The following is a 57,671-nucleotide window of genomic DNA, read 5'->3' on the forward strand; positions in this document are numbered from 1 at the left end:
TGTTTAGCCATAAATCACCTCTCAATTAGACCCTAGATCTAACTTAGTAAAGTGTCTACTAAACGTGGGGTACTCGGAGGGCTAACGCCGCGTTAAGTAATGAGCAACACTGCCACTGAGCCTAAACCACTATGGACGTAAACGCTAAATTTAAAAGAAACCTAAATGCCATGCATTGCGAATCTGCCTTAAATACTTTTTTAGTGCTTTGAACGGCGACCAAATGCCCACCTAAAACAATCAATCAATAGCAAAGGTATCGCTGTAATCAAGTTTGAATACGTGTATTCTTCTGATACATATAAAAAATTTGATCTATATTTCTCTACAGCCTCTTTTGGAGTAGCAGCAAAAATGACATCTCCTGAGACCTCAAACCCCTGCTTAAATAATATTTCTTTTTCATCGAGAAAACTGTTTGTGCCCATATCTAGAAATGTAAACGCTTTATCATTGGTATCGGGCTTACTATAAAACTGAAATTTTGACATTAAAAATCCTTATTCTTGATTTTTAGCGAGAGCACTAACGCCGCTTAAGTGGTGAGCAACGCAATACCTAAGCTCACGTAACCACTTTAAACACTAAAATCGAGGCACAGTAAAAATACCACACGCTGGGAATCACTCTTAAATGCTTTGTTATACCTATGTTCAAGGGTGCTTCATAACCCTGTGGTCAACATTATCTTCTTGCAAGTTTTCAGCTAAACCCATTTCACCAACTACGAATAATACATTCCCTATAGCCGAGAAGGTTTCATTACCCGTTCTTTCTGGAAAGTCCCCTGCTTTACTAACACTTTTTTCTGCAATAATATTTTTACAAACAACACTGGAACAGCCTACTTCTTTTTCGTCAACAGGCGTGGTAATCAGAATATCGTTAGCTAAGCTACCTATAGAAAAACTGCTAATTAAACCGATAACTATAAACTCAGATTTCATGACAACAACCAATACATTCACAAGACCAATCAAATTAAAGCACTTATTAGCACGAATTGTTCAACGTGAAAAGGCAAAACGTCCTGTTAAGGTGTGAGCAATGTAATACAAAAGCCCCTGCACACCGCCTTAAACACTAAAACTGATTTAAACCAAAAATGTCGAGCGTTGCGAATCTATTTAAATTGTTTGTTATACAAATTTAGCTGACATCTTTTATGTAACTAATTTTACCATTTTGAAACTCAAAGTATGTTCGACCTTTTAACTCCAAAACCTGCCCCGCTTTGAGACCGTTAGGTAGGTCTATTGCCAAAGTCCCCATATACTCAATGTTGACCGTCGCTGCCATTTCCAACATCTCCGTAGCTGTCACAACTTGCTGATGAGCACTAAAAATCTTTGCCGACTCAGAAGCCAAGCTTTCAAACTCAACTTTGCCGTTTGAACGAGCGGTAATTTCTCCATTTGACTCATTCTCGAACACTACACCATCGTCAAGAAGATCGAGTAATCCAACCACATCAAAAGCATTGTAGCTACTGACATAAGATTCTATTAATTCGATTTTTTCACTATCTAACATGTTAATTCCCCTCATTTTCACAACGCCCTGTTAAGGTGTGAGCAACGCAATACCGATGCCCCCACATACCACCTTAACCACCAAACCTAACGCATAGTAAAAATGCCACGCGTGTCGAATCACTCTTGAACAATTTGTTATGCTCGTACTCAAAGAAATTGGAGAATTAAGCAAGTGACAAACGCTGGAAGCTCTGCAATAAAGAAAACCAAACCTGTCTGGAAGTTCATTCTATGCTGCTCTCGTTGGTCTTCTTCGAAATCATGACCTTCTACCATTTATTCTTGATTATCAGAAACATAGGAACAAACCTTCAAATCACATAATTAAATTTGCTGAGATATTAGGCCGACAGTTTACACCCACTTGCCAAAATGACTTTTCACACCAAATAATACTGTTCACTTACACAGTATTATTTATGAGAGTTATTCCAATTAGCGCACATGCTGGCATCACTGGATTTAGTCTCCAGCTACTGAATACATTCAACTCTCTAGATCTAGACGAACTGCTAGTAGAGTATCCCAATGCAACCTTCATCGGGCGAGCATGTGGTGATTCCATGCAAGGGCTAGGTATATTTGATCAGGATTTGCTGATCGTTTTCGACATATAGATGTTAAACAGAACGACGTTATTCACAAACCTCAATGGTGAATTCATATTCATCGCAAGCGGCTATTATCGGCACACAGTAAGTATCAACCAACCCTGATTACCGAATGTGACTCATTTTCGTTAGAAGGTGTAGTCATCAGATCCATACGTTGTCATAGACCAAGTAACCTGCTGAGAGCAAAAATAATGTATGCCTTAGTCGATGCGAACTCATTTTATTGTAGTGCTGAGCAAGTTTTCCGTCCCGACTGGCGAGGTAAGCCCGTCGTTGTTCTTTCCAATAGCGACGGGGGCGTGGTGGCTGCAAATCGACAAGCCAAAGAAGCAGGCATTGAGAAGTTCAAATCATTCTTTCAAGTTAAAGCACTTTGTGAGCAGAAAGGAGTCATTACCTTAACATCCAATTACGAATTGTACGCCGACCTGTCGTCCAAAATGATGCAAGTTATTAGTCGACTCGCTCCAGAACAACACATGTAAAGTATCGATGAATCTTTCCTATCATTAGAACGTTGTTACCCTGCCATTCCATCCTTGAAAACGCATGGAATGAACCTGAGGCGATCGATGTGGAGAGAATGTCGCTTACCCGTTTGTGTTGGCTTTTGCCCAACTCTTGCCTTGCTAACTGTGTCCATCCCTGGCACATCGGTGGCGACATCAAAGATAGCAGTAAATGATTGCTACAAACACCAGAAAGCTTTTTAGCTCGTTTCAGCGTTGATGTTCGTGTAATGAATGAAGTGGTATCGATAAATTGTCAAGACAAATACCTAGGACCAATGATTTATCATTCCCAAGGCGGTGGTACGCCAGACAGAGAACATATTTTCGACCTTGAGCAAATCCATCGAACTCGTACTGGTTTAGTGAGCTACGACGATTACAACTCTCTCACGCAAAAAATTCCGCAAGAAACAAACGCTGATGAAGGCCCAAACTTTGATTTGCGGTGCTACGACTATCTTAGTCGCTACACAACACCATAATTAGGGCAGCAACGTGTAACGGAGTGGATGTCTGAACACACGGCGGACAGCCATCAAATTGAAGCTGCGAGCGATGAGCCAACAACGGAGGAACGGGCATGTTTAAGTACCTAGACCATCGAGATGGTCAGAACAAAACGAAGACGTTGACGAAGGAAGATATGATATGACGGTTCGTGAGTCGTATCCCTCGGCACCATTTTAAAATGGTGCGTTACTACAGTTTTCTGTCCAATAGAAAAACTTCCTCTGGTGTATTTAGCCTTAGGAAAGAAGAGTACGAATCAAGCAGAGCCTGCTCACGTATACCTTTTTGTCGCATGCAAACCCGTTAATTGAATTGCACATCCAAGTTATCAAAAAGCACCAAAGACACATCAAAATAGAACATGCTTTCTTTATGTCGGCAAGAACCGTGAGATTGCTTATACGAACAGACATTTTGCCAAGTGAATAATCCTAACCATCACGATATAATTGCTTTGTTTTTCAAGCAGGTCCGATACGCCCATTGATATTTCTAAGCTAACCGAATGGTTAAAGGCGTACTCTCCCCCCCCCTGAACAAGACGATATCGTTTGACCGCCACCTGTGCGGTTTGAAGTAAACTCAGTGGGAACGTTTTTCCTCATGAGTGAGCACAACTTATAGCAAACAAATACAGATGGAAGTGAATATGTGGACTGCTAACGAATTGGCATCATCTTTAAATGAAACTAAGTTCATCCCTACAGTGATCGGTGAATCTTCTCTTTCTGTTGTTTTAAAAGAGCATCAAGACTTAGCAATTGCTGTTGTAATAAACGGAGAATACATGACCGCTGAGGCAGTGCTGGCCTCGGTCGATCAGGTTAAGGACCCAGCAAAACTGAATTATTGCTTGTTGAAAGCAGCAAAGCTGTTGCCTTTATCTAGTTTCGCCTTGGAAGAGATCGATGGCGAAGAATGCTATGTGATTTTAGGTGAGGCATTGTCTAACACGCCTATCGAAGGCGTAGAGAAAGAGCTTAATAAACTGGCTATCAACACGTTTGAAGTCGCGCAGCTGATTACTGAGCATAATCAGCAAAACTAATTTCAGGAGAAATACACCGTGAGTTTGTTTAAAAAATTATTTGGACTTGGCGAAGCCGTAGCCAAGAAAGCAGAAGAGGCTATCGATGACCGCTATGGCGTAGAAATTCATGAGGCGAATATTGCTCGTGCTCGTAAACGTCTAACTGGCGCAAAACAGAAAGTCGATGAGTGTGAGGCAAAAAACCGTGTCCAAAAACGAGACCTTGAAGCTTACGAGTCTCAAGTAGAAGGTTATGAAGCGAGTTTGGCAGACATCAAACAACGCCATGACAACGCTAAAGCAGCTGGTGATGAGCAAAAAGCAACAGAATTCCGAGCTTTAGGCCTAGAAATTCATAACGAGATCAAGTCACTAAAAGCGAAGTATGCGCCACAGATTGAAGCATATGAGTTCACGCTAGATACAATTAAAGAAAATCGCACTTTGATTGTAGAGATGGAAAATGAAATCCAAGCAGAAGAGCAACTGATTGCAAACTATCGTGCGAATGCTGAGCTAATTAAAGTTCACAAAGCACAAACAGAGCTTGCAGCAGAGATTAAAGGCGTATCTGTAGCTGGCGGCGGTGCCGTGTCAAAACTCGCCCGACGTCAAGAAGAAGAAAGAGAACTCATTCGACTGCAACGTGAACGTAAGAACGCTTCATCAAATAGCCTACAAGATAAAATCGACGCAGCGACAACCGATGATGACGGTTTAGGTTGGTGATTCAATGTTTTTACATCGTCCATTGCTACTGAGTTTCTTGCAAAGGATGGTGGGAAATACAACGTGGCGAGTACTCCTCGCCACCTATTTCATTCACTACCTTTTTACATGGGCAATGCTCGCCGCATTCAGTGAACCGCTGACCCAAAACTTTATTGATTATACCTATTGGTACAGTGTCTCAATGAGCACAGTTGGCTTCGGGGATATCTCACCAGTAACGCCTGGAGGCCGGTTGTTCTATGCATTGATTATCGCCCCTACTGGTATTTTGCTATTTGGCTCAGCGCTGGCGAAGTTAGGCGAATTGTACTTAACACTGAAAAAAAGATTTGTAGCAGGAACAATTGACGTGAGCGATCTCAGTAGACATATCATTGTCTTTGGTTGGATACCACAACGCACGGCTAAGCTGACAAAGCTTCTCCAAGCAAATAAGAAAAAAATCGTCATCGTTTCTGATGAAAAAGGTTTAGAGCATCCTCTGATGAACACCGATATTCTCTATGTAAATGTTGAGAACTATGTTTCTGTTAAAGAGCTAAAACGACTGGGTTTGGAAAAGTGCGATAGCATTATCGTAAACACGGGTATAGATGCAGTTAACTATTTAACTGCAGTTGCCGTCGATCACTACCTAGAGCGTACTGGATCCAACGCCCATATCGTAGTCTATTCAGAGTGTGAGGACATTCAAGCTCTGTTAGAAGGCGCGAGTGGCCGCACTGAGATTATCAATATTCATGACGAACACCTACTTTCACGCTCAGCAATGTTCCCTGGTAGCAGCTCTTGCACAGAGGCGCTGCTTAACCCTGCTTTTTTAGCAACACATTTCACACTTAAACTCCCCATTCAAATGCGAGAAATGGCTTTCTCTGAATTGTCGGCAATCCTTAAGCGAGAGCTAAAAGTCATCTCGATAGGCTTTTCCAAAAAGAGTGACAAGCTAGGGCGAAATTTGCAGCTCAACCCCGATGATGATGCCATGGTCAGCGGTGGTGATTTTATTCATTACATCGCAAACCAAGAGATCCAGAAAATTGAAACTCATTTGAAGAATTATTTATGTTAAGAAAACTCAAAACACTTTTTGAATTAAAAACTAATCCTGATCTCGTTGAAAACACGAAATGTGAAACAGCGACTTTAGGTATAGACCTCCAAAAACTTATCACTGTTGATTATCCGATGCTTCGTTTCACGCCTGAACTAAAGTTTCAGATTGGTTCTGAGACGAAAAAAGTGACCGGTAAATCTAGCCACAATGAAAGAGGTGAACATACGCATCGTTTCTATACCGAAGACGATTACTTCTTTCAGTTTAACTTTTTTGGCGAAAACAAAATTGACAACCTTATCGACATTATGCTGTTCAAATATCAATTAGATGCCGGAGACGAGTTTTGTTCGAAGAGTGATAAAGCAACAGAAAACTACTGGCGAAACATAATTGAAGAAAGTGAAATATTTTCTTTTGAAGGCGCTGAATATCACCGATTAACGGGTGTGCTTGGTGGCCTAGAAGTCGTGGAAGTCATCGGCGATGACTTAAACACTATTGACAATAACTTCGCTGTATTCTTTCGAGATATAACCGCGCAAATGCAAGAGATCGTCATTGTCAATGTCGAGCAAGAAGTCGTGGTTAACGACAACCACGATATTGTTCACCGAGGAAATTACATCTGCTCCATCGCACTTGGCGTTTCCATACCTCTCACACAGTTAACTATTAATCACCAACAAGGATAACTCTAGATGTTCAACTCCTATGAATTTAATGTAATGCAATCCCTTTCTGGGCTAATTCCTTTCATTGCATATTTTGGCCTTTCGTTACTGATGGTTATTGTTTTCGCTTTTGTATATACCAAATTTACACCTCACGACGAGTTTGCATTGATAAAACAAAACAATGAAGCAGCAGCGATTTCGTTTGGCGGTGCCCTTTTAGGTTTCATTTTAGCGTTGACTGCTGCCTCAAAAGTATCAGTAAACTTGATAGACTTTGCGATCTGGGGTGTGGTTGCAATGGTTGTTCAAATTTCCGTATTTGCTTTGGTTCGTCTCACTCTTCCCGCTATTGTTGAGCGTATCAACGCAGGTGAAAAAGCTAAAGCTATTTTGCTTGCTAGCATTTCAATTAGTGCTGGTCTCATCAACGCAGCTTCAATGAGCAACTAACCAGCATAGGTGCAAACAATGAAAAAGTCTCAGATTGCGTTGGTGGGTGGCTCTGGTTTCATTACCGGCATGACTGTAATGGCCACAGTACATAGCTCCTCTCACCAATACGACAACACCATAACGCCCTCGCCTGATCAAATTCAAAATGCTGTTGATGACGTTCTTTTAACACTGAATAACGAAGATATCGAACTCAAAGAGTTTCTGGCTGAAATTCAAAAGATTCATCCCGAAGTTGTAGGTGCACGATACGGTTACCTCAATAACGTGAAGTATCTGTACGTCGCGGTACTGAACGTCAAAGGTGACACGAAGAGTGGCGTGACTGAATATATTATTCAACTGGATAAGACCCATTCCGGAAAAGCCAACTCACAACTCGCTCGAGAGTTGAGCAGTCAGTCAAATTGCGAACCCGGCTATCTTTTTGATGACGACGACAACGAGTGTTATCGCCACGTCTCGAATTATTCGAGTTGGAATAGCTACTCGCGTACGTCTTACTCAACGATGGATAGCTACAGCACGACAACGTCCAAAGAGAAACGGATCTACAGTGCGCAAACTGTTAAAAAAACATCTGCCGAGCGTGCCGCTGCAATCAAAGCAAAAGCATCATCCGACAAGACACTATCTCAACAACGTCAAGCGTTCTCAACAAAACGTTCTTCCAGCCGCAGTAGCTCGATGGGTTTCAGTTCATCTCGCTCGTGGGGTGGATAGTTTCATCTCAGGAAATAAGGGGGGGCTCCCCCTTCATGCACACAAATATGCGTAAAATACTATTACCCGTGACACCAGATTACTTCGCTCTGGAAGCAGAGTGCCCCCGCACATCTGCGATCGCATTGATTCATGGTGGCAATACTTCTTTAACGCCATTGGAAGACGAGTTTGTTTTTCCTGAGAATAAGGATGCCCAAACCCCTTTCTATCGCTTTACACGAGAGGAGGTTAAAGCCATCAACATTGCTTCCGAGCAGGTTTACAATCTACTCGTCAATTCTCTAGACTTTCTTTTTTCTGAAGCCTACAAATCCCTAATTCCAACCTTTTATGGAAGGGAATTCATCGAACAGTTTCCCGAGTTTGTTGAGTATGCCATCCATACCTATGAGCAAAATCATGAGGCAATCTACGGCAGATTTGATATCGCCTATGATTTTGAGAATGGTAAGGTTTTAAAGTTCTACGAAGGTAACTTAGACACTCCAACGATGTATTATGATTCTGTGATTATGCAGGACCATTTGGTTACTAAGCTCGATCAGGCAAACGACCAATACAATCTACATTATGAAAACTTGACTAAGACTTTAGACCGAGTGATAGGTAAATCGCCCAAGCGTGTGGCTTTCTTATGTGATACAAAGTTGACTGAAGACTGTATCACTACAGAACTGCTTTTCCATGCATTTAACGAGCAAACCGAACATTTGGTCCAGTTCTCCGACATCAATAGGCTGGTTTATGATTTCTCCCTAAATCGAAGTACGTGGTTACTTGACGATTTAGAGTTAGATTACATTTTCGCACTCTACCCTTGGGAAGACATGGTTCGGGACCTATATGCTGAAACGTCTAATCCCCTTTTAGAGTGGCACAAGTGGTCTAATAAAACACGTTTCATGGAGCCCGCTTGGCGATGGTTCGTCTCAAATAAGGGAGTCTGGGCATGGTTAACGTATTTAAAAGACGTGCTTGCTAAGGAAGATCGTGTAATAGAGGCTTTTGTTACTGCAAACGCTGAAGCATGGCAATACGTTATTCCATCATTCATGGAAAAGCCCCCCCACCTCTCACATTACGTAAAAAAGCCGCTCCAAGGCCGAATGAGCAACAACATTGAGTTCTATCATGATGACAAGCTCGTTCACGAAACCTCTGGATTTTACACTGAAGATGATTTCATTTATCAAGAACTTTGCCCAACTACATCTGCAGATCAGGGCGAAACAAAAGCCATCGTTTGCTCTTGGCTCGCTCCGTGGGTAGATGGCGAAGCACTAGATATGGAATCTTCCGGTATCGCTGTGAGAGAGTTCACAGGTGAAGTACTCCAGCTTCATAAAGAACGTTTCATGCCACATATCGTTGAATAAGAAAAAGCGGCATTGTAGCCAATGCCGCTCACTGTATACCGGGTCAACTGAAGGTGCGGGCAAACGGTCATTAATTCGAGATGGCATTGTTGATCAAATCAGATAGAAGATCGACGACGCCAAGACAAGGCAGACTTACCTTTTTAATAAAAATAAATCACTAAATAGTGAGCGTAGTATGATAACTGAATCAGAACTAAATATTGCTAAAAAAATTGTTGAAGACAACGACTCTTTTTATGAAATAAAAGATGAATTGCGTGAGCACTTTGAAGATGGCGACCAATATAAGAATATACTGTGGGAACTGCACAAAAAGCAGATCCTCAATCTCGCGACTGAGATAAACTCATGGTATACACTCAGTGGGGCTTCTAATGGCTATACCATTGCTGATTGTATTGATTTATTTACTCAAGCCAGTAAAGAACCTGAAAACATCAATCGTTGGAATCAATATGGTAAAATGACCGACTACTCGGTGTCTTTGATAAAGAAGGCTCAAGGTGATGTTCAACCATTAATTGATGCGCTGCCTTCATTCTTAGAATCCATTTCTTTATCTCTCTACTTTGAATTTTTAAAAAATAAACAGATCAATGTCGATCAAACCCCTGCTTGCTTACTAACAAAAATTGCCGAGGACGTTGTTGATGATAGAGAGCAAAGCACACTAGAGGAGATGTTTGCATGCTGGCCACACCAAGACGTGTGTGACGCCATCAACATCGCTGCAACTCAAGCAAGATATATATATTCTCTGGATTTCTTAGCATTCACGTGTCACAGCATCACTCCAGAACAACTGTGCATAATTGCTGAGAATCATCGTGTCGATTATGATGACATTGCACCTTACTTCGACCAACACAGTGACGCAATTTGTCAAATAGCCTTAGCTTACCCTGTGCCACAAAATTATGATGGCCATTCACGAGCAATGGCGTTATTTCCTTGGCTTGCATTACATTTAAAAAAGCAAAATCAACAGATTGACGACGCTCGTGCGGATTACCTTGTTGAACATTTAAGTGCTTACGACCTAAGAACAAACAGTGCTGTGTTGTCGGCATTATCAGACCAACACATGGAAAAATTCATACTTAAGCATCTGCATAAAGTAGAGCTTCTTAACCTTTTCTGTAATGAGAATGTGGCCACTCGCATGGTTCAACGTATTGTCGATTGGGGACGCTCAGAGCTTCGCATTGATAAGAAAGAGGAAAAAGGGCTGGCTGTTATTGGTACACGTTTTCCACATGTGTTGATTTCTGCTCTCCAAACCAAAAAAATCCCGCAGCGCTTTTTCCTTGTCAACGCCTTGAGTGTCTCGACGGATCCTGCTGCGATCCCTACCTTAATTGACTATCTTGATGATACCATTGAGAGCGTACGACAAGCGGCAACAAAAGGATTGCTTAAACAAGGTTCCACAGCAAGTGATGCATTATTGAATGCCTTATCTTCTCGTAAAAAAAATGTGCGCTTTCACGCGTGTGAAGCATTGCTTTCATTGGTGTCAGATCCGAGCCTGACCGACATCATCGTGAGCACAACGACGCCATTGTTCAAAAAAGAAAAAGTCGCTGAGATAAAATCATTGCTTGCCACTCTATCCGGACAAGAAAATGAGGTGAGTGTTGATACAAATCCAGCGAATACGGTGAAACAATTATTACAAGCCGTGTCTAATGATGATCATAAAACCGTTAAGCAAGCCATTAAATCCATCAAAGCCAATGCAAACTGTCGTGATCCTGAGTGTGGCTGTGACACCTCTGAAAATTGGGTGAAAAACTTCGATTCTTATGTCGAACAAATCGCCAATAACTTGCTGAGCCAACATGGTGAGCGTGCTTTAGTGGTGACACTGAGTGCCATAATTCATCACGTTTGTCCACACTATTATCAGCTAGCATTATTTAAAAAACTCATGGAACACCATGATAATAATGAGCAAAATGCACTGCTTTGCCTGACTTTTTGGGTTCAAGATATCGAGGCTGATGGCGGTTATACGGAAACCAATAAACACGCATTTCAGTTTTTCCTAGAGTATTACCAAGAGAATGCCATTAAGGCCGCGGAGATTATCTTATCCACAATGGATTCTCTGGCGATGGATCTGCTATGGTCACTCTATTTACCACTGCAATCCGCCAATACGTTAACCGTATTTAAAGCGTTCAGTCCCAATGCCTCAGCACGATCAATGGCATTAGCGCTTCAATGGTCGCCAAATGAGACGTACCCTATCATTATTGACCTATTGGCGCATAAAAAACTCGCGACTCGAAAGCAAGTGGCTGAAGCCTTATCTCAAGCCCCTATTCCAGAGGCGCTTCCGGCATTAAATAAAGCCCGAGTAAAAGAGAAAAACCATACATTAAGCCTATTGATGAACAACATCGCCTTTACGATCACGTTAGCTCAGAGCGAGCTTGAAACGCAATTAGATGCCGATGCACCACTTTCAACGGATACCCTTACCCAGCTTGAAGCACTATTAAGTGAATTTGCTGGCGCACTACCAAAAGGCATCGAGCTTGAGAATTTACCATCACTTCATTGGACAACAGGTAACCCGTTACCACCAAAAGTCATGCAATGGGTGATCTCTAAATTATCAGAAGAGAGCGCGAAACAGCACTCAAGTTTATTGGTTAAGGTGATCGCACACTGTGATAACGCAGGCTTCAAACCGTTATGGGACGCCCTCTATCAACAAGCGGATGATAAATCGCGTCGCTTAGGATGGGTATTGTTCTCTGCGGCTTTACTGGGTGATGACACCTTGATGCAAGCCTACGGCAAAGATCTCGATGATGAATCACGCAACGGGGCGTCTGCCAGTGCCTTCTATAAAGTTGAAGTCTTAGCTTACCAAAGCTCTACCGTGGCACTCACTTGGCTGGATCACTGGTCACGCAAAGCCCGTAGCCAAGGATTGAAAGAGCGCTGCATTAAAGCCCTGAATCAACTGGCAAAAGAAAGAGGCATTTCTCGCGATGAGATTTCAGATCTTGTGTCTGCGGATCTCGGCTTTGACCAACAAGGAAACGCGGCTTTCCCATTTGGGGATCGTACGCTAACGTTAACACTCAGCGATGAAGGTTCACTGATCACCAGCTTAGATGGCAAAGTGCTAAAATCGGCACCAGCGACACGTAAAGACGATGATGCTGAGCTGTTAAAAGTACGCCGCGCAGAGCTGACTCAATTCCGTAAACACATCAAACAAGTGTACCGTAATGCGGTTGATCGTTTAGAGCAAGCGATGATCACCGGTCGTCTTTTCTCACCAAGCTTATTTAATCAAACATGGGGTCACAACCCACTACTCAGTTACATTGCACGTCGTGTGGTTTGGTCAATTCAGCACCAAGATAAGATCACGCTTGCTCGTCTAGACGAACGCAACCAGTTTGTGGATATTGATGATGAAAACATTACGATAGACAACGAGAGCCTGTTCTCTGTCGTCCACCCATTAACGCTGGAAGAAGCAACGTGCATCGAGTGGAATAATCTATTGGATGATTATGAGATTGTGCCGCCTTTTGCTCAATTGTCACGCCCAACCTTTACGTTAGCCGAAGACGATCACGCGTATAAAACGATCACTCGCTATAAAAAAGAAAAATTCGGCACATCACGTATGCGCAGCTCGTTGGAAAAACGTGGATGGCGAACCGGTGAGCCTTTGGATGGCGGCTCGGTGCAATGGTTCGAAAAATACTTTGTTCAAGCCAACATCAGCGCCCTGATTTATATGGAAGAAGGCTTTTGTATGGGATCGTACGATTATGACGAGAATCAAACCATCCCACACGTTAAGTTTTTCACGGGTGATTATCATTATTATTCGGATCGCAACAATCACTTACTGGAGCTGGGTAACGTCTCCCCAATGGTCTACAGTGAAGTAATTAATGATATTGAATCAATAAAATAACCCTACATTAAACACGTTAATAAATGCCATCAATTCCCTATTGGTGGCATGACTCACATGAAATGGATTAACCATGTTTGCAGTACAACGATTACCCGCAGAGCAACTGTACAAAGAACAATTAACAGCACTACAAGATGCGGATACATCATCAAAGCCCGCTCATTGGCAACTCAGTCCTAAAGCGGTACGCACCTTCATTCTTGGTAGCGACACGCCAATTTCAGGGCAAATCATCACACGTAAAATTTACGGTAACGATGCGGTGGTAGAGCGCGCCATCGTCACGCTGCTTGGTCAACAAGGCTTAATGCTTGTTGGTGAGCCTGGCACCGCAAAATCGTTACTGTCTGAACTGCTGAGCGCCGCTATCTGTGGTAACAGTACCTATACCGTTCAAGGCAGTGCTGGGTTATTTGAAGAAAACATTCGCTACAGTTGGAACTACGCTACCCTGCTAAAATCAGGCCCAACCATGGATGCCATGGTACCCGGCCCACTCTTTAATGCCATGAAACAAGGGGCCATCATGCGTTTTGAAGAGTTAACGCGCTGCCCAACAGAAGTGCAAGATAACCTGATCCCTATCTTATCGGATCGCATTTTGCACATTCCAGAGATTCAATCTGAGACCAACTACCTATTATCTCAGCCTGGATTCACCATCATTGCATCTGCAAATTTAAACGACCGAGGCGTTAATCAAATGTCTTCTGCTCTCAAGCGTCGTTTTAATTTTGAAGTATTGAAACCCTTAGCTCAACGCCAGCAACGCATTGAATTAGCCATGACGCAAGTGAATGATCGACTCAAACATGAAAAAGTCGATTTACGTTTAGAGAATGACACCATTGATGTATTAGTCACGGTATTTGATGAATTGAAATCAGGCCAAGTGGCAGGAGTGAGCATCCCAACGCCTTCGACGTTACTCTCCATACCTGAAAGCATCAACTTAGCCTTTCATGCCGCCATGCAGTGCCACTACTTTGGGGATAATCACGTTACTCCTGTGCATTTGGCTCAATTTTTAATGGGCACCGTCATTAAAGACAATCAAAAAGATCATGAATCATTAAGCGATTACATCCGGGTGATCACTCGTCAGCGTGCGAATGACCCACAATGGGCCCTATTCTTAGATGGATGCAAACATGCAGGGATCTGATCTTCTTTCTCTTGCGGCTCAATTCCATCACGATAATAACCTCATTTGGGCTCCCATTCGTCATCACAGTCCAACATGCAGTTGGTACTTGTTGCAATTGATCAAGCAAGCCAAACCTGATGTGATTCTCATTGAAACACCACATGATGCACAATCCTTGCTGCCCTACATGCAAGCCGATGAATGCCAAGCGCCAGTGGCGATTTATCTACACAAACAAGCACGCTTAACGAATGAGACCCAGAGTGCCCCTTATGCTCAACGCGGGTTTATCCCATTTGCAGAGATGTCACCTGAATGGAACGCTCTAAAAGTCGCAAAGAAAAAGAACATTCCTTGCCAATTTATTGATTTGCCTTACGGTTATTGGAATGAGAGTAACGAGGAAGAGGAAAACGAAGAAGGAAATAACCCGTTAATTTACGCTTCCAGTGAAAAAAAGCATTTTCAACACCGTTACCTTGACGCGTTACTTCAACGCTCTGGGTGCGAACATTTTGATCAGTGGTGGGATCGCCATTTTGAAGCCGATGTGACCTTGTCACCTTCTGAGTTTTTTACACGCATGCACCTATTTGGACTGCAAATGCGGGAGGGGCGTGTCGAGACGGATCGTCACACTCAATACCGTGAACAGTACATGGCAAGCCACATTGCGCCTCATATCCAAGAGGGAAAACGCGTATTGGTGGTCTGTGGTGCGTTTCACTGCATGGGGATCTCGCACTGTTTACAACAAGGCACCTCCGATTTTTTACCTCAAATAAAAGTGGAAACGTCTTATCAATACCTGATCCCTTATCCTTTATCACGATTAAGTCATCCCCAGTACGGCGCGCATTTATCGCAAAGTGGCTATTATGCGCATTGGTGGAAAAAACTAAAATCAAGCACGAAGAAAGAACGAGCAACACTAGCCACCCGCCTGCACACGGAACTGGCGACAGAGCTCATGTCATTCTTACAGCAAAAAGAGCACCCTGTTGCCATGCCGCAATTGGTCGATTTGGTGGTGGCCGCCGAGCATTTAGCTCAACTGCGCCAAGTGCCAGTCGGACGCAGTGAGTTTTGTGAGGCCGCGTGCTTAACCTTAGAAAAAGATCCGAGCTTAAGCGATCACATATCGCGTTTTTCATTATGGCTTGATGCTTTTTTTGTTGATTCACAATACGGAAAGGTGCCGAATACGCTGCCTCCTTCGCCGATCATCATTGACTTTCACCGTCAATGTGATGCTTTTGCATTACCAAAAACACTTAGTGATCTCACTATTACTAAAGAGCTGGCTATTTATCGAAGTCCCAAACACCTTGCGCTTTCTCAGTGTTTACATCGTTTGGCTTTTTTATCGATTCCTTACGCCACTCAGATCGCAGGCCCGAATTTTGTCACTCAAACGGATCTTTATCGCGTACGAGAAAAGTGGCTGATTCAATACGAACTTACTACAGAAACCACATTAATTGAGCTTGGCTACCAAGGCAGCACCATTGTAGAAGCGATCAACTATAAAATACAACAACACCTCGCTGATGAATACCTAAACAGCGAAAATCTTGTGGCGTTGCTATTGCGTTCTTTGCAGATGGGGCTGGAAAAATGGCTTACCCCAATCTTACATCGCCTCTCTGAGCAGGTGGATAAAGAAAGTGATCTGCATATTCTTAATCAAACACTGACGCTGTTATTTCGCTCTCAATGGAACAGTTCGCTGTTTGTGCAAGACACGAAAAACGAGATAGAACGCTTGATTTACCGTTGTTATGTTCGTCTTTGCACTCGGCTGCCTCGTGCCATTAATGGGCATTCCAGCACCGCTGAGGCAACCTTGCTTTCTGATCTTGGAAAGCTGATTAATCGAATGCCACAATTATGTCCGGCCTATTTTTTATTGGATGCGATTCATTCGCTGTCTGAAATTGCCGTCCCTTTTGAGATACAAGGGGTATTTGCAGGATTGGCCTTATCGATTGCTCCCTCTTCAAACGAAGAAGATGAACAACAAAACGTGATATTAATGATGAGAAGTGCCGCCAGCCAATGCCATCTCACTCCGGATTCTCTGGGGGATTTCTGTTATGGGTTGGGCTTAGTCGACACGCAAATATACCAATATTATGATGCGATCCAACCGGCGTTAGATCAGATCATTTCTGAGTTTGATGAACACGATTTTCTGCACACGCTTCCCGCTTTGCGTCGCGCCTTTATGCTCATGACCCCTAATCAAATCGAAGAGTTTGGGCACTTATGTCACCAAGAGAGCGATACTTTATGGCTCAATTTAACGATACCAAGTCATGATACTTTACTTCAAGCGAATCAACTTCAACACCTAGCTGAAGAGTGGCTATCATTATGGGGGATCTCTCATGACTAATGAGCAAAATCGACGTTGGCGGTTAATCTTAGGCCAACGCTATTCACACACCCTTAATCAAGAAGACGCATTAAAAGATCAGTGTCTGGATCAACTGTATTCACAGGAATATAAAGACCGATTTACCGTGTCGTCTAAAGGTGGCATCAACAGCGGTTTACCTAGCCCAATAACATGGCTCTCAAGCGTAAAAAAAGCCTTTCCTAAATCCACCGTAGAGATTTTACAACAACACGGTTTAGCGCGCTATGGCTTAACATCGCTGCTACTCGATGAAGATACCCTCAAGCAACAAACGGCCGATTTGGATTTATTGCAACTGCTGTTATCGTTTCGCGAACAAATCCCAGCCTCTCTTCATTCTGAGCTAGAACGCATTATTCAAACCGTATGCAAAGAGTTAGAAGAGGTGCTCGTACAACAAATTCGCAGTGTTTTTTCTCATCACAGAATACCGATGAGCCACGCACAACCGATGCCGTTATCCTATACGCATTGGCATCATACCATTAAACGAAATTTAAAGCACTACCAAATTGACACAGAGGCGTTTATTTTAGAACGCCCTTTCTTTTATCAAACCCAACAAAATAAAGTGCCGTGGGACATTCATTTGGTGGTTGACCAAAGTGGTTCGATGTTAAATTCCTTGATCCATGCCGCTGTGGTAGCCACCATTTTTTGTCGATTGCCTATGCTCAATGTCAAACTTTATTTATTTGATACACGGGTTGTCGATGTCACCGATCATGCAGGGGATCCTCTGGCCATCTTGTTGAATTCTCAATTAGGTGGTGGGACAAACATCGGTTTAGCCATGCAATACACGCATGAACGCATCACGGATCCGGCTCGTAGCATGGTGGTATTGATCAGTGATTTCTATGAAGGTGGCTCACCCGCTTCGCTGTATCACTATACTGAAAAAATGCACCGCGATGGCGTAACCCTGCTTGGATTAACGGCATTAGATACGGCGGGCATTCCACAGTACGACAATCAAATCACCAACCAACTGTTACATAAGGGGATGGAGATAGCATCAATGACACCCGAACATTTAAGTCAATGGGTTGCTGAGGTAATCAAATAATGACATTACTACACTGGTCGCAACAATTAAGCGATGATTTCTTAGTTAACTGGACAAATCGCGGCTTATTACGTCGCGCCACCAAACAAAGCCAAGATGTGGATGTCAGTGAGTGGGACATCACCCCCTCTCACCTAAATGGCGTCATTGATCAACACCAATTAACCCTCAGTGAAAAGAGCGTTGATGCCTTAACTTGCTCGTGTGGTGCCATCAATACCTGCTTTCATAAAGTGGCGTTTTTTATTGCATTACGTCAATGTGAAAGTCAAGCTGCTCCTGAAACCACCACAGAGGTCACCTCCTCTTTGGCGCCTTTTTCCCTTAACGAGTGGTTCATACAACACTGTGATGACCTCGCCCCTATTATGGGAAAGAGCACCGTCACCAAGGCCATTCAGCACTGGCGAAAAGGGGTTACCCTTGATGTAGAAACCCATGATGAACACGCCATCGTTCAATGCCATTTCGCCAGCAGCAAATCCTTTCGTCTCTATTTCCCACGAGCGTCGCAATGGGAGCTTGCCACCTGCTCATGCAAACAACACCCTTGCGTACACCAAGCGGCGGCACTGATTGCACTTTCCATACAAGGGAATACCTTAGCCATGGATGAGGCGATCTTCATTGAACAAATCAGCGATAAGCAACGCGCTCAATTACAGCAATTAGAACAATGGTTAGAAGAGACGCTCTCAGTGGGCGTGCAAAACATCGTTCCTGCACAACTGGCACAAGCGCATACTTTGGTACTTGAGTTAAACCAAGTGGATTTACCCTCTCTGTCAGCCCAACTCAATAGTGTATTGAATACGATTGAGTATTTAGTCGCTAACTATATTGATGTTGACTACGCCACCGTCATACCGCAGATCACGGCATTAAGCTTGCAACTTCATGCTTTACAACAAACGCCACTGCCTTGTCCACTGTATCTCTTAGCGGGTGAACACAAGCGCCGTTATCATCCAGTGAGTTATCACAACCTAATGGGGATAAGTGTGGAGTTTTGGCGCACCGATAAAGGCGCTCAAGGGTATCGTTTTTATCTTTATGATCATGTTCAGCACCAATGGACTACCATCACCGATGGTCGAAAAGCACAGCGAAATCAAGGCTGGAATAGTCAATTGGCGTTTGCGCATACTCGGTGCGATCTCAAAGCTCTGCCTTCATTGGCACTGATGTCGTTTTCGGCGCAATCAAAAATAACGCATCACAATGAGTTATCCATAAAAGATACTAAAATCACATCGTCTCCTACCGATATTGAATGGGAAACCTTGTTTGATCACCCAGAACTTCAGGTTCGTGCCCAATGGCAGCGTATGCAAACCCGTCGTTTATCAAACCGTTTTGCATCCAATACGGATCAATTAGGTTGGCTATGCTGCGAACAAGCATACCAGACGCAACACATGCCATATTGTCACTATCAAGAAGCGGAGATCGTTACCACATGCGATACAAGGGTGAATGTTCGTATCCCAAAAAATATAGACTTATCTATGAGTAATGAGCATCAGCAACTGCTCTTTGGTCGCTGGAACTGCAATGCAAAACAGAGTTATTTTGAGGTATTGGCGATGTTTACCAAAACCCCACTCTCTGATGAAAAATTCGGCTTAGTGCAAATAAAAACAAAGGACAAAAACTAAATGGAACGAAATCAACTCTCTGATTTTTTACTGAAATGGCAACAGTTATCTCACGCGATTCTACAGCAAGGGGCTCATAACTTACGCCCAAAAACCAAACAGCAACTTGAAGCGTGGCGACAGCAAGCGGCATTACTTGGTTTTCATCCACTTAATGATTATTGCTATGAATTATTACATCCTACACAGGCTGAGAGAGCACCAGCAAACGCCTTCCGCCACCTTCTGCATTACATGGAAGGGATAAATCGTACGGCGATTAGTTTATACATGCCTAATAATTGAGCATGAGCACAATTATCTTATCTTTATATATCTATGTCGCAGTTTTGGGTTGGCGACTCATGCTTTCAGTTCCAATATGCCATCGTGATCGCTAATAAAACAAGATCCTCCGTATTCTTGGTGACATAGACCAACCGACAACTTGCCGAGCGTAAAAATCCATTACAACCACCAAGAACAAAAATCCTTCGTGCGTGTGGATATAAATGATATCGCTCACCCACCACTGATTTGGCGCTAACACTTAAAACTCTCTATTGAGGCCATTATTAAAGACCGGAGTAATCCACTTTTGGACGCTTCTAACCTCGTAAAACTTTGAGGTTAGCGTTCTGCTTTAATCTCAGAACTCGATTTCTCCCACAGGCTATTTTCTCATCCTTTAAATCCAAGTGAAGATTGCGGTATCCATGTAAACCACCACCCTCAAGCCAAAGCTGTTTGATTTTGAGCAACAGCTTTTTTCTTCAATATACTGCTTACTTTGTGGCTCTTTCAGCCATGTGTAATAACCACTAGGGTGTAGCCCTAAGCAGCGACACATCGCTCGGATGGGGTAGTGATGACTGCGAGATTTTATGAACGCGTATCGTTCTTTGACTCGTTGGCAAACAACCTTGCGGCTTCCTTTAAAATATACCTTTCTTGCTCGGCTCGCTTGAGTTGCTTCTTCAAGCGCGCAATTTCAGTGAGAAGATCGCCATCTTGTTTACACTGAGTCGGTGGCTTAGAGAACTTTGATACCCAGTTATAAAGCGTCTTACTGGATATCACCAAGCGAGCAGCAACGTCGTTAACGGCATAGCCATGCTGAATCACTTGGTTGACCGCTTCAATTTTAAATTCTTCTGGATATCTTTTGCTGCTCATAAGCACCTCTCTTTTAGTCATTTTGCCTAACTAAAAGGTGTCTATCAAGTCGGTGGCTATTCACATACCACCTAGAAGGCCGATAGTTTTCATATAACTCTCCAATCGTTATACACCACCGTGTCAGGGGGGTTACAAACAAAATTAACCACTTAAATAAGAAGCATTCAAGCGTATTCACTATTGAGCATTGGGTAACACGGAAATAAAATCATTTCCACAAGGACCGCTACGCGATTCTCATATATCCTCGCAACATCGTTACCGCACTTCCAGAAAGCTTAACGTGCTCAGTGCTTAACAACTCTGTATGGACGACCCCACTTCTCTTGGAGGCTTGGAAGCCTTTCAGTTGCTTTTTGTTGAGCTCTTTAGCCCAGTAAACACATAAAGCACAATGTGCAGAGCCTGTAACTGGGTCCTCGTTAACACCCACCCAAGGCGCGAAGTATCGAGAGACAAAATCGGCGTCAGTGCTTGATTGAGCAGTGATGACGACGCCACGGCCTTTTTGTTTAAGCAGCGCACCAAAATCAGGGTCGAGTTGTTCAAGCACAAATTCATCATTAATGACGACCAACTGCTTATTATCAAACTGACCGTAGGCGACTACATTGGCGGCATCTAGCCCCAAACCATGAAGTAAGTCTTTGTTAATACTAGCTCGCATATCTAAAGTTGGAGCAGGAAACACCAAATGAATTTCTTCATGATCGAGTTGTGCAGTTAAAACCCCAGATAGCGTAACGAACTCAATCGTATCTCCAGTATTATATAACCCCTGCTCTTTCAGAACGTGCGCCGTTGCAAGTGTGCCGTGTCCACACAAAGCAACTTCCGTCCTCGGTGTAAACCAACGAAGTTGCATTGTACTGAGTGACAGAAATGCCGTTTCAGATAACGACATCTCGGCCGCGATGGCCAACATCGTTTCCTCATCAAGGCTTGACTCTGTGATACAAACACCCGCGGGATTACCTTTGAAAACCTCTGATGTAAACGAGTCAACCTGAAAAATTTTAACTTCCACGAAATATCCTTAAGTTCTATCAAACACGTAATTCTGTATCACGTGATTTTTAATATCTGTTGTTTGAGCGAAAAAAACCTATGAAATTTTCTACCAACCTTATAGGTCTTGTTGGAAGCGCTAACAAACAGGAGAATGTAGTTAATTATGCAAAACGTAAAAAGCCATCATCAATGTGACTCAATTGGATATCTTATCGGAGTTTTCGGCGTTTCTTTAGTTCTAATATGGATTGGTATTTATAAATTCACACCTACAGAGGCCAAGCTTATACAACCGCTCGTTGAAAATCATTTTCTGATGAGTTGGTTGTATGATGTGATGTCAGTTCAAGCCGTATCAAGCATCATTGGCGCAACAGAAATCATTGTCGCTATTGGATTAATCGTTGGCCTTAAAAACACACGAGTCGCTTATTTTTCTGGCATAGCCGCCGCAATTATTTTTCTTGCGACACTCAGCTTTCTAATTACGACACCGAATACATGGAAAGTGTCTGATGGGGTTTTGGTGACAAACTTCTTTTTAGTAAAAGATATTCTATTTTTAGCCATTGCGATTAGCGTCATCGAACGAAACAAGCCAAACAGAGAATAACTCTAAATAGTTCGAAATCTTGTTTTTCCAGAACGTAGCCTGAAAGGTGAAAACGACTTACAAGTCGAATGGTTCTGTCAATAACTCTAAACAAAGGCTCTTAAATTTAGAATGTTTAAGAGTCTTTGCCTCTTAATTATGCGAAACAACATCCTAGCGTAAAGTGAAAAGAAAAGCCTTTCACTCTACTGCTAAGGTTTATTGATACTTTGCCGAAGTAATGAACTCACCGAATGTCTCGCACCATACAACAACCGTATTGTATTCAGAAATTGAAGTGCTTTGAGGAACCTCAACAACGAAGTTATCGAACGTTTTGACATCACCAATTAAGCTCATTTCAGATTTAAGGTCATTAAACTCTTGTTCCGTTTCGACAAACTTAGGAGATAGATAGAGTTTATAGTCTGGTCCGGGAGCGAGTTTTCCTAACAACGTAATGACTTCAGAACTCAAATGAATCTCTCCCTCTCCCCAATGAAAAGCATCGCTACCTTTGAGTTCCCTCTTAAACACTGCGCTGTATTCTGCACCTTGCTTGCTCTTAGCAACTTGTTCATCGGTCGGCGCAGGTGGTGCAATAAGGATCGGTAAAGTATAGATACCTATCGCAATGCCAATAGAAACTGCCACTAAGTGACTGATTGTTAATTTAATTATATTTTTCAAGGTCATAAGCATCTTCTTATTAGTTTTACTACTTGAAATTAGATTCAAATCGGCCTTATCTGTCTATTATCGAGCAGCATAATGTCATTAACATTATACACAAGCTATGCGCACTAAATGCAGACTGAGCGCAATTAAAAACGGCTGATAATTAATATCAGCCGTTTGCTTATCGGAAATGTCGTTGTGCCGGTTTGGTCACTATTCCGCTTCCACCAAAGCGATTTTATCGGATGTCGATTTTTCCAATTTTATCGCAATAAACTTAGAGGTTGGCGTAAACGTTCTATCCCCATAACTGTCCAAAGGAACTAATGGGTTTGTTTCTGGATAGTAAGCCGCCGCCTGACCTGCTGGTACATCATAGGCAACAAGCGTAAATCCGCTCACACGGCGCTCAACTCCATCTTCCCACAATGACACCATGTCCACTTTGTCGCCCGGTTCAAAACCGAGTTTACGAATATCCGCTTCATTGATAAACAGCACTTCGCGCATACCAAATACTCCACGATAACGGTCATTCAAGCCGTAAAGTGTCGTATTGTATTGGTCGTGTGAGCGCATGGTTTGCAAGATCAAATCTGGCTTTTGGCCTTTTTCGAGTATCGCTTCGCTGATCAACTGCTTCGGCAACTCGCTAGAGCTGAACTGTGCTTTGCCGCTTGGTGTATTCCATCGACGCTCGGCAGCTGGGTTTACCAAGTGGAATCCACCTGGGTGTTTAAGCTTATGGTTAAAGTCGGTAAAGCCCGGAATCGTGTCGGCAATCAAATCGCGAATACGGTCGTAATCTTCAATTGCCCACAACCAATCAATTGGTTTTGCCCCGAGTGTCGCATTGGCAATACCAGCAATAATCGCTGGTTCTGAACGCAAATGCTCCGAACGCGGTTTTAGCTGACCAAATGAGATATGCACCATGCTGAAAGTATCTTCAACCGTCACACCTTGTGGGCCCGTCGCTTGCTGATCAATCTCGGTACGGCCTAAGCACGGAAGAATAAGCGCACCTTTACCTGTGACAAGGTGAGAACGATTTAACTTCGTCGAAATGTGTACGGTTAAATTACAGTTTCGCATCGCGTTGTGCGTACGTTCTGTGTCTGGCGTTGCTTGTGCAAAGTTACCGCCCAAACCGATAAATACTTTCGCTTGTCCTTCTTCCATCGCTTTAATGGCTTGCACAGTGTTGTGGCCTTCACCACGCGGGACGGCAAAGTTAAATCGACTTTCAATGCGATCCAATAACAGATCTGAAGGTTTTTCATCAATGCCCATCGTACGGTCGCCCTGAACGTTACTGTGACCACGCACTGGTGAAAGACCCGCGCCCGGCTTACCAACGTTACCTCGTAACATTTGCACGTTTGCGACTTCTTTAATGGTTGGCACAGAGTGACGATGCTGAGTCAACCCCATCGCCCAACACATGATCACACGTTCTGCACGTCGATACATGCTCGCCACCATCTCGATTTCACTTAAATCAAGACCCGATTGTTCAGCGATGTGTTCCCAAGAGGTTGCGTCCACTTCAGCCAAATACTCATCAATACCTATCGTGTGTTGCTTGATGAACTCACGGTCAAATACCGCTTTGCCACCGTTTTGCAATGCCTCGCGTTCCCATTGCAACAAGAATTTCGCGATGCCACGAAACACTGCCATGTCTCCACCTAAAGCAGGACGCAGGTACGCCGTGTTGGTAGGTTCTGAGCCGTTACTCAACATCTCAATCGGCATTTGTGGGTTTTGGAAACGCTCTAATCCGCGCTCTTTCAGCGGGTTTAGACAGATAACCTGTGCACCACGTTTTACCGCTTCGCGCAGAGGTTCCAGCATTCGTGGGTGGTTCGTGCCCGGATTTTGACCAATCACGAAAATCGCATCAGCTTCTTCAAAATCATCAAAGATCACTGTGCCTTTACCAACACCAATGGTGTCTTTCATCCCTATTGCACTGGCTTCGTGACACATGTTGGAACAATCTGGAAAGTTATTGGTACCGAATGCGCGGACAAATAGCTGATACAAAAACGCCGCTTCGTTGCTTGCACGACCAGAGGTATAAAACTCCGCTTGGTTCGGTGAATCCAATTGATTGAGATGCTTCGCGACAAGTGCAAAAGCCTCATCCCAAGAGACTGGCACATAGTGATCGGATTCTGCATCGTATCGCATTGGGTGCGTGATACGGCCTTGGTATTCCAACCAGTAATCGGTTTGCGTTGAGAGAGAAGAAACGCTGTGATTGGCAAAAAACTCAGGATCAACCAGACGATTGGTCGCCTCCCAGTTTACCGCTTTCGCGCCATTCTCACAGAAATTGACTTTACCGCTATCTGGCGACTCACCCCATGCACATCCCGGGCAGTCGAAACCGCCATTTTGGTTGGTTTTGAGCATAGTGCGAATGTTTTTAACTGCATTTTCACTGCCCCACCAACTTCTGGTTACGGCTTTCAGTGCACCCCAACCACCAGCTGGACCTTTGTATGCTTTTATTTGTTCTTTTTGGCTCACGACTTTACTCCTCGCAGATATACCAGCAAGCAGGGTGCCCGTGAAAACAAGCGCGTTATTTATTGAGATAATGCGGAAGTATTGAAGGGCTTAGTTTCTAATCCATGTATTTTTTAATCCAAATAAGTAACCACTCAACATGCTCTCGCCTGTCCGAGCGTTTACTTATCTAGATTCTTGATATCGGATACCCGCCTACTGTTTCTAAGACTGGTAGATTCAATTTGCATTGTTGCGTTTTGATCTAAATCAAAGATTAAGTCGATATTCAATATGCGTCCAATTGATAATCCTGACCGAGTGATAAACAAAATCTATGACGAATTTTTCCACTGACGGTTATCACATTTTTAATCAATACAATTTATGAGGCTAATCGTTTTCCCATTCGATTCCACCTAGTTCGATTAACGAACTCAATAAAATCTCTACTCTTGATAATAGATAATATCTATCACACTATAGATACTTTAAATTTGACCCTAATTAATATCAGGAATAGCCTTGATTCAGATCAATTTTGAGTGTGGTTTTATTCTTGACTTGGTTTTGGTTTTCCATTCCCTAGTTAAAACGCTCCAGCGCTTAAAAAGTACGGTAGTGCTGTGCCCTTTTTAGGGAGTTCCCCCGTACATGTGACTCACAACGCAAGGTTAACAAGCCATTATGGATATCAAACAACTTAAATATCTCATCGCACTTGAACAGACCAAACACTTTGGTCAAGCCGCCGCATTGTGCCACATTACGCAGCCTACCTTGTCCATGAGGATCCGAAGCCTAGAGGAAGAACTCGATCTCGAATTAATCCAAAGAAGTCAACGATTTGAAGGATTTACTGAAGCCGGAGAACGCATTTTGGCTTGGGCAAAAACCGTCTTAGCAGCTCATGATGGATTGCAAGCCGAAGCCGCCAACTGCCGTGGTCAATTGGTCGGCTCTCTTCGGCTTGGAATGGTGCCACTCGCCAGCCAAAACCCTATGCAATTGCTCAAACCATTAGCTCAACAGTTCCCTGAGTTACGCTTTCAAATACTCTCCATGACGACCGAACAGATCATAGACCAACTCAATCGAAATCAACTTGATTTGGGGATGTGTTATGTCGATCAAGTTAACACCGCTTACTTCGATGTTATCGAGCTAGATTCAACCAAACTTGGCGTTTTATTCGATGAGCGTCATTTTGATTTTGCCGAATCTGAAGTGTTATGGGAGTCACTCAATAACATTCCGCTAGGGCTGCTTTCGAAGGGCATGCACTATCGCCACTCCATTGATCTTAGCTTTGTGAGTAAAGGGCTGGTTCCGCAAACCGTCATTGAAAGTAACTCCACCTTTCACTTGATCCAAGCAGTAACCAGTGGCCTTTGTTGCGCCATTATGCCGCTGAATTGTGGATTGGAAGAGTTGAACGATACGCTTCGCATTATCCCTATCGAAGAAGCCGCCGTTCACGCCCCGCTAGGTTTGTTAAAGCGAAAACAAGAACCCTTCTCCGCGCTAACGGATCAGTGCTTCGCAGAAGCAAAAAACATTTTTAATCGATAACAAGAATCCACACGTCAATTTTTGGCATACATAACGGCTTATGAGGTGATTTCATGAGATGTACTACTCAATCTTATTTTGAACTGTCCGATTTCAATCAAGCACCACCTCAACCAAGTGCGTTCAATTACCGAGAATTGATTGATGGCCGCCCAGTGCAACAAATGTCGCTGGCGAGTGAATCCGCCTTAGCTATCAGCTACAACGGCATTAGCCAAGCGGTCATGATGGTGACGCCAGGCCATCTGGAAGACTTCGTGAAAGGATTTAGCCTAAGCACAGGCATCGTCCACGACTTCAAAGAGATCAAAGACATTGAAATTGGTGGCGATCACGAATCTCACTATGCGGAAGTGGAAATCAGCAACCGCGCTTTCTGGGCGCTAAAAACACAACGTCGGAATCTTGCAGGCACAACCGGATGCGGCATTTGTGGCGTCGAGGCTCTGGAACAAGCTTTGCCTGATTTAGCACCGCTGACACCGTCTCTTCCTCCGCGCTCCGATGTATTCGAAGGGCTGCGAGATAAAGTCGCACTGCATCAAGAAGCCGCACGTGAATCTGGCGCGTTACACGCCGCCTTATTTGCAGATTTACAAGGCAACATCAAGTTGTGCCGAGAGGACATCGGCCGTCACAACGCGCTAGATAAGTTGATTGGCGCATTGGCCAACAATCACATCGAACCTCAAAGTGGCTTCGCAATCATGACAAGCCGTTGCAGCTTAGAGTTGATCCACAAAGCCGTTCGTGCGCGTATCCCCACTCTGGTTTGCTTATCTGCACCTACAGCGTTAACTGTCGAATGGGCAAGAAGAAACCATTTGAACCTAATTCACTTACCAAAACACGGCTCGCCGCGTCTATACAGCCCTGCGCCTTAACACGTCAACCTAGCCGAATTCCTAATATTTCTAACAGAGACCTCTGGGTCTCTGTTGTTTGCTTCTCGTTCCCAATTGATACTTAGCGACAAGACACTATTCTCTCCAACCAAACGTGATCCCCCCTTGTCAGCACTAAGCTTGCGTATATTAACCTGCTTGCATTTGAACGCTTTCCAATCCGATAAGAACCCTGTCAAAGACCCATAGATTAGTAAGGATTTTGTGTGACTCTTTTCACGCTTTTCCGCCTTCCTAGGCATTTCTAGGAATTTTTCCTAGTCGATCTAGGCAACCATCTCATGTGCCTCACAAAACCACTCTCTAGAATTCCGCTCAGTCAAAGGTAACAAGAGCGCATAACGGTCTCCGTTGTGTTTCTAAAACAATTACAAGAGAGTTCATCATGTTAAAATTCCTCGAACAGGTGCGGAAGCCGACCCTCGATCTTCCCGTCGAAGTTAGAAGAAAGATGTGGTTTAAACCGTTCATCCAATCTTACTTGGTCGTATTTATCGGCTACCTAACCATGTACTTGATTCGTAAGAACTTCAATGTCGCGCAAAACGACATGATCTCAACTTACGGTTTGAGCATGACAGACCTAGGTCTTATTGGCCTTGGCTTCTCCATCACATACGGCATCGGTAAAACCGTTGTGTCTTACTACGCTGACGGTAAGAACACCAAGCAATTCCTCCCTTTTATGCTGATCCTTTCAGGTCTTGCAATGCTTGGTTTCAGCTTCAGCATGGGCGGCGGTAGTGCAAGCCTGTTCTTGATGGTGGCTTTCTACGCTCTAAGTGGTTTCTTCCAAAGTACTGGTGGCCCTTCTAGTTACTCAACCATTACAAAATGGACACCTCGTAACAAACGCGGCTCTTACTTAGGCTTGTGGAACATGTCACACAACGTTGGTGGTGCGGGCGCAGCGGGTGTTGCTCTTTTCGGTGCCAACTACCTATTCGACGGCCACGTAATCGGCATGTTCGTGTTCCCTTCTATCATCGCGATCATCGTTGGCTTCATCGGTATGCGCTTTGGTAGCGACTCTCCAGAAGCTTACGGTCTAGGTAAAGTAGAAGAACTTTTCGATGAAGCAGTGAGTGAAGAAGACACCGCCGCAGAAGAAAACCAGATGACCAAAAAAGAAATATTTGTTGAATACGTTCTTAAAAACAAAGTTATCTGGCTACTTTGCTTTGCCAACATCTTCCTTTACATCGTGCGTATTGGTATCGACCAATGGTCAACGGTATACGCGTACCAAGAGCTTGGTCTGTCAAAAGAAACGGCAATCTCTGGCTTTACTCTGTTCGAAGTCGGTGCGCTTGTGGGTACTTTGATGTGGGGTTACTTATCTGACTTAGCAAACGGTCGCCGCGCATTGGTTGCTTGTGTGTCTCTTGGTTTGATCATCGTATCGCTTGAGTTCTACCAACACGCCACTAGCGAGTTCATGTACTTGGCCTCACTGTTTGTATTGGGCTTCTTGGTGTTTGGTCCGCAACTTCTTATCGGTGTTGCCGCGGTTGGTTTTGTCCCTAAAAAAGCAATCAGTGTGGCTGACGGCGTAAAAGGTACATTCGCTTACCTAATCGGTGACAGCTTCGCGAAACTTGGTCTCGGTATGATTGCAGACGGTACACCTATCTTCGGCTTAACAGGTTGGAAAGGTACCTTCGCAGCCCTAGATACCTCCGCCATGATTTGTATTGTTTTGCTTGCTTTCGTCGCTATCGCGGAAGAGAAGAAGATTCGACACGCGAAGAAGCTTCAACTTGCACAAAACCAAGCCTAACTTCTCTGCGCGCTTTACTTCGGTAAAGCGCGCAAGATCATTAAAAAGCATGGCTCAATTCAGTATCATTAAAGATTTTTCTATTGGCTCCTGTTGGAGCTTATTGTTGTTAGTCGTCTGCTCTATTTGGTTGTAATAATGATTCATGTTGCTCTAGTTGATGATCACGTCATCGTGCGTTCAGGTTTCGCACAATTATTAAATTTAGAAAGTGATATTACCGTTGTTGGTGAATTCGGCTCTGTCGCCGAAGCGCGAAAAGGCTTGCCTGCGGTACACCCTCATGTCGTCATCCTAGATATCTCCATGCCAGATGAAAGCGGCTTAAACTTTCTCAGCGAAATACCAACTGGCATTGCCTGCGTGATGCTTAGCGTGCATGACTCCCCTGCGATGGTGGAAAAATCACTAAAGCTAGGTGCAAAAGGCTATCTTAGTAAACGCTGTAGCCCAGACGAACTTATTCAAGCCGTGAGAACCAGTGCTTCTGGCGGCTGTTACCTCACATCAGATATTGCACTTAAACTTGCAACGCCTAGAGACAACACCACCTCTCTATGCCAACTGACAAAACGTGAAAACGAGGTATGTCAGCTACTTGCCACTGGGTTGGATGTAAAGTCTGTCGCGGCAGAGCTTGGCTTGAGCCACAAGACTGTGCATGTTCATCGTGCGAATGCCATCGACAAACTCGGCGTGAAAAACAACGTTGAGCTCGCCAAACTATTTTCTCAAGAGTCCTTTTAATGCGAGCTTATGCTGTTACCACCATTTGCGGACTTTTTGTTATGGCTTGCGCCTGGTTTTGCTTGTGGGTGATTGCCTATTACTTTGTCAATGATCCCGAGTTGGCGATCTTATTGTTTCCTTTCGCTTTACGATTAGGTGTCGCCCTTCACACTCGTGCCGCTTATTGGCCGACGATTTACCTTTCGGAGTGGGGACTTTCCATCGCACTTGCGATGTTACTGGGTCAACCGCAGTGGCTTACCGTGCTGATTGCGAGCATTGCCAGTATCCCGGTCACACTGATTGCGAAAAAATACTACTACGGTGACCAAAACCGCCACTTAGCCGTAATGGGCGTTGTGATCATCATTACCGCCTTCATCAACGTAATGGCGGTCGGCTTTCACGTGCCTTCTGTTTACATGGTGTGGTTAGCCAGTATTTCTGGTGGGCTGATGCTGGTTCCTATGTGCTACCTGTTGTGGAGCTATTTGTTCCAAAGTCGTTGGTCTCCGCTTAGCTCTCTCCTACTTAGTAATGCCGTTGTATTTCAGGTGCGTCATATCGTGCTTTATGCGCTGCTTTTGATCGGCAGTATTTTGGTGCAAACCAGTTTACCTGAAGAGCTAAAACGATTTGCGCCATTTTGTATGGCTATCCCAATTATCGTGTTGGCACTTCGTTACGGCTGGCAAGGAGCCCTGCTCGCCACCATGCTCAACAGCATTGCGCTGATTGCGGCTCGCAGCGGCGTATCAAATCTAGAAATCACCGATTTGTTATTATCTCTCTCGGCGCAAACCATCACCGGCATTATGCTCGGCTTAGGGGTTCAGAAACAAAAAGACCTCAATCACAAACTGCGCGGCGAACTTGCACGCAATCAGAATTTGTCTCGCCAGCTTATCAAAGCGGAAGAATCGGTAAGACGCGATATTGCGCGCGAGCTACATGACGAAATTGGACAGAACATCACGGCGATCCGCACACAAGCCAACATCATTAAGCGGGTAAATAACACAGAAACAAGCGTGGGTTGCGCCGACATGATCGAAGGGCTTTCCCTCAACGTGTACGACACCACTAAGCGACTGTTAAGCAAGCTAAGACCAAAAATGCTGGATGATTTGGACTTGAAAGAATCCGTCGAGCAACTGACGCGAGAGATGGAATTTGCCAATCACGGAACGACTGTTCAACTGAACTGGCAAGGCGATTACACCAACTTGAGTGACACGCTCAAAGTCACCCTATTCCGTTTATGCCAAGAGTCATTGAATAACGCCGCCAAATATGCAGAAGCGCAGTTGATCACTATTGAACTGACGATCGGAGAAGCGGCGGTGTCATTGATGATTCACGATGATGGTGTCGGCTTCAAAGTTCAGGACAGCATGAAAGGCATGGGCGTTCGCGGCATGCAAGAGCGTGTGCACGCGTTAGGTGGAAAAATGGTTATCTACTCCACCAGCGATCAAGTGATCGGCACACAAATCAGCATTACTTTACCTAAGGTGTAACTCAAGATGTTTGGATTTTTACGTTCACCTAAATTTACTCAACCGAGTCTGAGCAACGAGCAAATCGACCAGCGTTACCGCCATTGGCGTTTGCACATTATGTTGGGGATGTACATCGGCTACGCAGGTTTCTACTTTACTCGTAAGACCTTTAACTACGCCGCACCAGCGATGATTACCGATCTTGGCTTAGATAAGGGCGATTTGGGCCTTATCGGTACGCTTTTCTACATTACTTACGGCTGCTCGAAGTTTATTTCCGGTACGATTTCAGATCGCTCTAACCCTCGTTATTTCATGGGATTAGGATTGATTGCGACAGGTCTGGTCAATATCGCGTTCGGTTTTTCTAGCTCACTCGCGGCTTTCATTACTCTGTGGATCTTAAACGCGTGGTTCCAAGGCTGGGGCTGGCCTTCATGCTCCAAGCTGTTAACCACTTGGTATTCACGCTCCGAGCGTGGCTTCTTATGGGCGATTTGGAACACCGCACACAACGTTGGTGGCGCTCTGATCCCTATTTTGGTGGGCTATTTAACGTTGCACTACAGCTGGCGTGAAGGCTTTATTCTACCCGGCATCATCGGGGTATTACTCGGTCTATTCGTTTGTTGGCGATTGCGCGACAAACCCACAACAATGGGCTTACCAAGTGTCGGACAATGGCGCAACGACGCACTAGAACTTGCGCAAGAAAATTACGGACGTGGCCTCACCTACCGAGAAATTCTGAAATCGTACGTATTTAACAACAAATACATCTGGCTACTCGCGTTCAGTTACGTGTTGGTTTACATCGTCCGAACCGCAATCAATGACTGGGGAAACCTGTACTTGACCGAGCAGCATCACTATAGCCTGATTAATGCCAACGCTGCTCTGTCGATGTTTGAAATTGGCGGTTTTGTTGGTTCATTGGTTGCGGGTTGGGGCTCAGACAAACTCTTTGACGGTAACCGTGGACCAATGAACTTGCTGTTCGCGATTGGGATTTTCTTATCTGTCTCTGCGCTTTGGCTAATGCCTCTGACCAACTTTGCATTCCAAGCAGCGGGATTGTTCTCCATCGGCTTCTTTGTCTTTGGACCACAAATGCTGATCGGTATGGCGGCGGCGGAGTGCTCTCACAAAGACTCTGCCGGCGCGGCAACAGGATTCGTGGGCTTGTTCGCCTACATGGGCGCAGCATTGTCTGGTTATCCACTGGCGTTAATTCTTGAAGAATATCATTGGACGGGTTTCTTCATCACCATTTCAGTTTGTGCAGCCGTCATTGGCCTTTTGTTGCTGCCATTTTTGCAAGCGCAACCATCACGAAAACCACTCGAACCAAAACCTCGGTTGTAAATCGACTTATCGCCCTTCGGGCAAATTGGCGAGTGACCTAACCGCGCTCGCCCACCTTATTTAACGTATCTCTGCTCAATTTTTCTTCCGATTCAGTTCGGAGGGTTAACTATGGGAAAAATTCATGAATTTGAACACTATTTCATCGCATAGCTTCTTTCAAATGAACAACAAAATCCAAAACTACGCTTGGGGAAGCACCTCTTCTATTCACGATTTGTTTGGCTTTTCTAACGAAACGAATGAGCCTCAAGCAGAAGTATGGATGGGTACTCACCCAAACGGCTGCTCTGAAGTTCAGATTGAGCAGAACACGCTGCCTTTGTCTGAACTGATCAAACAAAACCAACCCGCTTACTTATCAGCAGAAACCGCAGCGAAATTTGGCGACCTGCCCTTTCTGTTTAAGATCTTAGCGGCCGAACATGCACTGTCGATTCAAGTTCACCCAAGCAAACAAGATGCCGAAATAGGCTTCGAAAAAGAACAAAGTGCCGGGATCCCACTAAACGCAAGCCATCGTAACTACAAGGATCCAAACCACAAACCAGAGTTGGTGTACGCGCTGACAAGTTACCAAGCCATGAACGGTTTTCGCTCGTATGCCGAGATTATTGAGGCATTTAGCCTTTGCGATATCGATGAGCTACGCGCGCCTCTTGACACATTCAAACGCGAAATCAACTCACAAGGTTTACGCGATTTCTTTGTGCACATTCTTACCATGGAAGGAGAAACAAAAGAGCGAGCACTGAAACAGCTTCTTGCCCACGCTTCACGTCAATCGGAACAAGGCACTGACAGCGACGTTTACCAGCTCATCTTGGATCTATCCACTCAATACCCTGGCGATGTCGGCTTGTTTTCGCCATTACTGTTGAATGTCATCACGCTGCAACCTGGCGAAGCGATGTTCCTGAGCGCAAGAACGCCACACGCTTACATTAAAGGTACGGGATTAGAGATCATGGCGAACTCAGATAACGTTTTGCGTGCAGGACTCACGCCGAAACATATGGATGTTGAAGAACTGGTTAAATGCACAGATTTTGTGCCTAAGCCGTTTAACAGCCTTGTTCTTAAACCCAATGCCAATGGTTGCCAAAGCCTTTATCCGGTCCCAGTGGCAGACTTTAGTTTCAGCATTCTTAACCAACCGAACAATGAAGTGGTTGATGCCAATAGCGCAGAGATTTTGATGGCGATTGATGCCGACCTGACACTCATCAGTGATAACGGTGAGACGTTAACCGCCGCGAAGGGACAATCTGTATTTGTTCCTGCTTACGTTGGCCATTACCGTATTCAAAGTGCGGGACGTGTGGCTCGCGCCTTCAACTAGTTTTTGAACAACCGATTCAAACTAACGTCTGACCCAAGGGACTGGGTTAGACAATTTATTCCTTTCATAGATTGAACCATTCCGCTTTTAAGGCGCTCATGCTTACACCTTGCCGAATCCAAACACCTACAGGCCAGTTTCTCTAAAAGCCATAACCTCCCGGATCTGCCATTTACTGCAACATTCATTGTCAAAACCCATTTATGTCCGGTAAATTCGTCGCTCCAATATCAAATCACTTGGATAATAAAGGCGCTTGCATAGTGGTATTTGTTGCAAAACGTATAATCAACGTTGTAATCAAAGCCTCAATCACTACAATCTCTGGTTCGATTTTTCAGTTAACGTTTGTATGCCGAAGTTAAACCAAGATAACCCTGTTCAAAGCTCCGCCCTTTCCGATATCGAAACCAGCAGTAAGATTCAATCGGCATTAGAACCGAAGTTTCACAAGCCAGAGAAACGTCTCTGCTTAAGCCCTGGCCTATCGGATAAGCATTTGGCGCGCCGTTGGCAAGTATTGGAACACGTGACCAATAAAGATCATCTCCTTGATCCTTTCACGCAGTCACATTGCGATGCTTACTCCAACAACATCGAGCACTTCATTGGTACTGTTAATGTGCCGGTCGGCATTGCAGGCCCTTTGCGCGTCAACGGCTTGTATGCGAACGATGACTTTTTGGTTCCGCTCGCAACGACAGAAGCCGCGTTAGTCGCTTCCTACAACCGTGGCGCAAATCTTATCACCGCCGCTGGTGGCGCGAGCGCATTGTTGCTGAGTGAAGGGGTGAGCCGAACGCCAGTGTTCGCCTTTAATAACCTTGCCGACGCTGGCCAGTTCGTCAGTTGGGTTGTGACCCAGTTTGACGCATTTCGTCAAATAGCGGAATCCACCACCTCACATGGCAAACTCAAAGACATCAATGTAAATATCGAAGGAAACCATGTTTATTTGGTCTTTGAATACGTGACTGGTGACGCTTCCGGACAAAACATGGTGACCATCGCAACAAACGAAGTGTTCCATCATATTTTGGCGACCAGCCCAATCAAACCAACTCAAGCATTCTTGGATGGCAACTTATCAGGCGACAAAAAACCAAACGCACACACACTGCGCTCGGTACGCGGTAAGAAAGTATCCGCCGAAGTGACCATTCCTGCTGAGTTGGTGGAAAAATATCTGCATACGACGCCGGAGTCTATGGTTCAATTTGGCAAAATGACCACAGTGGGCGGTTTACTCAGCGGGACAATTGGCGTCAACGCGCATTACGCAAACGCGCTTGCCGCGCTGTACATTGCTTGTGGTCAAGATGCCGCTTGCGTTGCAGAGTCTGCCATTGGAATCACTCGTATGGATGTGGACGCTCAAGGCAACTTGTACGCGTGCGTGACCTTGCCAAACATCATGGTGGGGACGGTTGGTGGTGGTACTGGCCTTCCAACACAAAAAGCATGTTTGGATATTTTGGGTTTGCACGGCAACGGCAAAGCGAAAGCGTTAGCCGAAGTCGCAGCTGCGCTTTGTCTGGCTGGCGAACTCTCGATTGTTGGCGCATTTTGTGCCGATCACTTTTCTCGTGCTCACCATAAGCTTGCCCGAAAATAACCTTTGTTGCTTTGTACAAGAGAACATCCGTGTGGTTTTCTCTTGTGCAAACCAATGGACTTTATTTATTGGCTCAATAATTTCTTGAAACTAACTTAAGCCTTAACAAACATACCAATCTCTTGTTAACAGTACTTTAGCTGTCCCCCTTCTATATCCATTGCGATATCTCTTCTTATTACTCTTCACTGGCCATATTTAATATCAGTATCTTAGAAAAAATAGCATCAAAAACTTCTAGCACTATAGTACCAAATTCACCGTTTGAGTTTTTTGTTCACCACTTATAGCTACTATACTCGCCTATGCAGCTGCTTGATTTTCATAAATTTACTAAACAGCTCAAAAGAGCTTAATAACTCCCGTTAAATGGACTTAAATCGTTACTTCGGGTAAGCGAGTTAACTATGAGACGTCAGAAGCTAAATAAAATCTCTGCTTGGGTACTAGGATTGGCTATCTTATTGCTGAGCCATGTGCCTAATGTATCAGCACAAATACAGCAATCCCCATCCGATCAAACCGTTGCGCGTTTTCTCTATCAAACCTCTTTTGGACCAACTCCTGCGTTAATTAATGAGGTTAGGGAAAACGGGTTAGAGGACTGGATACAGGAACAAATCAACCTGCCAGCAACCTACCATCAACCACTTTATCAAACGCCTTTTTCTAAAGGCCTACAGTCAAACCGCGAAAATGCTTGGTATCAAATTGTTGTTACTGCTGAAGATCAGCTCAGACAGCGAATGGCTTATGCATTGAGTCAGATCGTAGTCGTTTCTCGTTATGGCGGCGTTCTTTCCAGCAAACCTACAGGGTTAGTGAATTACTACGATCTGTTGGTTGAACATGCGTTTGGCAACTACCGAGACCTGTTGTATGACGTTTCCATCCATCCAGTCATGGGGAGCTATTTGTCTATGCTCGGTAGTGCAAAAGAAAATAGTACGACAGGAACGCTTCCCGATGAGAACTTTGCTCGAGAGTTAATGCAGTTATTCACTATCGGTTTGTATGAACTCAATTTAGATGGCAGTAAAAAGCTAAACCACGCAACAGGCAAACCTATCCCCACGTACAATCAAACTGATATTCAAGAGCTCGCGCGAGCATTAACTGGATGGAAAAATTCCGACATCGCATTCGTGAAACCGATGCGAGTTATCAGTCAACGGCACGACACCGGCGAGAAGCGATTTCTAGGGAACGTGATCCCATCGGGTCTAACCGCACAAGAAGAGCTTTCAAAAGTGATTGATATGTTGATGTCTCACCCAAATGTTGCTCCATTTGTTTCAAAGTTACTTATCCAACGTTTGGTCAGTTCAAATCCAAGCCCAGAGTACGTCGCGCGTGTTGCGACGATATTTAACAACAATGGGGAAGGAGAAAAAGGCGATCTAACCGCCGTTGTTCGAGCCATATTGCTCGACCCTGAAGCATTAGGGATGACGGATACCCCGCCTATAAAAGTGAAAGAACCGATACTGGTCCTGACTAATTTTCATCGAGCATCAGGTTTTACGGTTAAAGGATCACGTTACGAAGACGCAACAACGATGATGAACATCGCTAATCAAGGGCCGCTTCGTTCTCCTTCCGTGTTTAATTTTTACTCTCCAGACTATCAGCCGTCTAACGAGTTTACGGAGTCTGGTATTAACTCTCCAGAGTATGAACTTCTCAATTGGTCTGTTTATACCGATTTGGTCAACTATATGTTAACCAGCACTCGTAGAGGAGGTGGTGATTCCTACCACTTCGATCTTAACGAGTTTTATCTTCTTCTGGACGATCACCGTGCCTTAGTCGAATTGGTTAACGAGCGTTTCTTTGCTGGAACGGCTTCTGCTGAATTGAAAGAGCTTATGCTCACCGCCCTGAATAATTATCGTGGGGACTATGTGCCAACAACAAAACTCGCTCTAGTGATATTTACCGCCATTTCTGGCGACGAATTCTATATTCAGGATTAGGAGTGAATTATGGATATTTCACGACGACATTTTATACAAAGCACGCTATCGATGGGCGCACTAGCCTCTCTTAGTCTGCCAGGTTACTCTCTCGCAGCGCCATCCAATGACTTTCGAGCATTAATATGTGTGTATTTAGCAGGCGGAAACGACGCATTCAACACCATACTGCCATTATCGGAGGCGCACTATCATCAATATTCCAAAGTCAGAGGCCCACTCTCTGTCGCCAAAGAAGACATACTCCCTATCAATTTGAGTGCTGTCGATAGCTCAAATCACCCAGTGAAGCTCGGCTTACACCCAAAGTTAAATGCGTTAACTTCCGTTTTCGAACAAGGCGATGCCAGCATCGTGCTCAATAGTGGCATTCTCAACCATCCCGTCACCAAACAAGCTATTGAGCAAGGTGAAGCATCACTTCCCGAGCAACTGTTTTCTCATAATTCTCAAACAGACGCTTGGTTACTTGGTGGAATGAGCGAGTCTAAAAATCTTGGTTGGGCTGGCAGAATGTTGGATGTATTAAACTCTGAATCAGAAATAACACCGCTATACAGTGTGCATGGCAACTCGCTTTGGTTACGGGCAATGGAACACCGCCAAACCGTCCTGAAAAAAGATCGCGCGGTTCAGCTTACCGCGATTGATAACCCTTTATACAAAGGTATCTATGATCGCCTTCTCTCTCATCAAACTGACAATCCATTTAATGGTCATTTTAATTTGATGGTTGATGAGTCGATGGTAATGAGCAGTGTACTGAGCGAGCAACTCAACCACATTGCTGACGAGCCGCTGTTTACGTCATCGACGCTCGGCAAGCAGATGCAAACCGTGTACAAATTGATAGCAAGCCAAGATGTCCTGGAGCAGCAACGACAAGTCTTTTTCGTTAAACACTCTGGGTATGACCTACACGATTCGCAACTGGCACGTCATCCAGTGTTACTTGAGGATCTCGCGACAAACCTTTTAGCAATGTATCGTGCGGTCGAACGGTTAGGGCTAAACAAGCAAGTCACCTCCTTCACTATGTCTGACTTCGGTCGACGGATGATGAGCAACGGAAATGGTACCGATCATGGCTGGGGTGGCCATCAACTATTAATTGGAGGCGCGGTAAATGGGAAACAACCTATCGGTACATGGCCGGAACTAATACTGGGCGGAAACGATGATTACTCTCAAGGCCGACTCATACCCAAAATTGCCGCTGATCAAGTTGGTTCAACACTAGCGCAGTGGATGGGCGTGAGTGATAACGCTGCACTGGAATACGTGTTCCCGAACATCCGTAATTTTACTCATTCAAACCTGGGTTTTATGTCGTAAGATATTTTACAGGTTAGCTGTAGAACGCATCATTAAATAAGGGAGCCTCGCGCTCCCTTACTCATCTTATGTTTGCAAAGTGTCCGTTACACCTCGTCGCGACGGCGTTCGTTACACAGCTTAATGGCACGCTCAAGTAATTCTAGCGCGGATTGCTCACATTCAGGCAGAACCGCATCACTTTCACCAATTGGCGTTACGCGGTCACCCCATTTCAATACTGCCGCACCCCATGTCAAACCTGCACCAAATGCAGCAAGAAGCATATTATCACCTGGGTTAACTCGACCTTGCTCTACCGCTTCACACAATGCAATTGGCACCGTCGCAGCTGAAGTATTGCCATAGTTTTGAATGTTAACAAACGCTTTGTCGTGTGGAATTCCAGACAGGTCACACAAGGTTTGAATAATACGAATATTCGCTTGATGCGGAATCACAACATCGATTTGTTCCGTCGTTAACTGTGATGCTTTCAGTACGGTTTTCGCAGCTAGCCCCATGCCTTTTACTGCACGTTTGAAAATTTCTTGTCCTACAAAGTTGAAATCCCAGTAACCGTTGTCTTCCGCAAAGCGATCCATACAAGTACCAAACTTTGGTACGGACAGAATATCGCGGCCTTTTGCGTCACAACCGATTTGAGACTGTAGTAAACCCGTTTCTTTTTCCGTTCTTGATAACACAACGGCGCCCGCACCATCACCAAATAGAACAGCGGTATCTCGCATTGCCCAATCGATGTAGAATGACAATCTTTCCGCACCAATAATGATCGCGTTACGATAGTTACCTGATTGAATCAAACGTGTGCCCGTTTCTAGGCCATAGACAAATCCCGTACATGCGGCATTTAAGTCAAAGGCAGCGGCTGCACGAATACCTAGGTTCTGCTGTACCTTAGACGCGATATTTGGAATCAATGAATCTGGTGAACAAGTCGCCACAATGATTAAATCCACGTCTGTTGCATCGACGCCTGCTCGAGCTAATGCATGTTTAGCAGCAACGGTCGCCATGTCTGACGTGTTTACATGACTAATACGGCGGTTTTCGATACCAGTGCGGGTACGAATCCACTCATCGGAAGTATCGAGGAAAGTGCTAAGATCATCGTTAGAGAGCACGGCTGGCGGAACACATTTCCCCCAACCTGTAATTTCAGCGTAGTAATTTGTCATCGCAGACCTATTTATTGTTGTATTTTAATAAAATTTCTTAGAACCTTAGGCTCAAATACAAACCTGCGCTGCGTTATTTCGGCAGGTTAAAAAATAAGTATACAAATAATGAGGCTGACTGGTAAGTCATGTTTTCATCAATACGTAATAAAGGAAGAAGTCATGTCATCGTTTAAAACTCGCTGCCCTTCGTGCGGCGGTCTAAATCGTGTCCCTAATGAGCGCGTTGCCGAATCTGCAACTTGCGGTAAATGTAAAAGTGCACTTTTAGACGGCTCGCCTATCGAAGGTACACAAGATAACTTTTCTGCTCTATTACAAAGTGATATGCCTGTTGTAGTAGATTTTTGGGCCCCATGGTGCAACCCGTGCGTTGGCTTTGCTCCTGTTTTCTCTGATGTTGCTCATGAGCAAGCCGGAACGGCTCGTTTTGTTAAGATTGATACCGAAGCTCAACAACAACTTGCGACGCAATTTGGTATTCGCAGTATTCCTACCATTATGGTTTTCAAGAATGGTCAACGCGTTGATATGATCAATGGTGCGTTACCTAAAACTCAATTCGATCAATGGTTAAATCAAGCACTTACTAAATAATCTTCCACGCCAACCTTGTTTGTAGGTTGGCGTTTTTATGCAACTTATCAACCTATCTAGTTAACAAATATTATTTATCGAAACGACTTAAATTTATCATTTTACTTGCCTAACTATTAGCCTCATATTCGCGCCGAATAACCCTTAGATTTCATTTAACTTATAGGCGCAAAACAGTGGAAAACACAGTCGTTCCTGCAGCATCACCACGAGTTACAGTTCCAGTCGTCGCACTGTCTCTTTATGCGGTGGCTTCGGGCTATTTAATGAGCTTGATCCCTCTCATGCTCGGTGAATACAACATCTCAGCAGATTACGCGAGTTGGTTGGCGAGTGTGTTTTATGGCGGCTTATTAACCGGTGCTATTTTTATTGAACGTATCGTACGTCAAGTTGGTCACCGTAACGCGTTTATTGGTTGCTTGGCCGTATTTTCGCTAACTATCGTCACACTGCCCGTGTTTGCTAACGGATTGATGTGGCTTGCCGCTCGCTTTATAGCGGGTATCGCGGTTGCTGGTGTTTTTGTCATTGTTGAGTCTTGGCTAATGTCTGGAGACGAAGCATCGCGTGCGAAACGTTTGAGCTTGTACATGCTATCGCTTTATGGTGGTTCAGCATTAGGCCAGTTTGGTATTGGCGTGCTTGGCGTAAGTGGCGGCGTTCCGTTTATTGCGATCACGACGTTGATCCTAATGGCTATGCTGGTGTTAATGTTCATTGATTGTGAGCAGCCAAACAGCCATGAATCAACCGCTTTATCATTTAAGCAAATTGCCAAACTAAACCATGCAGCAATTATTGGTTGTGTTGTTTCAGGTTTGACCTTAGGTGCGATCTACGGATTAATGCCAGTTGAGTTAACTAACCGTAAAATTAGCCATCAAGACATTGGTACATTGATGGCGCTAGTGATTCTAGGTGGCATGCTAGTTCAACCAATGGTGACCGCGTTAAACAAATACATGAGCCGCACAGTGCTAATGGCGTTTTTCTGTATTTTGGGTATTTTTTCGATCGGTATGACCTTTATTTCCTCGTCAGCCGTGGTATTGGCTGCTGCATTATTCTTTTTAGGTGCAGCTACTTTTGCCTTGTACCCGATAGCAATCAACTTAGGTTGCGAAGGACTTGATGAACGCTTTATTGTCTCTGCGACACAAGTCATGCTGTTTAGCTACAGCATCGGCTCTGTTGCTGGCCCAGTTGTCGCTGATAAATTTATGGGCCAAGAACACGGCTTACTAGGCTACTTGTTTGCCGCTTTGGTTGCGACTGGCGTATACATGCTACTTGCTGCGAGCAAAACCAAGCAGCGTATGGCCGCTGGCCTCTAATCACGCCGCTTCTACTCAACGAACTCAACGAACTCAACGAAAACGAGGGCATGTCGCCCTCGTTTTTTTATTATTCGCATTTTTGTTTAGATAAACGCTTGTGACGGTTTGACGCGTTCGCTGCAGGCTTTTCCGGTACCATGCTCTTTTCATGAAGCAAATGACGAACCGCCAAGATGGGATGTTTCAGTAACATTCTGGGGCCAGAGTAACGCATGACCAAACGCATTTGTTCTTTCGGCTCTGGTTTGTAGCAGTGAATCGGACATTTATTACACGTCGGTTTATTCTCTCCATAAGGACAGCGGTCGAGGCGCACTTCTGCGTATTCAAGCAGCTCACTACATTCTGAGCATAAGTCACGTTTTGTTCCATGATGGTCATGACAGTAAACCTCTACCATGGCTTTTACTGTCTTAAATTCAGTGGCGAGTTTGCCAAGTAAAATATTGCTCATGCGCTATCCAAAAATCACAACATCATTGTGTAAAGTTCTAACGTGCGGCCATTATCATATTGCTGCTCAACTCGTTCAAACTCAAAGCCCAGTTTTTTGAGCAAACTTATACTACGAATATTGTCATTATTGGTGATGGCAACCAAATTATCGAGTTTCATTTCCTCTCTAGCGTATTCCAGCACTGCGGTTGCAGACTCCGTTCCGTAGCCGAAGCCATAAGCGGGAGGTAAAAATCCATATCCGAGATCATAGTGTTGTAATGTGTCACGTTTAACCAACCCACAAATCCCGATGGGTTGCCCATCTTCTTTCTTCTCTACAACGAGTAAACTCACGCCTTTAATTTGTTGCATGCGTAGCATGTTTTCTTTTATGTAACGCGCCGCTTCATATTCGGTACGAATTTGTTTGTCTCCGACAAAACGGTAGAAGTCTGGGTGGTTATAAAGTTCTAGTATAAATGGTGCATCATCTACACTCACAAGACGCAGTATCAAACGTTCGGTGTACAGTGTTTTCATTTGGGCTCCATTAAAACGCGATAGATGATTGGACATAGGAACGTACTTGAATTTTGCGACCGATACCGGCGCTTATTTAGTTGTAACTTGATAAAAAAGTAACTATCCTGCCTCGCTAAATTAAAGGACCACCACCATGAACCGCAAGAAGAAAATCAATCAGATCTTGAAAGCGAAGCAGAAGAAGCATAACGCTAAGCTACATAAGAGCAATAAGCCGCGTTATATCTCCAAAGCTGAACGCGCGAAAATGGAAGCTGAAGAACAAAACCAAACTTCAGAACACACGGAAAACGTTGTAGACACAGCGCAGACAGATCAAGCCTAAAAGAAAAGCCGCTTCAAGCGGCTTTTTTGATATTCGGAGAGAGTTAGCTTTAGTATTCGACACTGTAGTTCAGTGTGAATGTGCGACCTCTTCCTTTGTAGTCGTACGCTGCTGCATCGTAGTGTGCTGCATAAAGAATCTGCGCACGTTGTCCCCAAGCGGTTGTGTAGTCTTCGTCAAATAGGTTTTGAATACCAAAACCTAACTGCCCGATAGGTAGTGTTACGTTACCAAGAAGATCAAACGTAGTGTATCCATCTAGTTTATTGTTTGCGTCATCTTCGTAATCAAACATCGTCTGGCTTTGTAAACGTACTGAATAGCCATCCTGATAGTAAGCCGCCCACGCGTTCGCTTTTGATGTACTTGCTTTACCCGCGCTTAGATCTTCCCACTTACCGTTGGTTTTCAGCTCAGAAACCACATAGTGACCTGATGCACCTAACAAAATATCACGGTTTACCCAGTAGTTAATGTTTGCTTCGGCACCGTATACACGTTGCTCGTCATCAACATTGGTGATTAGGAGCGTCTTCTTGTCATACTTGATTGAGTTATCCGAAACCGAGTAGTAACCCGCCGCTTGCAGTGCGACAGTATCCGTATCTAATCGGTAACCAATTTCATAGCTGTCCGTTTTGATGCCCGACATTTTTGAGTCAGATACATTAATGCTATTGTTCAACGCGTAGTGACCATTTGCATCCGCGGCATCGTAGCTACCTTGGCCGTAGTACTTTGCAGGATCAGCGAGTTCGAAACCTTGAGAGAAGTTCGCCCAAAGCTGAGATTCATCGTTAAGCTGATAAATAGTGCCCAAATTAAATAAGCTCACAGAGTAGTCAGTGCTGCCACCTGGTACCGCATCCGCTGATACACCATTACCCGATGCGATCTTCTTTTGTATACTATAGGCAACAAAATCATCAATCTTATTGTCCATGTATTGGTAGCGGTAGCCTGCTTGTACTGACCAATCTTGATTGATTTGGTAATCCCCTTGGACAAACATTGCGTAAGACGCCACATCAACATCTGGGTAACGCCCCACTTCGGCATAGGTTCGATTAATTAAGTTCCCAGAGCTGTTCGCAATGGTTGGATCGAACAGAGCCTGGTTACTTTCAAAACGGTCTAAGTACGCATCGACACCATAAACAAGTTTGAATGACTCCCAGCTTTTAGCTAACGCTAAGCGCCCAGCAAAAACTTCTGTTTTTTGTTGAGAGGCACTTTGGTAATAAGGAGTAAAGGTTTGGTCTTCACTACGGTAAGATAACTCGCCTATCAGTTGATGACCGAATACGCTGTCGTGAGCGTAGTTCGCACTTAAGAGAACTCGCTCTGTACCATGTTCACGGTCGGAATCGAACCCCTCTCGTACATCAACAAATTTATTGTTAACAATGTACAAACCGTATGGCGAATCTTGCTGGCTGTCATAGTATTGTGCGACAAGGTTTAACTTGCTGGCATCGGAGATTTGAATCTCGGTCGATCCCATAACATCGAGCGTTGAATTATACTGCAAAGAGCCCTGTGAAATGTCTGGGGTGACAATGTCGCCATTTGCGTCAAATGCACCTTGTGCCTCGGTGTACACAACCGAACCTCTAGCGGTAATTCGCTCATTACCACCCGAGATAGACTGAGCGAGTTTGTAATCAAAGTCATCGCTGCTATTAAAGCCTGTAGTGCCACTCACGTAGGATTCAAACGACAAGTCATCCGAGTACGCTTTCTTGGTGATAATGTTAATAACACCACCAGTAGCGCCTGCACCATAAATGGAGGTTGCACCAGATAGTACTTCAATTCGCTCGATGTTGAATGGGTCTATTGCATCTAACTGACGACTAATCGGGCGAGAAGACTGTAACGAGACACCATCAATCATTACCAACATTGCTCTACCGCGAAGGTTCTGACCATAGTTAGTTCGACCACCGGTGCCGACGTCTAAAGAAGGGATGGTTGCAGAAAGAATATCACCCAGTGTCTTGCCCGCACGATATTGCTGAGCAATCTCTTCTTGGCCAACAAACCAAACCGTTCCTGGAATATCGGAGATCGATTTCGGCATCACACTGCCTACAACAACCAATTGCTCATCGCTCGGAGTCGATGTTTGTTGAAGATCTTCTGCTGCTATTGAGCTAACTGCGTATCCACTGCTCATCGCAAGTACGATGAGATTGAAAGAAAACGTCCTTTTCATCATTGTATTTATCTTTTTGTTGTCAACAAGAGCATGCAATGATACTTATTCTCACTCTCAAATCGAGCACTGTTACACAAGTTAAATAAATGTTAATTAAGAACCTTCTTGCTCATAAGCTGTCGATTTTCCTCTAAACGAGGACAATCTGCACAAAGCTTTCTGCCTTCACACTTATAGACTAAACAACAACTTTTTCTTACTAACTTTAGCGGCTGATCAGATTCCGTCTCATGAAGTGAGCGGCTATTATCAACATCCAAACCCATTGCGCTTAGCCACAAGACCGCATGCTCCTGAAGTGTCGAGTTAGTCATTTGCGGAAAGCGCTGTTGGAGACGAATTAAACAAGCCATGATTCCGTCCGACATCAATTGATGGGTGAAGCCAGGACGAATGCGTGTCCATTGACTCATCTCTTGTTGATAGAAGTCGAACAGTTCTCGGATTTGACGCCCCGCCTCTTTTATCAACGCTTCTGGCTCGCCATGTATATGCGCTTCGTCGGCGAATCGGTACCCAGAAACAAAACAAGGTTTGAGGTGCTGCGCTATCTCGCGAATGTTTGGCAACGTGTGGTAACCGTAAATAGAGATGAATGCGACATAAACTGGCTGCCAACAAAGTAAATCCCACGTTCTTGTCAACCAATATGCTTTTCCCGCTTCCGGATGAGCCTCCGAGATTTGCTGGTAAAGGCCTTGGATGATCGGGTTGATATCATTCTCGATATGGATAGCTTCTTGCGCTATCTCGCCGATATCACCGTGTAGATAAGGTGTAATCTCACTCGAAGTTTGAAACAGTTGCGGGAAAAATTGCTCAGACATGATGGCTTATTGTTGGTGTAGTCATTCTGACACCTTTATACCCAAGCACCAATCGCAATGCAAACTATTATCCTTTGCGTTTTCATAACAAAGAAGCACTCTTAGGGTTAGTTATGAATGTATTTCCGAGTTCTGTGAAGCTGTAAGGTCTGGTTACGTATGCGATGAATAGCAACAAACTCTTAAACCTCTTCGCATTTAACGCTCACATGATCGCAAAAATACACAGCATAAAAACACCCTGATAAAACTGTGTTAACAGTTTCCCTGTGTAGCGTGAGTTATTGCCAATAATTGAATATTGCTGTTTCTTATCCAGCGGATTGTGAACAACATGAAGTATTTTCTTTCTGAATATCGAGACAATACAAAGAGGTAATTTGGCTATGTAGCCCTCTGTTTTGAATAAGGAAATCCACATGTTGTATCTTGAGTTTCTATTTTTGCTCGTGATGCTGTATATCGGCTCACGTTATGGTGGTATAGGCCTTGGGGTCGTATCCGGAATTGGCTTGGTGATTGAAGTCTTCATCTTTAAGATGCCGCCAACCTCTCCTCCTGTCACCGTTATGTTGATCATTTTAGCGGTGGTAACATGTGCTTCCATTCTTGAAGCCGCTGGCGGTTTGAAATACATGCTGCAAGTTGCCGAGCGTGTGCTTCGTAAGAACCCAAAACGCGTCACCCTTATTGCGCCGTTCGTGACTTACTTTATGACCTTCCTACTTGGTACAGGTCACGCGGTTTACTCCATTATGCCAATCATTGGCGACGTTGCATTGAAAAACGGCATTCGTCCAGAGCGTCCTATGGCTGCCGCTTCTGTCGCGTCTCAAATCGCAATCACGGCATCACCAATTTCAGCGGCCGTAGTTTACTACTTGGCGCAACTCTCTGATATTCAACACGAGATCACTCTGCTCTCAATTCTGCTCGTTACTGTACCTGCAACGCTATTCGGTACGTTGTTGATGTCACTTTACAGCCTAAAGCGTGGTAAAGAGCTAGACGACGATGAAGAATACCAAGAGCGTTTGAAAGATCCTGTGTGGAGAGAAAAAATCCTCAACACAACTGCAACGTCTCTTGATGAAGTACTACCAACAAGTGCTCGTAACTCTGTATTGCTGTTCATTGCTTCTATCTTGGTTATCGTCGTTATCGCGATGTGGCCAGACATTCGTACCATCGTAGATGGCTCGAAGCCAATCAGCATGGCAGTTGTGATTCAAATGATGATGCTCTGCTTCGGCGGTATCATTTTGCTTGCGACCAAAACTGACCCGCGTGACGTACCAAATGGGGTGGTATTTAAATCTGGTATGGTGGCGGCGATTGCTATCTTCGGTATTGCATGGATGTCAGATACCTACTTCCAGTACGCTATGCCTCAATTTAAATCTGGCATCGTTGAGATGGTAACCAACTATCCTTGGACATTCGCGCTTGCGTTATTCATTGTGTCGGTTGTGGTGAACTCTCAAGCTGCAACGGCTCGCATGATGCTGCCTGTTGGTCTCGGCTTAGGTTTGGAACCTGCGCTGCTTATCGGCTTGATGCCAGCGGTATACGGCTACTTCTTTATTCCAAACTACCCTTCAGATATCGCGACTGTGAACTTCGATACCTCGGGCACAACTAAGATTGGTAAGTGGTACTTCAACCACTCATTCATGTCTGTGGGCTTAATCGGCGTGATTGGTGCGTGTTGCTTGGGTTACTTGCTAGGGCAAATGATCATTCCTTCGTAACTAGCCAAATCAACGATAAATTAGAGGCGAGTCATTGTACGTTTTCGTATAGCCTGAGTGACTCGCCTTTCTTTATTGCACTATTAACTACAGCAAGAAATCGTCATCAATCGCGACAAAATTGTCGGCACAATCAATCAGAGTTTGAGATGTAAGTTTAGGTACACCATAAACGGTCACCGTTTTATTGAAGCGCTGCTGAATTCTCTCTACTAGCAGACTAAAGTCTCCATCTCCCGAAACTAGAATCACTTCCTCAACTTCGGGAGCAATTTCAATTGCATCGAGAGTAATACCCACATCCCAATCGCCTTTCGAGCTGCCATCACGACGCTGGATGTAGGGTTTAAGCATCACCTCAAATCCAACACCACGAAGAATATGGTGGAACTGACGTTGCTTGGGATCATTGCTCGCAATAGCATAAGCACGAGCACTTACCACCTCTTTCCCTTGTGTGGCAACATACCAAAACTGGTTGTAATCAAAATTGCTTCGATACGCTTCGCGACAGGTGTAATACACATTCTGTACATCAACCAAAATGGCGATTTTTTGTTTGCTTTCCGAACTCATCTATTTCTACGCTCAATTTATTTGCTGCCTACCCTATGCCAGTTTTGGAAAAAGCACAATGAGCCAATTCCACTAAACTTAACGTATAAAAAGTTATTTGGGTTTCTAGGGGAACTGTCATGGGTGGAAAGTTACTAGTGATACTGCTTTCTTGTATCTTGTCATCGACAGCATTTGGTTATCCAGCGCACTCCAAATACTGGCCACATAGAAGTGTGCTCTACTTTGCGCCAGAAAATGATGAATACGTCAAACAATTCTTGCTAGAAACACTTATGAATGAGTGTGAGTTGGAAGACAGAGATGTCGTCACGCTGGTCATTACAGAACAAGGTTATACTTTTCCTGCTTGGCTTAAAGAAGAGTTCGACCTAAAAATGCTAGCTCGTCTTTATGAGGTCGAAAAAGGCTCTCATACCGCTATTTTGCTTGGTAAAGATGGTCTAGAAAAACACCGCTGGGGCGCAGAAACAGACTGGCCGTTTATCAACAACCTCATTGATCAAATGCCTATGCGTAAGCAAGAAATGCAGAGGCAACAAAGCCCCTGTAAAATATAGTCACTTCTGGGCTGTATTACGTTGCGAACCAATCCAACTTGTTGTGAAGTTGAGTCACGCTGCCAACCACAATCAATGCTGGGCTCACGGCTTGCTCTGCCATGATCGATAGCTCGTTCAAATTTCCTTGGAACACGCGCTGCTCTGGGCGCGTACCGTTTTCAATAATGGCGCATGACATCTCAGGATCTAACCCATGAGTGATCAGCTTATCCATAATATGGCCGCTTTGCTTCAACCCCATATAGAACACAAGTGTGTTGTTGGATTGCGCTAGTGAATGCCATTCAATCTCACGGCCATCTTTTTGTACGTGACCAGTAATGAACTGAACGCTTTGCGCGTGGTCACGATGCGTTAATGGAATACCTGCGTAAGCCGTTGCACCCGCAGCAGCTGTGATACCCGGAACCACTTCGTATTTGATGCCGAATTCTGCTAGCTCTTCTAGCTCTTCACCGCCACGACCAAAGATAAATGAATCGCCGCCTTTTAGACGTACAACGCGTTTACCTTCTTGCGCTTTTTGCACCAAGATTTGGTTGATTTGATCTTGAGGCACGCAGTGAAAATCGAGCTTTTTCCCAACATAAATCATCTCTGCTGATGCATGCGCCAACTCAAGAATCTCTTTTGATACCAATCGGTCGTACACCACAACTTCAGCCGCTTGAATGGCTTTTAAGCCTTTTACTGTGAGTAAATCAGGGTCACCAGGACCTGCACCAACAAGAGAAACAAAGCCGCTGTTTAAAGATGAGTTAACAGTTGTCATATCAACGCCTATCGAAAATTTGGACATAAAAAGTAACACTCAAGTCATTAACTCAAGGTTAAAATCACTCCAAGGAGTTATTACTTTTTATAGCTAAATCAATACAATACTTATCGAAAGTTAAATGAGTTGAACAGCCCTACCTACCATAGGTAGGGCCAGATAAAAGCGGTTTATTTTGCGATTGCAGGCTCTGTTTTTACTTCTTCTTCAACTACGTTGATAGAAGGCGCTGTTTTTGCGTGAGTTAGGTACAGTGGAATACAAGTCATTACTAGACCACCAACAATGTTACCTAGGATGGTTGGGATAAGGTTGAAGTTCAACCAAGTCGCGATACCAAAATCCGCACCTAGAATCATACCTAGTGGGAATAGGAACATGTTTACTACTGTGTGCTCGAATACTAGAGCGAAGAAGATGAAGATTGGGAACCACATCATTGCTACGCGACCAGATACTGAACGTGCTGTCATGTTGCCGATAACGCCTAGACATACCATTAGGTTACAGAAGATGCCGCGTACGAAACACGTGATCCATCCGTCCATACCCATGTTTTCAAAACCAAGGCTACGCGCGGTAGAAACAGCCACAAATTTCTTCGCTACTGCGTTCAGTTCTAGAGAGAAGTTACCTGTTAGAGAGATAGCCACTAGGTAAGCAACGATCAGAGAACCGATAAGGTTACCCAAGCCTACAAGACCCCAACAACGGAAGATACGACCCCAAGTGATGCCCGGACGGTTAGCAAACTTAGCCAGAGGCGCTAGACCAAAAACACCGGTTACTAGGTCATACCCCATCACACTTAGAATTACGAAACCAACGGGGAAAACAAGTGCTCCTACAAGACCGATACCCGTTTGTACAATCGCGGTAATAGCAACCACCACCGCAAGCGAAAGAATAACGCCAGCCATCGTACCGCGAAGCAGAAGGTCTCGCGTGCTTGTATTGGTTTTCGCTTCACCAACATTGATCATGGTTTGCACGAATTCTGCAGGCTTAAAATCAGTAGACATGAATGTGTCCTTATCCAAAATTGAAAGTTAAAAAGTTAAAGATTGAATAGAGAAAGGCTTCCCGTTGACACCTGAACGCTGTCTACAACACCTCGCTTCCCTGTTCCCCTGAGATGATGCTTGGAAAGCCTTTGTCTATTGAATCTAGGTTTCAGTTCATTCCCTCCCCCTAAGAGGAGGGAATGAAAACCAAGCTTACGCAGAGATTTCTACTTCGCCGTTGGTTACGCGGGTTTTGTACGCTTTCACGCTAAAACGCTCGTCTTCCATGCACGCACCTGTTGTCAGGTTAAAGCGTTGCTTCTTAAGTGGGCTAGCCACCCAAAGCTCGCCTTGGTGCTCACAGATCAAACCGCGAGAAAGCACGTTTGATTGGAAGAACGGGTCTGTGTTGCTGATCGCCAGCACTTCTTCTGCTTGTGTTGGGCGGAATACCGCAACTTGCTGACCATCAACCAGTGCACAAACACCTGTGCCCGGTACGATGTCGCTGATTTGGCAAATCTTTTCAAATGACATAATCAACCTTCCCTTATGCTTCAGTGATCGCTACGTGTAGGATGTCGCCTTTCGCTTCAGGGTGCTTTTCCGTGAAGGTTGCTGGGCGGTGCTGTTCACGCTCTTGTACAAACACAACGTTGTCATCGCGCTTGTCAGAGTTGATGAAGTGCGCGAAACGAGTCAGTTGTGATTCGTCGTTGATGGTCGCAGTCCACTCACACTCGTACTCGTCTACAAGCTTCGCTACATCAGCTTCTAGTTGAGTGTTGATGCCAAGTTTGTCTTCAACAATCACTTCGCGTAGGTAGTCAACGCCACCTTCCATGTTTTCCATCCAAACTGATGTGCGTTGTAGTGGCGCAGCAGTACGGATGTAGAACATCATGAAGCGGTCGATGTACTTGATTAGTGTTTCTTTATCTAGGTCACTTGCAAGTAGGTCTGCGTGACGAGGTTTCATACCACCGTTACCACATACGTACATGTTCCAACCTGCGTCAGTCGCGATAATACCAAGGTCTTTACCTTGTGCTTCCGCACACTCACGAGTACAGCCAGAAACACCGAACTTCATCTTATGAGGTGTACGAATGCCTTTGTAACGGTTCTCGATGTAAGAACCCAGACCAACAGAATCTTGAACGCCGTAACGACACCACGTTGAGCCAACACAGGTCTTCGCCATACGAAGGGCTTTTGCGTACGCTTGACCTGTTTCGAAACCAGCGTCGATAAGCTTGCGCCAGATCTCTGGAAGATCGTCTTTTTGAGCACCAAACAGACCAATACGTTGAGCACCGGTTACTTTGGTGTATAGGTTGTATTCTGCTGCAACGTTCGCTAACGCACCCAGTGCTTGAGGTGTTACTTCACCACCCGCCATACGTGGGATAACAGAGTAAGTACCGTCTTTTTGGATGTTACCTAGGAAGTTATCGTTCGTGTCGTGCAGCTTAACCAGTTGTGGCTTAAGAATGTGCTCACCCCAGCAAGAAGCCAAGATAGAACCAGCCAGTGGTTTACAAACTTCACAGCCGTAACCTTTACCGTATTTCTCTAGAAGCTCATCAAACGTTTTGATCTCTTCGATACGGATTAGGTGGAACAACTCTTGGCGTGAGTATGCAAAGTGCTCACACACGTCGTTCTTCACTTCGATACCAGATTTAGCAAGCTCAGCATTTAGAACAGACGTCACTAGAGGAATACAACCACCACAGCCTGTACCTGCGCCAGTCACCGCTTTGATGTCACCCAATGTGTGGTGACCATCAGCAACCGCTTGGGCGATCTTGCCTTTTGTCACGTCGAAACATGAACAGATCACTGCGCTTTCTGGTAGAGCGTCTGCACCTAGTGCTGGTTTCTCAGCGCCTGCGTGCGCAGGAAGGATCAACGCATCTGGGTGTTCTGGTAGGTCGATTTCGTTCAACATAAGTTGAAGCAGATCGCCGTAGTCAGACGTATCGCCAACCATAACCGCGCCAAGCAGTTTCTTGTTGTCTTTAGAAACGATAAGACGTTTGTAGACTTCTTGTTCTTCGTTCTGGTAAACGTAACTCTTACAACCTTCAGTACGACCGTTCGCGTCACCGATTGAACCTACTTTTACACCTAGAAGTTTCAGCTTCGCAGACATGTCAGCGCCTTCGAATTTGCTTTCTGTGTTACCTAGTAGGTGATCAACGGCAACTGTCGCCATCTTGTAGCCAGGAGCAACAAGGCCGTAGAACATTTCGTTCCAAGACGCACACTCACCAATCGCGTAGATGTTCTCATCAGAAGTCTGACAATGATCGTTGATAGCAACACCGCCACGAGGTGCCACTTCTAGCTCCATTTGGCGTGCTAGTTTGTCTTGTGGACGAATACCTGCAGAGAATACGATGAAGTCTGTTTCTAGTTCTGAACCGTCAGCAAAACGCATAACGTTGCGTGCGTTTGTGCCTTCTGGCGCAATCTCAAGCGTATTTTTGCTGGTGTGAACGTTCACGCCCATACGCTCGATCTTTTGACGAAGCTGGTTACCACCAGCCAGGTCAAGTTGCTCAGCCATTAGTTTTGGCGCGAACTCAACAACGTGCGTTTCTACACCCAGTGCTTTCAGTGCGCCTGCTGCTTCAAGGCCTAGCAGACCACCACCGACAACAACGCCTGATTTGCTCTTCTTCGCACACGCTTCGATCGCTTTAAGATCTTCGATAGTACGGTAAACAAAACAGTCTTTGCTTTCGTGACCTTTGATAGGTGGAACAAATGGGAATGAGCCAGTAGCAAGAATCAGCTTGTCGTATTGAACTTCACGGCCAGTGCTTGAGTAAACAATGCGGTTTTCACGGTTGATGTTAATCGCGCGTTCGCCGATCAGCATGTTAATACCGTGTTTCTCGTAGAAGCCTTCTTTTACTAAAGAAAGTTCATCTGCAGTATGGTGAGAAAAGTAAGAGGAAAGGTGCACACGGTCGTATGCGACACGAGGTTCTTCACAGAAAACCGTAATGTCTATATTAGACATATCAGCTTTCTCGACTAAGTCTTCAATATAACGGTGCCCTACCATACCGTTACCGATGACTACTAGCTTCAACTTGCTCATTATAATTCCTAAGGGTTAGGTTCTTATCACTGAGCTCATTGTTAATTGTGAAAGAAAATTAATACATGATGTAAATCAATTACAATTTCAAACTACCCTAAAGGGGTAGATGAACGTATTTATCTGACTATTGCGAAATAAAAAGTAATTTATTAACGGATATTGGTAGTTTTAACAAACTGAGATAACCGAAGCCATGCTAGCAACGGACTATACCGTTTTGCTTTTATGAAGTTAGGCTGACCATCGAAACCGAGCACACCTACGATAAATCCTGTTTTGCTTCTAAACGACGCACTCACTTGACTTCACCGTTTCAAGGTGATCAGAGAACAATATCTGAAGTGATTGAAAGATTTAGAAAAATCAAGCTTCACAACAAAAATTTTTTACTAGCTAAGTCGCACTATAAAGACTAAAATCAGGTTTAGTTCATATGGAATAGCGTCCATATGATTGATACCGTAATTGACATATAGAGTGCCGTCCCATTTTTGTGAGGCGGCCTTTTATTTGGGAGTCATAAAATGTCAGAAAACAATTCTATCTACATCTCAAGCTTAGATATGAACCGAATCACGGCTTTGTTGGATAAAATGCCAAACATCGCAGCGGAGCTTGTGGAATTAGAAGCAGAGCTCGACCGAGCAACAGTTCTTGAGCCAGAACAAATGCCAGATAACGTGGTCACGATGAACTCGACTGTAGAGTTTAAATTTTCAGGTGAAGATAGAACCATGACAAAGACACTGGTTTACCCTTCTGAACTGAAAAGCAGTGATGATATCTCTATTTTTGCGCCCGTAGGCAGCGCACTGATCGGTTTGTCTGTTGGTCAAAAACTTGACTGGCCAATGCCAAATAATCAAGTGAAGACAATTGAAATTGTCGATATCACCTACCAGCCTGAGCGTTGTGGTGCACTAAACCGCTAACCCTCAGTAGTCCCGGTGCAAAGGCCTCCATTTAAGACTTTGCACCAGGAGAGTTATCCACCTTGAAAAACACTCTAAAGCCCCCTTCAAACCAACTAAAATTTCGACCTATCATATACACTGTCATCTACCTCTCTATTAGACTCACCATACTTTGCAACTCAGTAGCGCATACGAATTCCGGGCCCAACCGACTAAAGCTATTCACTTTGTGAATTGTGGCAGTGGAGATTAAGGGAGCCATAACCCTCATGTGTAACACTGCTGAACACTGTGTAACATTGCTGTGGACATTTTTACTTCGAACTTAAATCTTCCCAATCATAGAGTTAACTGAAATCAAAAATACGCCTGCATAAAACTGTAAAAAGCGCTGACACAATTTTATCATCAAAAATCACAAAAATAATGCAAATACAAATAGTTATCTAATGGCATGCTCTGTGCTTTTATTTTCACCCGAAGTTGACGTTCCACAACAAATAACAAACTAACAACGAGTTTTGGTAAGCAGTACCCCCCAGGCTCAACGGAGGTTTTATGGAAAGCAATATTAATTCATGTTGGATCACAAACGTATTGAGTTGTGCCAACATAACCAAGGCAAAACTATTGGCTTTATTACTAGTTGTTCTAAGCTTTGTTTTAAGCACGCAAAATGCGTTAGCTAACGACCCTGGTGAACCTACAGACAATGGGGTACACCCTATGTTTGTAGAGGGCAATCCAACTTGTTCGGATCTTATGGGCAATGTTGAAGGGCTCGTGGAGTATCGCATAGATGGAGATCAATTGGGCGATGGTGTGCTCGGCGATGGGGAATTAAGCGTTACTATCGATGTTCAACCAGATAAGACATTTGATTGGTCAAGCAGCGGAGGTATTGTCCACTCTATCTTTGTTAAAGGCGGACCAAATGGTAATTTCTACGAATATTATAGTGACGGTGGTGTAATAACTTATTCCGACGGAAACTTACACTCTCCCGTTAATCCTAAAAATGGTAACTACTACGGTCTGAGCCATGTGTCATTCTGTTACACACCAGGAGAACCAGAAATTACTCTTGTTAAAGAATGTACATTTGGCGAAGTTGTTGGTGGTGATTCATTGCGATTCAATTACAAGTTAACCGTAACAAACTCAGGAACCGTGCCGCTATACGATATTGTCGTCACTGATGATACCGCAGAAGATATAGATGGTTTAGGTAGCCACACAACCAATATAGGTATGCTCGATCTGGACGACTCACAGGTTATTAATGGCAGTTTTGTTATTAACCAGAATGGTATCCTGAACCATGCTAGTGCTAAAGCTGCAACTGAAGTAGGTGGCGAAGTGGCAACTCAAGACACGGCAAGTTGGGATTGTCCTGAACAAAACCTTATCGGTTCATTATCACTTGAAAAAGATTGTGACGTGCTCGTAGTGCTTAACGACTATGGACATTACGGACTACAAGTGAATTACAGTGGTGAAGTCTGTAACACATCCGAAGTAACCATAAATAACGTATTTGTGACTGACGATAAAGACGCTGATCCTCAATTTATCGGTACCTTAACCCCTATGGGAACTATAGGGGCATGTGCTCCATATTCAGGTAGCTACGTTCCTGTTCCAGGAGAAGACGAATTGGGTGAAGGTACTCCGGGATTTTATGTAGGTGCCTTTAAAGATATGGTAACTGCAACGGGTGTTCCTGTGTTTGGCGATCTAGCACCAGTTATGCCTGCTGAGGCAGAATGTACCTTGTGTCCTCAATGTGTAGATCTCGAGATGTGCCCTGCGCCCGCATCGGACCTTAACCTATAAAATGCGTTTCTAATTATTAGAAATAGGAAAATGCCTGACTCAAAGAGTCAGGCATTTTTATGTGATTCTGCTACTTGTTTTTTCCTTTACCTGGCTTGCTGTTATCACC

The 57,671-nt window shown here is 44.4% G+C and carries 52 protein-coding genes and 3 pseudogenes (1 of these 55 running past the window's edge); 35 read left to right on the forward strand and 20 right to left on the reverse strand.

The window, feature by feature from the left end:
* Window positions 1-200: 200 nt before the first annotated feature.
* From R7M92_RS19180 to R7M92_RS19190, 3 genes are all read right to left on the reverse strand, one after another.
* Entirely contained in the window at window positions 201-491 is a 291-nt protein-coding gene (locus R7M92_RS19180; RefSeq protein WP_225473072.1) for a hypothetical protein, read from the reverse strand.
* A gap of 162 nt (window positions 492-653) precedes the next feature.
* Window positions 654-947, reverse strand: a complete 294-nt coding sequence (locus tag R7M92_RS19185; RefSeq protein WP_318134007.1) for a hypothetical protein — start codon at window positions 945-947, stop codon at window positions 654-656.
* A 202-nt stretch (window positions 948-1,149) separates the two neighbouring features.
* Window positions 1,150-1,533 (reverse strand): nuclear transport factor 2 family protein, encoded by a 384-nt coding sequence (locus R7M92_RS19190; protein WP_318134009.1) that lies wholly within the window; start codon window positions 1,531-1,533, stop codon window positions 1,150-1,152.
* Window positions 1,534-1,954: 421 nt separating this feature from the next.
* Here R7M92_RS19190 and R7M92_RS19195 point away from each other — a divergent pair.
* From R7M92_RS19195 to R7M92_RS19275, 17 genes and pseudogenes are all read left to right on the forward strand, one after another.
* Window positions 1,955-2,328: pseudogene (locus tag R7M92_RS19195) on the forward strand (LexA family protein); the annotation flags it as partial.
* Between the two features lie 12 nt (window positions 2,329-2,340).
* A pseudogene (locus R7M92_RS19200) lies at window positions 2,341-2,790 on the forward strand (DNA polymerase V subunit UmuC); the annotation flags it as partial.
* A gap of 44 nt (window positions 2,791-2,834) precedes the next feature.
* Window positions 2,835-3,143 carry a hypothetical protein gene (locus tag R7M92_RS19205; RefSeq protein WP_225473080.1) on the forward strand — a complete coding sequence of 103 codons (309 nt, stop codon included), beginning with the start codon at window positions 2,835-2,837 and terminating at the stop codon, window positions 3,141-3,143.
* An 83-nt stretch (window positions 3,144-3,226) separates the two neighbouring features.
* A pseudogene (locus R7M92_RS19210) lies at window positions 3,227-3,440 on the forward strand (transposase); the annotation flags it as partial.
* 380 nt (window positions 3,441-3,820) lie between these two features.
* On the forward strand, window positions 3,821-4,219 hold the full coding sequence (locus tag R7M92_RS19215; protein ID WP_318134011.1) for a DUF2170 family protein: 399 nt from the start codon (window positions 3,821-3,823) through the stop codon (window positions 4,217-4,219).
* A gap of 18 nt (window positions 4,220-4,237) precedes the next feature.
* Window positions 4,238-4,930 (forward strand): hypothetical protein, encoded by a 693-nt coding sequence (locus tag R7M92_RS19220; RefSeq protein ID WP_318134015.1) that lies wholly within the window; start codon window positions 4,238-4,240, stop codon window positions 4,928-4,930.
* A gap of 4 nt (window positions 4,931-4,934) precedes the next feature.
* Complete coding sequence (locus tag R7M92_RS19225; RefSeq protein WP_318134017.1) at window positions 4,935-6,005, forward strand: potassium channel protein; 1,071 nt, start codon at window positions 4,935-4,937, stop codon at window positions 6,003-6,005.
* Complete coding sequence (locus R7M92_RS19230; protein ID WP_213899866.1) at window positions 5,999-6,685, forward strand: DUF2491 family protein; 687 nt, start codon at window positions 5,999-6,001, stop codon at window positions 6,683-6,685. The genes R7M92_RS19225 and R7M92_RS19230 overlap by 7 nt, the downstream gene beginning before the upstream one ends.
* A gap of 6 nt (window positions 6,686-6,691) precedes the next feature.
* A complete protein-coding gene (locus tag R7M92_RS19235; RefSeq protein ID WP_213899867.1) occupies window positions 6,692-7,117 on the forward strand; it encodes a DUF350 domain-containing protein in 426 nt (141 codons plus the stop codon).
* 18 nt (window positions 7,118-7,135) lie between these two features.
* On the forward strand, window positions 7,136-7,843 hold the full coding sequence (locus tag R7M92_RS19240) for a hypothetical protein (protein ID WP_318134019.1): 708 nt from the start codon (window positions 7,136-7,138) through the stop codon (window positions 7,841-7,843).
* A gap of 47 nt (window positions 7,844-7,890) precedes the next feature.
* Window positions 7,891-9,222: a glutathionylspermidine synthase family protein gene (locus tag R7M92_RS19245; RefSeq protein ID WP_318134021.1), complete on the forward strand. Its 1,332-nt coding sequence runs from the start codon at window positions 7,891-7,893 to the stop codon at window positions 9,220-9,222.
* A gap of 178 nt (window positions 9,223-9,400) precedes the next feature.
* Window positions 9,401-13,177, forward strand: coding sequence for a DUF4132 domain-containing protein (locus tag R7M92_RS19250; RefSeq protein ID WP_318134023.1), 3,777 nt, complete (start codon window positions 9,401-9,403; stop codon window positions 13,175-13,177).
* Window positions 13,178-13,250: 73 nt separating this feature from the next.
* Entirely contained in the window at window positions 13,251-14,345 is a 1,095-nt protein-coding gene (locus R7M92_RS19255; RefSeq protein ID WP_318134024.1) for an AAA family ATPase, read from the forward strand.
* Window positions 14,332-16,725 (forward strand): DUF5682 family protein, encoded by a 2,394-nt coding sequence (locus R7M92_RS19260; RefSeq protein ID WP_318134026.1) that lies wholly within the window; start codon window positions 14,332-14,334, stop codon window positions 16,723-16,725. The genes R7M92_RS19255 and R7M92_RS19260 overlap by 14 nt, the downstream gene beginning before the upstream one ends.
* Window positions 16,718-17,818 carry a VWA domain-containing protein gene (locus R7M92_RS19265; RefSeq protein WP_318134028.1) on the forward strand — a complete coding sequence of 367 codons (1,101 nt, stop codon included), beginning with the start codon at window positions 16,718-16,720 and terminating at the stop codon, window positions 17,816-17,818. Before R7M92_RS19260 ends, R7M92_RS19265 begins: the two co-directional genes overlap by 8 nt.
* Window positions 17,818-19,476, forward strand: coding sequence for a hypothetical protein (locus R7M92_RS19270; RefSeq protein ID WP_318134030.1), 1,659 nt, complete (start codon window positions 17,818-17,820; stop codon window positions 19,474-19,476). The genes R7M92_RS19265 and R7M92_RS19270 overlap by 1 nt, the downstream gene beginning before the upstream one ends.
* A complete protein-coding gene (locus R7M92_RS19275; RefSeq protein WP_213899875.1) occupies window positions 19,477-19,761 on the forward strand; it encodes a hypothetical protein in 285 nt (94 codons plus the stop codon).
* 91 nt (window positions 19,762-19,852) lie between these two features.
* Here the strand turns inward: R7M92_RS19275 and R7M92_RS25100 are convergent, their stop codons facing one another.
* The 4 genes from R7M92_RS25100 to R7M92_RS19285 form a co-directional block, all read right to left on the reverse strand.
* Window positions 19,853-20,005: a DDE-type integrase/transposase/recombinase gene (locus R7M92_RS25100; RefSeq protein ID WP_390902713.1), complete on the reverse strand. Its 153-nt coding sequence runs from the start codon at window positions 20,003-20,005 to the stop codon at window positions 19,853-19,855.
* A 58-nt stretch (window positions 20,006-20,063) separates the two neighbouring features.
* Window positions 20,064-20,216, reverse strand: coding sequence for an IS3 family transposase (locus R7M92_RS25105; RefSeq protein ID WP_225473093.1), 153 nt, complete (start codon window positions 20,214-20,216; stop codon window positions 20,064-20,066).
* A 121-nt stretch (window positions 20,217-20,337) separates the two neighbouring features.
* A complete protein-coding gene (locus R7M92_RS19280) occupies window positions 20,338-20,631 on the reverse strand; it encodes a transposase (RefSeq protein WP_225473094.1) in 294 nt (97 codons plus the stop codon).
* 229 nt (window positions 20,632-20,860) lie between these two features.
* The gene (locus R7M92_RS19285; RefSeq protein ID WP_318134032.1) at window positions 20,861-21,661 is read right to left on the reverse strand and encodes a PhzF family phenazine biosynthesis isomerase; all 801 of its coding nucleotides are present in this window, start codon (window positions 21,659-21,661) and stop codon (window positions 20,861-20,863) included.
* Between the two features lie 147 nt (window positions 21,662-21,808).
* Between R7M92_RS19285 and R7M92_RS19290 the strand changes: the two genes are divergently transcribed.
* Window positions 21,809-22,258 (forward strand): DUF417 family protein, encoded by a 450-nt coding sequence (locus R7M92_RS19290; protein ID WP_318134034.1) that lies wholly within the window; start codon window positions 21,809-21,811, stop codon window positions 22,256-22,258.
* 198 nt (window positions 22,259-22,456) lie between these two features.
* Here R7M92_RS19290 and R7M92_RS19295 read toward each other — a convergent pair whose 3' ends face one another.
* Together R7M92_RS19295 and R7M92_RS19300 are read right to left on the reverse strand one after the other, a co-directional pair.
* Window positions 22,457-22,933 (reverse strand): DM13 domain-containing protein, encoded by a 477-nt coding sequence (locus R7M92_RS19295; RefSeq protein WP_318134036.1) that lies wholly within the window; start codon window positions 22,931-22,933, stop codon window positions 22,457-22,459.
* Between the two features lie 195 nt (window positions 22,934-23,128).
* Entirely contained in the window at window positions 23,129-25,453 is a 2,325-nt protein-coding gene (locus tag R7M92_RS19300) for an FdhF/YdeP family oxidoreductase (protein ID WP_318134038.1), read from the reverse strand.
* 666 nt (window positions 25,454-26,119) lie between these two features.
* On the opposite strand from R7M92_RS19300, the gene R7M92_RS19305 reads away from it, so the two are divergent.
* The 10 genes from R7M92_RS19305 to R7M92_RS19350 all read left to right on the forward strand — a co-directional run bounded on the left by R7M92_RS19305 (window position 26,120) and on the right by R7M92_RS19350 (window position 39,553).
* Window positions 26,120-27,004 (forward strand): LysR family transcriptional regulator, encoded by an 885-nt coding sequence (locus R7M92_RS19305; protein ID WP_005460961.1) that lies wholly within the window; start codon window positions 26,120-26,122, stop codon window positions 27,002-27,004.
* A gap of 53 nt (window positions 27,005-27,057) precedes the next feature.
* A complete protein-coding gene (gene fdhD, locus R7M92_RS19310; protein ID WP_017447522.1) occupies window positions 27,058-27,888 on the forward strand; it encodes a formate dehydrogenase accessory sulfurtransferase FdhD in 831 nt (276 codons plus the stop codon).
* A gap of 406 nt (window positions 27,889-28,294) precedes the next feature.
* The gene (gene uhpT, locus R7M92_RS19315) at window positions 28,295-29,689 is read left to right on the forward strand and encodes a hexose-6-phosphate:phosphate antiporter (protein WP_021707729.1); all 1,395 of its coding nucleotides are present in this window, start codon (window positions 28,295-28,297) and stop codon (window positions 29,687-29,689) included.
* 138 nt (window positions 29,690-29,827) lie between these two features.
* Window positions 29,828-30,436, forward strand: coding sequence for a transcriptional regulator UhpA (uhpA, locus tag R7M92_RS19320; protein ID WP_065275325.1), 609 nt, complete (start codon window positions 29,828-29,830; stop codon window positions 30,434-30,436).
* Window positions 30,436-31,938, forward strand: coding sequence for a signal transduction histidine-protein kinase/phosphatase UhpB (uhpB, locus tag R7M92_RS19325; protein WP_225478083.1), 1,503 nt, complete (start codon window positions 30,436-30,438; stop codon window positions 31,936-31,938). The genes uhpA and uhpB overlap by 1 nt, the downstream gene beginning before the upstream one ends.
* A 6-nt stretch (window positions 31,939-31,944) precedes the next feature.
* Window positions 31,945-33,285, forward strand: a complete 1,341-nt coding sequence (locus R7M92_RS19330; protein ID WP_206949015.1) for an MFS transporter — start codon at window positions 31,945-31,947, stop codon at window positions 33,283-33,285.
* 124 nt (window positions 33,286-33,409) lie between these two features.
* A complete protein-coding gene (manA, locus tag R7M92_RS19335; RefSeq protein WP_176311570.1) occupies window positions 33,410-34,627 on the forward strand; it encodes a mannose-6-phosphate isomerase, class I in 1,218 nt (405 codons plus the stop codon).
* A gap of 352 nt (window positions 34,628-34,979) precedes the next feature.
* Complete coding sequence (locus R7M92_RS19340; protein WP_149192249.1) at window positions 34,980-36,242, forward strand: hydroxymethylglutaryl-CoA reductase; 1,263 nt, start codon at window positions 34,980-34,982, stop codon at window positions 36,240-36,242.
* A 407-nt stretch (window positions 36,243-36,649) separates the two neighbouring features.
* Complete coding sequence (locus R7M92_RS19345) at window positions 36,650-38,218, forward strand: DUF1800 domain-containing protein (protein ID WP_318134040.1); 1,569 nt, start codon at window positions 36,650-36,652, stop codon at window positions 38,216-38,218.
* Between the two features lie 9 nt (window positions 38,219-38,227).
* Entirely contained in the window at window positions 38,228-39,553 is a 1,326-nt protein-coding gene (locus R7M92_RS19350; protein ID WP_318134042.1) for a DUF1501 domain-containing protein, read from the forward strand.
* A gap of 86 nt (window positions 39,554-39,639) precedes the next feature.
* Here the strand turns inward: R7M92_RS19350 and R7M92_RS19355 are convergent, their stop codons facing one another.
* The gene (locus R7M92_RS19355) at window positions 39,640-40,734 is read right to left on the reverse strand and encodes a ketoacyl-ACP synthase III (protein ID WP_005387993.1); all 1,095 of its coding nucleotides are present in this window, start codon (window positions 40,732-40,734) and stop codon (window positions 39,640-39,642) included.
* A gap of 162 nt (window positions 40,735-40,896) precedes the next feature.
* On the opposite strand from R7M92_RS19355, the gene trxC reads away from it, so the two are divergent.
* Together trxC and R7M92_RS19365 are read left to right on the forward strand one after the other, a co-directional pair.
* Window positions 40,897-41,331, forward strand: coding sequence for a thioredoxin TrxC (gene trxC, locus R7M92_RS19360; RefSeq protein WP_005387991.1), 435 nt, complete (start codon window positions 40,897-40,899; stop codon window positions 41,329-41,331).
* A 176-nt stretch (window positions 41,332-41,507) separates the two neighbouring features.
* A complete protein-coding gene (locus tag R7M92_RS19365) occupies window positions 41,508-42,668 on the forward strand; it encodes an MFS transporter (protein WP_151515542.1) in 1,161 nt (386 codons plus the stop codon).
* 70 nt (window positions 42,669-42,738) lie between these two features.
* Here the strand turns inward: R7M92_RS19365 and R7M92_RS19370 are convergent, their stop codons facing one another.
* Both R7M92_RS19370 and R7M92_RS19375 read right to left on the reverse strand, forming a co-directional pair.
* Window positions 42,739-43,125 (reverse strand): nitrous oxide-stimulated promoter family protein, encoded by a 387-nt coding sequence (locus R7M92_RS19370; protein ID WP_256902685.1) that lies wholly within the window; start codon window positions 43,123-43,125, stop codon window positions 42,739-42,741.
* A 14-nt stretch (window positions 43,126-43,139) separates the two neighbouring features.
* The gene (locus R7M92_RS19375; RefSeq protein WP_256902684.1) at window positions 43,140-43,649 is read right to left on the reverse strand and encodes a GNAT family N-acetyltransferase; all 510 of its coding nucleotides are present in this window, start codon (window positions 43,647-43,649) and stop codon (window positions 43,140-43,142) included.
* 136 nt (window positions 43,650-43,785) lie between these two features.
* Between R7M92_RS19375 and R7M92_RS19380 the strand changes: the two genes are divergently transcribed.
* Window positions 43,786-43,977 (forward strand): DUF2986 domain-containing protein, encoded by a 192-nt coding sequence (locus R7M92_RS19380; RefSeq protein ID WP_042520968.1) that lies wholly within the window; start codon window positions 43,786-43,788, stop codon window positions 43,975-43,977.
* A 49-nt stretch (window positions 43,978-44,026) separates the two neighbouring features.
* Here the strand turns inward: R7M92_RS19380 and R7M92_RS19385 are convergent, their stop codons facing one another.
* The gene (locus R7M92_RS19385; protein ID WP_318134047.1) at window positions 44,027-46,198 is read right to left on the reverse strand and encodes a TonB-dependent receptor; all 2,172 of its coding nucleotides are present in this window, start codon (window positions 46,196-46,198) and stop codon (window positions 44,027-44,029) included.
* Between the two features lie 89 nt (window positions 46,199-46,287).
* Window positions 46,288-47,025 carry a siderophore ferric iron reductase gene (locus R7M92_RS19390; protein WP_258460754.1) on the reverse strand — a complete coding sequence of 246 codons (738 nt, stop codon included), beginning with the start codon at window positions 47,023-47,025 and terminating at the stop codon, window positions 46,288-46,290.
* A 419-nt stretch (window positions 47,026-47,444) separates the two neighbouring features.
* On the opposite strand from R7M92_RS19390, the gene R7M92_RS19395 reads away from it, so the two are divergent.
* Window positions 47,445-48,776 (forward strand): anaerobic C4-dicarboxylate transporter, encoded by a 1,332-nt coding sequence (locus tag R7M92_RS19395; RefSeq protein ID WP_005376060.1) that lies wholly within the window; start codon window positions 47,445-47,447, stop codon window positions 48,774-48,776.
* A gap of 87 nt (window positions 48,777-48,863) precedes the next feature.
* Here R7M92_RS19395 and R7M92_RS19400 read toward each other — a convergent pair whose 3' ends face one another.
* Window positions 48,864-49,352 carry an NYN domain-containing protein gene (locus R7M92_RS19400; protein WP_005387978.1) on the reverse strand — a complete coding sequence of 163 codons (489 nt, stop codon included), beginning with the start codon at window positions 49,350-49,352 and terminating at the stop codon, window positions 48,864-48,866.
* A 119-nt stretch (window positions 49,353-49,471) separates the two neighbouring features.
* On the opposite strand from R7M92_RS19400, the gene R7M92_RS19405 reads away from it, so the two are divergent.
* Entirely contained in the window at window positions 49,472-49,912 is a 441-nt protein-coding gene (locus R7M92_RS19405; RefSeq protein WP_005376058.1) for a DUF4174 domain-containing protein, read from the forward strand.
* 16 nt (window positions 49,913-49,928) lie between these two features.
* Here the strand turns inward: R7M92_RS19405 and cobA are convergent, their stop codons facing one another.
* The 4 genes from cobA to nirB form a co-directional block, all read right to left on the reverse strand.
* Window positions 49,929-50,687 (reverse strand): uroporphyrinogen-III C-methyltransferase, encoded by a 759-nt coding sequence (gene cobA, locus R7M92_RS19410; RefSeq protein WP_167416015.1) that lies wholly within the window; start codon window positions 50,685-50,687, stop codon window positions 49,929-49,931.
* Window positions 50,688-50,860: 173 nt separating this feature from the next.
* Window positions 50,861-51,712, reverse strand: coding sequence for a formate/nitrite transporter family protein (locus R7M92_RS19415; protein ID WP_033907034.1), 852 nt, complete (start codon window positions 51,710-51,712; stop codon window positions 50,861-50,863).
* A gap of 195 nt (window positions 51,713-51,907) precedes the next feature.
* Window positions 51,908-52,231, reverse strand: coding sequence for a nitrite reductase small subunit NirD (gene nirD, locus R7M92_RS19420; protein WP_005387969.1), 324 nt, complete (start codon window positions 52,229-52,231; stop codon window positions 51,908-51,910).
* Window positions 52,232-52,244: 13 nt separating this feature from the next.
* Window positions 52,245-54,809 carry a nitrite reductase large subunit NirB gene (gene nirB, locus R7M92_RS19425; protein ID WP_318134049.1) on the reverse strand — a complete coding sequence of 855 codons (2,565 nt, stop codon included), beginning with the start codon at window positions 54,807-54,809 and terminating at the stop codon, window positions 52,245-52,247.
* Between the two features lie 527 nt (window positions 54,810-55,336).
* On the opposite strand from nirB, the gene rnk reads away from it, so the two are divergent.
* Window positions 55,337-55,744 (forward strand): nucleoside diphosphate kinase regulator, encoded by a 408-nt coding sequence (rnk, locus tag R7M92_RS19430; protein WP_005390213.1) that lies wholly within the window; start codon window positions 55,337-55,339, stop codon window positions 55,742-55,744.
* A gap of 540 nt (window positions 55,745-56,284) precedes the next feature.
* On the forward strand, window positions 56,285-57,562 hold the full coding sequence (locus R7M92_RS19435) for a hypothetical protein (protein WP_005390212.1): 1,278 nt from the start codon (window positions 56,285-56,287) through the stop codon (window positions 57,560-57,562).
* A gap of 70 nt (window positions 57,563-57,632) precedes the next feature.
* On the opposite strand, the gene R7M92_RS19440 is transcribed toward R7M92_RS19435, so the two are convergent.
* On the reverse strand, window positions 57,633-57,671 hold the 3' end of the coding sequence (locus tag R7M92_RS19440) for an Ig-like domain-containing protein (protein ID WP_225495851.1). The gene runs 1,626 nt beyond the window's last position; only the last 39 of its 1,665 coding nucleotides appear in the window; the start codon falls outside the window, past its right edge; it ends in the stop codon at window positions 57,633-57,635.

Source organism: Vibrio sp. Vb2880, from assembly GCF_033337975.1.
In the GTDB taxonomy this organism is placed as follows: domain Bacteria; phylum Pseudomonadota; class Gammaproteobacteria; order Enterobacterales; family Vibrionaceae; genus Vibrio; species Vibrio alginolyticus.

What these genes read in the sequence shown, in the direction of transcription:
- R7M92_RS19180 (WP_225473072.1), bottom strand. Translation starts at nt 491, where the DNA reads ATGTCAAAATTTCAGTTTTATAGTAAGCCCGATACCAATGATAAAGCG.
- R7M92_RS19185 (WP_318134007.1), bottom strand. Translation starts at nt 947, where the DNA reads ATGAAATCTGAGTTTATAGTTATCGGTTTAATTAGCAGTTTTTCTATA.
- R7M92_RS19190 (WP_318134009.1), bottom strand. Translation starts at nt 1,533, where the DNA reads ATGTTAGATAGTGAAAAAATCGAATTAATAGAATCTTATGTCAGTAGC.
- R7M92_RS19215 (WP_318134011.1), top strand. Translation starts at nt 3,821, where the DNA reads ATGTGGACTGCTAACGAATTGGCATCATCTTTAAATGAAACTAAGTTC.
- R7M92_RS19225 (WP_318134017.1), top strand. Translation starts at nt 4,935, where the DNA reads ATGTTTTTACATCGTCCATTGCTACTGAGTTTCTTGCAAAGGATGGTG.
- R7M92_RS19230 (WP_213899866.1), top strand. Translation starts at nt 5,999, where the DNA reads ATGTTAAGAAAACTCAAAACACTTTTTGAATTAAAAACTAATCCTGAT.
- R7M92_RS19235 (WP_213899867.1), top strand. Translation starts at nt 6,692, where the DNA reads ATGTTCAACTCCTATGAATTTAATGTAATGCAATCCCTTTCTGGGCTA.
- R7M92_RS19240 (WP_318134019.1), top strand. Translation starts at nt 7,136, where the DNA reads ATGAAAAAGTCTCAGATTGCGTTGGTGGGTGGCTCTGGTTTCATTACC.
- R7M92_RS19245 (WP_318134021.1), top strand. Translation starts at nt 7,891, where the DNA reads ATGCGTAAAATACTATTACCCGTGACACCAGATTACTTCGCTCTGGAA.
- R7M92_RS19250 (WP_318134023.1), top strand. Translation starts at nt 9,401, where the DNA reads ATGATAACTGAATCAGAACTAAATATTGCTAAAAAAATTGTTGAAGAC.
- R7M92_RS19255 (WP_318134024.1), top strand. Translation starts at nt 13,251, where the DNA reads ATGTTTGCAGTACAACGATTACCCGCAGAGCAACTGTACAAAGAACAA.
- R7M92_RS19260 (WP_318134026.1), top strand. Translation starts at nt 14,332, where the DNA reads ATGCAGGGATCTGATCTTCTTTCTCTTGCGGCTCAATTCCATCACGAT.
- R7M92_RS19265 (WP_318134028.1), top strand. Translation starts at nt 16,718, where the DNA reads ATGACTAATGAGCAAAATCGACGTTGGCGGTTAATCTTAGGCCAACGC.
- R7M92_RS19270 (WP_318134030.1), top strand. Translation starts at nt 17,818, where the DNA reads ATGACATTACTACACTGGTCGCAACAATTAAGCGATGATTTCTTAGTT.
- R7M92_RS19275 (WP_213899875.1), top strand. Translation starts at nt 19,477, where the DNA reads ATGGAACGAAATCAACTCTCTGATTTTTTACTGAAATGGCAACAGTTA.
- R7M92_RS19280 (WP_225473094.1), bottom strand. Translation starts at nt 20,631, where the DNA reads ATGAGCAGCAAAAGATATCCAGAAGAATTTAAAATTGAAGCGGTCAAC.
- R7M92_RS19290 (WP_318134034.1), top strand. Translation starts at nt 21,809, where the DNA reads ATGCAAAACGTAAAAAGCCATCATCAATGTGACTCAATTGGATATCTT.
- R7M92_RS19295 (WP_318134036.1), bottom strand. Translation starts at nt 22,933, where the DNA reads ATGACCTTGAAAAATATAATTAAATTAACAATCAGTCACTTAGTGGCA.
- R7M92_RS19305 (WP_005460961.1), top strand. Translation starts at nt 26,120, where the DNA reads ATGGATATCAAACAACTTAAATATCTCATCGCACTTGAACAGACCAAA.
- fdhD (WP_017447522.1), top strand. Translation starts at nt 27,058, where the DNA reads ATGAGATGTACTACTCAATCTTATTTTGAACTGTCCGATTTCAATCAA.
- uhpT (WP_021707729.1), top strand. Translation starts at nt 28,295, where the DNA reads ATGTTAAAATTCCTCGAACAGGTGCGGAAGCCGACCCTCGATCTTCCC.
- uhpA (WP_065275325.1), top strand. Translation starts at nt 29,828, where the DNA reads ATGATTCATGTTGCTCTAGTTGATGATCACGTCATCGTGCGTTCAGGT.
- uhpB (WP_225478083.1), top strand. Translation starts at nt 30,436, where the DNA reads ATGCGAGCTTATGCTGTTACCACCATTTGCGGACTTTTTGTTATGGCT.
- R7M92_RS19330 (WP_206949015.1), top strand. Translation starts at nt 31,945, where the DNA reads ATGTTTGGATTTTTACGTTCACCTAAATTTACTCAACCGAGTCTGAGC.
- manA (WP_176311570.1), top strand. Translation starts at nt 33,410, where the DNA reads ATGAATTTGAACACTATTTCATCGCATAGCTTCTTTCAAATGAACAAC.
- R7M92_RS19340 (WP_149192249.1), top strand. Translation starts at nt 34,980, where the DNA reads ATGCCGAAGTTAAACCAAGATAACCCTGTTCAAAGCTCCGCCCTTTCC.
- R7M92_RS19345 (WP_318134040.1), top strand. Translation starts at nt 36,650, where the DNA reads ATGAGACGTCAGAAGCTAAATAAAATCTCTGCTTGGGTACTAGGATTG.
- R7M92_RS19350 (WP_318134042.1), top strand. Translation starts at nt 38,228, where the DNA reads ATGGATATTTCACGACGACATTTTATACAAAGCACGCTATCGATGGGC.
- R7M92_RS19355 (WP_005387993.1), bottom strand. Translation starts at nt 40,734, where the DNA reads ATGACAAATTACTACGCTGAAATTACAGGTTGGGGGAAATGTGTTCCG.
- trxC (WP_005387991.1), top strand. Translation starts at nt 40,897, where the DNA reads ATGTCATCGTTTAAAACTCGCTGCCCTTCGTGCGGCGGTCTAAATCGT.
- R7M92_RS19370 (WP_256902685.1), bottom strand. Translation starts at nt 43,125, where the DNA reads ATGAGCAATATTTTACTTGGCAAACTCGCCACTGAATTTAAGACAGTA.
- R7M92_RS19375 (WP_256902684.1), bottom strand. Translation starts at nt 43,649, where the DNA reads ATGAAAACACTGTACACCGAACGTTTGATACTGCGTCTTGTGAGTGTA.
- R7M92_RS19380 (WP_042520968.1), top strand. Translation starts at nt 43,786, where the DNA reads ATGAACCGCAAGAAGAAAATCAATCAGATCTTGAAAGCGAAGCAGAAG.
- R7M92_RS19385 (WP_318134047.1), bottom strand. Translation starts at nt 46,198, where the DNA reads ATGATGAAAAGGACGTTTTCTTTCAATCTCATCGTACTTGCGATGAGC.
- R7M92_RS19390 (WP_258460754.1), bottom strand. Translation starts at nt 47,025, where the DNA reads ATGTCTGAGCAATTTTTCCCGCAACTGTTTCAAACTTCGAGTGAGATT.
- R7M92_RS19395 (WP_005376060.1), top strand. Translation starts at nt 47,445, where the DNA reads ATGTTGTATCTTGAGTTTCTATTTTTGCTCGTGATGCTGTATATCGGC.
- R7M92_RS19400 (WP_005387978.1), bottom strand. Translation starts at nt 49,352, where the DNA reads ATGAGTTCGGAAAGCAAACAAAAAATCGCCATTTTGGTTGATGTACAG.
- R7M92_RS19405 (WP_005376058.1), top strand. Translation starts at nt 49,472, where the DNA reads ATGGGTGGAAAGTTACTAGTGATACTGCTTTCTTGTATCTTGTCATCG.
- cobA (WP_167416015.1), bottom strand. Translation starts at nt 50,687, where the DNA reads ATGACAACTGTTAACTCATCTTTAAACAGCGGCTTTGTTTCTCTTGTT.
- R7M92_RS19415 (WP_033907034.1), bottom strand. Translation starts at nt 51,712, where the DNA reads ATGTCTACTGATTTTAAGCCTGCAGAATTCGTGCAAACCATGATCAAT.
- nirD (WP_005387969.1), bottom strand. Translation starts at nt 52,231, where the DNA reads ATGTCATTTGAAAAGATTTGCCAAATCAGCGACATCGTACCGGGCACA.
- nirB (WP_318134049.1), bottom strand. Translation starts at nt 54,809, where the DNA reads ATGAGCAAGTTGAAGCTAGTAGTCATCGGTAACGGTATGGTAGGGCAC.
- rnk (WP_005390213.1), top strand. Translation starts at nt 55,337, where the DNA reads ATGTCAGAAAACAATTCTATCTACATCTCAAGCTTAGATATGAACCGA.
- R7M92_RS19435 (WP_005390212.1), top strand. Translation starts at nt 56,285, where the DNA reads ATGGAAAGCAATATTAATTCATGTTGGATCACAAACGTATTGAGTTGT.